Origin of the sequence: Aquitalea sp. ASV11 (assembly GCF_016429185.1) — a bacterium.
GTDB lineage: Bacteria > Pseudomonadota > Gammaproteobacteria > Burkholderiales > Chromobacteriaceae > Aquitalea > Aquitalea pelogenes.
Window position 1 is genome coordinate 1 of the sequence record NZ_JAELUD010000031.1, and the last position, 44,552, is coordinate 44,552.

41 protein-coding genes and 3 tRNA genes are annotated in these 44,552 nt (G+C 56.3%); 20 read left to right on the plus strand and 24 right to left on the minus strand.

Translation table 11 applies throughout. The annotated features are described in order from the left end of the window. From JHD62_RS11465 to JHD62_RS11500, 8 genes are all read right to left on the minus strand, one after another. A partial coding sequence (locus JHD62_RS11465; protein WP_199103004.1) for a GTP-binding protein occupies positions 1-679 on the minus strand: 679 nt, incomplete at its 3' end. A 40-nt stretch (positions 680-719) separates the two neighbouring features. After that, positions 720-794: transfer RNA gene (locus JHD62_RS11470), tRNA-Thr, on the minus strand. A gap of 21 nt (positions 795-815) precedes the next feature. Then, positions 816-889: transfer RNA gene (locus JHD62_RS11475), tRNA-Gly, on the minus strand. Between the two features lie 53 nt (positions 890-942). Continuing rightward, positions 943-1,028, minus strand: a tRNA-Tyr gene (locus tag JHD62_RS11480). Between the two features lie 138 nt (positions 1,029-1,166). Further along, positions 1,167-1,418, minus strand: a complete 252-nt coding sequence (locus JHD62_RS11485; protein WP_045846381.1) for a YfhL family 4Fe-4S dicluster ferredoxin — start codon at positions 1,416-1,418, stop codon at positions 1,167-1,169. 99 nt (positions 1,419-1,517) lie between these two features. Continuing rightward, on the minus strand, positions 1,518-2,078 hold the full coding sequence (gene rsmD / locus JHD62_RS11490; RefSeq protein ID WP_199103005.1) for a 16S rRNA (guanine(966)-N(2))-methyltransferase RsmD: 561 nt from the start codon (positions 2,076-2,078) through the stop codon (positions 1,518-1,520). A gap of 78 nt (positions 2,079-2,156) precedes the next feature. Beyond that, entirely contained in the window at positions 2,157-3,431 is a 1,275-nt protein-coding gene (locus JHD62_RS11495; protein WP_233160869.1) for a pitrilysin family protein, read from the minus strand. Between the two features lie 19 nt (positions 3,432-3,450). Next, positions 3,451-4,809: a pitrilysin family protein gene (locus JHD62_RS11500; protein WP_233160871.1), complete on the minus strand. Its 1,359-nt coding sequence runs from the start codon at positions 4,807-4,809 to the stop codon at positions 3,451-3,453. Positions 4,810-4,885: 76 nt separating this feature from the next. On the opposite strand from JHD62_RS11500, the gene ftsY reads away from it, so the two are divergent. The 4 genes from ftsY to rpoH all read left to right on the plus strand — a co-directional run bounded on the left by ftsY (position 4,886) and on the right by rpoH (position 8,699). Next, entirely contained in the window at positions 4,886-6,010 is a 1,125-nt protein-coding gene (gene ftsY, locus JHD62_RS11505) for a signal recognition particle-docking protein FtsY (protein ID WP_199103007.1), read from the plus strand. Positions 6,011-6,084: 74 nt separating this feature from the next. Beyond that, positions 6,085-6,738: a cell division ATP-binding protein FtsE gene (ftsE, locus tag JHD62_RS11510; RefSeq protein WP_045846377.1), complete on the plus strand. Its 654-nt coding sequence runs from the start codon at positions 6,085-6,087 to the stop codon at positions 6,736-6,738. Beyond that, positions 6,735-7,643 (plus strand): permease-like cell division protein FtsX, encoded by a 909-nt coding sequence (gene ftsX, locus JHD62_RS11515; protein WP_199103008.1) that lies wholly within the window; start codon positions 6,735-6,737, stop codon positions 7,641-7,643. Before ftsE ends, ftsX begins: the two co-directional genes overlap by 4 nt. 192 nt (positions 7,644-7,835) lie before the next feature. Beyond that, positions 7,836-8,699: an RNA polymerase sigma factor RpoH gene (gene rpoH, locus JHD62_RS11520; protein WP_045846375.1), complete on the plus strand. Its 864-nt coding sequence runs from the start codon at positions 7,836-7,838 to the stop codon at positions 8,697-8,699. 120 nt (positions 8,700-8,819) lie between these two features. Here the strand turns inward: rpoH and JHD62_RS11525 are convergent, their stop codons facing one another. The 4 genes from JHD62_RS11525 to JHD62_RS11540 form a co-directional block, all read right to left on the minus strand. Next, positions 8,820-10,607, minus strand: a complete 1,788-nt coding sequence (locus JHD62_RS11525) for a PglL family O-oligosaccharyltransferase (RefSeq protein WP_199103009.1) — start codon at positions 10,605-10,607, stop codon at positions 8,820-8,822. Between the two features lie 93 nt (positions 10,608-10,700). Next, on the minus strand, positions 10,701-12,509 hold the full coding sequence (locus JHD62_RS11530) for a PglL family O-oligosaccharyltransferase (protein ID WP_199103010.1): 1,809 nt from the start codon (positions 12,507-12,509) through the stop codon (positions 10,701-10,703). Between the two features lie 67 nt (positions 12,510-12,576). Continuing rightward, on the minus strand, positions 12,577-13,017 hold the full coding sequence (locus JHD62_RS22860; protein ID WP_199103011.1) for a pilin: 441 nt from the start codon (positions 13,015-13,017) through the stop codon (positions 12,577-12,579). Positions 13,018-13,034: 17 nt separating this feature from the next. Next, entirely contained in the window at positions 13,035-13,457 is a 423-nt protein-coding gene (locus JHD62_RS11540; RefSeq protein ID WP_199103012.1) for a pilin, read from the minus strand. A gap of 188 nt (positions 13,458-13,645) precedes the next feature. Between JHD62_RS11540 and JHD62_RS11545 the strand changes: the two genes are divergently transcribed. The 3 genes from JHD62_RS11545 (at position 13,646) to proB (ending at position 17,853) form a co-directional block, all read left to right on the plus strand. Next, complete coding sequence (locus JHD62_RS11545; protein WP_199103013.1) at positions 13,646-14,995, plus strand: adenosylmethionine--8-amino-7-oxononanoate transaminase; 1,350 nt, start codon at positions 13,646-13,648, stop codon at positions 14,993-14,995. Positions 14,996-15,124: 129 nt separating this feature from the next. Then, positions 15,125-16,663: a hypothetical protein gene (locus JHD62_RS11550; protein ID WP_199103014.1), complete on the plus strand. Its 1,539-nt coding sequence runs from the start codon at positions 15,125-15,127 to the stop codon at positions 16,661-16,663. Between the two features lie 71 nt (positions 16,664-16,734). Further along, positions 16,735-17,853 (plus strand): glutamate 5-kinase, encoded by a 1,119-nt coding sequence (gene proB, locus JHD62_RS11555; protein WP_199103015.1) that lies wholly within the window; start codon positions 16,735-16,737, stop codon positions 17,851-17,853. Positions 17,854-17,958: 105 nt separating this feature from the next. On the opposite strand, the gene JHD62_RS11560 is transcribed toward proB, so the two are convergent. From JHD62_RS11560 to amgK, 8 genes are all read right to left on the minus strand, one after another. Continuing rightward, positions 17,959-18,393, minus strand: coding sequence for a hypothetical protein (locus tag JHD62_RS11560; RefSeq protein ID WP_045846369.1), 435 nt, complete (start codon positions 18,391-18,393; stop codon positions 17,959-17,961). A 68-nt stretch (positions 18,394-18,461) separates the two neighbouring features. After that, complete coding sequence (locus tag JHD62_RS11565; RefSeq protein ID WP_199103016.1) at positions 18,462-19,178, minus strand: glutamine amidotransferase; 717 nt, start codon at positions 19,176-19,178, stop codon at positions 18,462-18,464. A 4-nt stretch (positions 19,179-19,182) separates the two neighbouring features. Then, entirely contained in the window at positions 19,183-20,217 is a 1,035-nt protein-coding gene (gene ruvB, locus JHD62_RS11570) for a Holliday junction branch migration DNA helicase RuvB (protein WP_199103017.1), read from the minus strand. Between the two features lie 66 nt (positions 20,218-20,283). Further along, positions 20,284-20,877 (minus strand): Holliday junction branch migration protein RuvA, encoded by a 594-nt coding sequence (ruvA, locus tag JHD62_RS11575; RefSeq protein ID WP_045846366.1) that lies wholly within the window; start codon positions 20,875-20,877, stop codon positions 20,284-20,286. 29 nt (positions 20,878-20,906) lie between these two features. Continuing rightward, positions 20,907-21,854, minus strand: coding sequence for a prenyltransferase (locus JHD62_RS11580; protein ID WP_199103018.1), 948 nt, complete (start codon positions 21,852-21,854; stop codon positions 20,907-20,909). A gap of 60 nt (positions 21,855-21,914) precedes the next feature. Next, positions 21,915-22,445 (minus strand): crossover junction endodeoxyribonuclease RuvC, encoded by a 531-nt coding sequence (gene ruvC, locus JHD62_RS11585; RefSeq protein WP_045846364.1) that lies wholly within the window; start codon positions 22,443-22,445, stop codon positions 21,915-21,917. Beyond that, complete coding sequence (gene murU, locus JHD62_RS11590; RefSeq protein WP_199103019.1) at positions 22,442-23,140, minus strand: N-acetylmuramate alpha-1-phosphate uridylyltransferase MurU; 699 nt, start codon at positions 23,138-23,140, stop codon at positions 22,442-22,444. The genes ruvC and murU overlap by 4 nt, the downstream gene beginning before the upstream one ends. Positions 23,141-23,150: 10 nt before the next feature. Further along, complete coding sequence (amgK, locus tag JHD62_RS11595; protein WP_199103020.1) at positions 23,151-24,182, minus strand: N-acetylmuramate/N-acetylglucosamine kinase AmgK; 1,032 nt, start codon at positions 24,180-24,182, stop codon at positions 23,151-23,153. A gap of 74 nt (positions 24,183-24,256) precedes the next feature. Between amgK and JHD62_RS11600 the strand changes: the two genes are divergently transcribed. The 4 genes from JHD62_RS11600 to JHD62_RS11615 all read left to right on the plus strand — a co-directional run bounded on the left by JHD62_RS11600 (position 24,257) and on the right by JHD62_RS11615 (position 32,894). Continuing rightward, positions 24,257-26,548: an LPS-assembly protein LptD gene (locus JHD62_RS11600; RefSeq protein ID WP_199103021.1), complete on the plus strand. Its 2,292-nt coding sequence runs from the start codon at positions 24,257-24,259 to the stop codon at positions 26,546-26,548. A 2-nt stretch (positions 26,549-26,550) separates the two neighbouring features. Next, on the plus strand, positions 26,551-27,840 hold the full coding sequence (locus JHD62_RS11605) for a peptidylprolyl isomerase (protein ID WP_233160874.1): 1,290 nt from the start codon (positions 26,551-26,553) through the stop codon (positions 27,838-27,840). Positions 27,841-27,843: 3 nt separating this feature from the next. After that, positions 27,844-28,833, plus strand: a complete 990-nt coding sequence (gene pdxA / locus JHD62_RS11610; RefSeq protein WP_199103023.1) for a 4-hydroxythreonine-4-phosphate dehydrogenase PdxA — start codon at positions 27,844-27,846, stop codon at positions 28,831-28,833. Positions 28,834-29,051: 218 nt separating this feature from the next. Continuing rightward, positions 29,052-32,894, plus strand: coding sequence for a DUF3683 domain-containing protein (locus JHD62_RS11615; RefSeq protein ID WP_199103024.1), 3,843 nt, complete (start codon positions 29,052-29,054; stop codon positions 32,892-32,894). Between the two features lie 185 nt (positions 32,895-33,079). On the opposite strand, the gene JHD62_RS11620 is transcribed toward JHD62_RS11615, so the two are convergent. Beyond that, positions 33,080-33,373, minus strand: coding sequence for a hypothetical protein (locus tag JHD62_RS11620; protein ID WP_199103025.1), 294 nt, complete (start codon positions 33,371-33,373; stop codon positions 33,080-33,082). Between the two features lie 136 nt (positions 33,374-33,509). Next, positions 33,510-34,817, minus strand: coding sequence for a hemolysin family protein (locus JHD62_RS11625; RefSeq protein WP_199103026.1), 1,308 nt, complete (start codon positions 34,815-34,817; stop codon positions 33,510-33,512). A 169-nt stretch (positions 34,818-34,986) separates the two neighbouring features. Here JHD62_RS11625 and JHD62_RS11630 point away from each other — a divergent pair, with 169 nt between their 5' ends. After that, on the plus strand, positions 34,987-35,397 hold the full coding sequence (locus JHD62_RS11630; protein ID WP_131356209.1) for an HIT family protein: 411 nt from the start codon (positions 34,987-34,989) through the stop codon (positions 35,395-35,397). A 190-nt stretch (positions 35,398-35,587) separates the two neighbouring features. After that, positions 35,588-36,424, plus strand: a complete 837-nt coding sequence (locus JHD62_RS11635) for a sulfurtransferase (RefSeq protein ID WP_199103027.1) — start codon at positions 35,588-35,590, stop codon at positions 36,422-36,424. 74 nt (positions 36,425-36,498) lie between these two features. Here JHD62_RS11635 and JHD62_RS11640 read toward each other — a convergent pair whose 3' ends face one another. Both JHD62_RS11640 and JHD62_RS11645 read right to left on the minus strand, forming a co-directional pair. Beyond that, positions 36,499-37,098 (minus strand): alpha/beta hydrolase, encoded by a 600-nt coding sequence (locus JHD62_RS11640; RefSeq protein WP_233160876.1) that lies wholly within the window; start codon positions 37,096-37,098, stop codon positions 36,499-36,501. A 162-nt stretch (positions 37,099-37,260) separates the two neighbouring features. Then, complete coding sequence (locus JHD62_RS11645; protein WP_199103028.1) at positions 37,261-37,713, minus strand: hypothetical protein; 453 nt, start codon at positions 37,711-37,713, stop codon at positions 37,261-37,263. A 721-nt stretch (positions 37,714-38,434) separates the two neighbouring features. Between JHD62_RS11645 and JHD62_RS11650 the strand changes: the two genes are divergently transcribed. The 7 genes from JHD62_RS11650 to JHD62_RS11680 are packed head-to-tail and all read left to right on the plus strand — an operon-like array spanning position 38,435 to position 43,002. Continuing rightward, positions 38,435-39,211 (plus strand): ABC transporter permease, encoded by a 777-nt coding sequence (locus tag JHD62_RS11650; protein WP_199103029.1) that lies wholly within the window; start codon positions 38,435-38,437, stop codon positions 39,209-39,211. Then, the gene (locus tag JHD62_RS11655) at positions 39,211-39,915 is read left to right on the plus strand and encodes an ABC transporter ATP-binding protein (protein WP_199103030.1); all 705 of its coding nucleotides are present in this window, start codon (positions 39,211-39,213) and stop codon (positions 39,913-39,915) included. Before JHD62_RS11650 ends, JHD62_RS11655 begins: the two co-directional genes overlap by 1 nt. A 22-nt stretch (positions 39,916-39,937) precedes the next feature. Next, a complete protein-coding gene (locus JHD62_RS11660; RefSeq protein WP_199103031.1) occupies positions 39,938-40,699 on the plus strand; it encodes a glycosyltransferase family 2 protein in 762 nt (253 codons plus the stop codon). Then, the gene (locus JHD62_RS11665) at positions 40,693-41,316 is read left to right on the plus strand and encodes a hypothetical protein (protein WP_199103032.1); all 624 of its coding nucleotides are present in this window, start codon (positions 40,693-40,695) and stop codon (positions 41,314-41,316) included. Before JHD62_RS11660 ends, JHD62_RS11665 begins: the two co-directional genes overlap by 7 nt. Continuing rightward, entirely contained in the window at positions 41,313-41,939 is a 627-nt protein-coding gene (locus JHD62_RS11670; RefSeq protein WP_199103033.1) for an HAD family phosphatase, read from the plus strand. The genes JHD62_RS11665 and JHD62_RS11670 overlap by 4 nt, the downstream gene beginning before the upstream one ends. Positions 41,940-41,950: 11 nt before the next feature. Further along, positions 41,951-42,685 (plus strand): glycosyltransferase family 2 protein, encoded by a 735-nt coding sequence (locus JHD62_RS11675; protein ID WP_199103034.1) that lies wholly within the window; start codon positions 41,951-41,953, stop codon positions 42,683-42,685. Continuing rightward, on the plus strand, positions 42,682-43,002 hold the full coding sequence (locus tag JHD62_RS11680) for a cupin domain-containing protein (RefSeq protein ID WP_199103035.1): 321 nt from the start codon (positions 42,682-42,684) through the stop codon (positions 43,000-43,002). The genes JHD62_RS11675 and JHD62_RS11680 overlap by 4 nt, the downstream gene beginning before the upstream one ends. Positions 43,003-44,552 lie beyond the last annotated feature (1,550 nt).

Sequence of the window (44,552 nt, forward strand, 5' to 3'; positions counted from 1 at the left end):
CACGACCGGAGATGGAGAATACGTCTTCGATCGGCAGCAGGAACGGCTTGTCAACAGCACGTTCCGGAGTCGGGATGTAGGAGTCCAGAGCAGCAGCCAGACGGAAGATGGACGGTTCGCCCATTTCAGATTGGTCGCCTTCCAGTGCCAGACGAGCGGAACCGATAACTACCGGAGTGTCGTCACCCGGGAAGTCGTAGGAAGACAGCAGATCGCGCACTTCCATTTCAACCAGTTCCAGCAGTTCAGCGTCGTCAACCAGGTCAGCCTTGTTCAGGTAAACGATGATGTACGGTACACCAACCTGACGGGACAGCAGGATGTGTTCGCGGGTTTGCGGCATCGGGCCGTCAGCTGCGGAGCACACCAGGATAGCACCGTCCATCTGGGCAGCACCGGTAATCATGTTCTTAACGTAGTCGGCGTGACCCGGGCAGTCTACGTGAGCGTAGTGACGGGACTCGGTTTCGTATTCTACGTGTGCGGTATTAATGGTAATACCACGTGCCTTTTCTTCCGGCGCGCTGTCGATCTGGGAGTAGTCCTTGGCTTCGCCACCAAACTTCTTGGACAGAATGGTGGTGATCGCTGCGGTCAGGGTGGTCTTACCATGGTCAACGTGACCGATGGTGCCGACGTTTACGTGCGGTTTGGTCCGCTCGAACTTTTCCTTAGCCATGGCAAAATTTCCTGAATTGAGTCTCTAACAAACAAATGGGTGGTGCCCATGGGCAGAATTGAACTGCCGACCTCTCCCTTACCAAGGGAGTGCTCTACCCCTGAGCTACATGGGCCCTTAAACAGGCAATAACGCTTGGAGCGGGTGAAGGGAATCGAACCCTCGTCGTAAGCTTGGAAGGCTTCTGCTCTACCATTGAGCTACACCCGCCTGCAACAACTAAACGGCTTTCATACTACACGCCGCCAAGACGTAATTAATTCTGGTGGGGGGAGAAGGATTCGAACCTTCGAAGGCTGAGCCGCCGGATTTACAGTCCGGACCCGTTGACCGCTGGGGTAACCCCCCCTGAGAGACCCGAATAGTATAGATACCCGTTTCTTCCGTCAACACCTGTAGCGCATTTTTTTAAATATTTTTGCCGGAAAATGCACAAAGCCCCGCACTGGGCGGGGCTCTGCTTTTTGCATCAAGCACTTAGCCTTGATCAGGCCTTGCCGGAAATCTGCAGATATTTTGCGTGCAGCTCTTCCTGGGTTTCCGGATGCGCCGGATCCAGCGGGATGCAATCCACCGGACAGACTTGCTGGCACTGCGGTTCGTCGTAATGACCAACACACTGAGTGCACAGGTTGGGGTCGATCTGATAGATCTCTTCGCCTTGCGAAATGGCGTTGTTCGGGCATTCCGGTTCACAGACGTCGCAGTTGATGCATTCGTCGGTAATCATGAGAGACATAGTAATTTCCTCAAGTATTCACAGTATTGATTCTGTCATCCACCTGCCGCAGTCGCAAGTTCGCCCCGTTATATCTTTATGCGGCGACCTGCAGGTGCATTACAGCGATTCTTCTTCCAGCGGCCTTGCCAGTGCGTAATGCACGGATGCCGCCTTGTCCTGCTTGATGACTTCCCAGCCGCTGAGGGCTTCAGGCCAATGCCTGGCCTCGAAATACACCACACCGTCTTCTGCCAGCAGCGCTGCTGTCAAAGGCAGCACCTGCTGCAATAGTGTCGAGTCGTATGGCGGATCCAGGAAGATGACATCGAATATTTCACGACAGCCTTGCACATAGTGCATTGCATCCATGGCAACTACATCTATATGCGTTGCGGCGAGCAGCTGACGATTCGCCTTGAGCGACTCGACCACCTTGCGCGACTTCTCCACCATGACCACGCGAGCTGCCTCACGCGATGCGGCTTCGAACCCCAGTGCCCCGCTACCGGCAAACAGGTCGAGGCAGCGTTTGCCATAGAGTTCCTGACCCAACCAGTTGAATACGGTTTCCCTGACGCGGTCCGGTGTGGGCCGCAAGCCCTCGGCATCCGGGAAAGGTAACAAGCGGCGGCGGTACTGCCCACCGATGATACGGACTTTGTTTCGCTGCTGATTCATGATGCATGGGCTGAAAACACAAGGGCGAGAGTTTACTCTTTTCCCGCCTGGCATGCTGCATCGCAAGCAGTTTGACGCTCAAGGTGTAGCGCCTGCCGTCACAATCTGCATTTGCTGCGGGTCAATCCGGCGTTGCCAGGCATCACGAATCTGCGCAATGCTCACCTGGGCTACGGCGCGCGGGTAATCTTCCAGATAGCTCAATGGCAAGTGGTACTGACCGATAACAGCGAGATAGGGCAGCAATTTGCTGTTGCTGTCATAGCGCAATGGAAAGCCGCCAATGATATTGACCTTGGCCTGGTTCAACTCTGTTTCTGTCGGTCCTTCCTTTATAAAGCGTGCCAGTACCTCACGCGTTGTCTGCAGCGCCAGGCTGGCCTCTGCATTACGGGTGGCCAGTGAAATGACAAACGGCCCTGCTTGTTGCAATGGTGTGAAGTGGCTGCGCACACCGTAGGTCAAACCGCGCCGCACACGCAGCTCCTGCATCAGGCGGGAGTCAAAGCCACCACCACCCAGAATGTAATTTCCCAGCAGCAATGGGTAGTAGTCCGGATCGTCGCGCCTGAGTACCGGCATGCCCAGTGCAATATGGGTCTGGCTGCCTGGTCGCGTTAGGTGAACCTGCGCAACCGGCTGCGGTGTCGGCTGCGTAATATCCGGCAAAGGCTGCGTGCTTTGCGGCAGGTTGCGCAGCATGGCATTGACCAGCTTTTCAGCATCCTGTCGTTTTATGTCTCCGACAATGGATACCACGGCCCCTGCTGCGCGGTAATGTTGTTGCCAGAACTGCAGCAGATCTTCGCGCTGGATGGTTTGCAAGCTTTTGACCGTGGTGAAGGCCGGTCTGGCGTAGGGGTGGTCACCATACATGCGCTGTTGCAAGGTGATGTCAGCACTTGCGCCGGCATCTTCCTGCCTTTGCATCAGGCTATCGATGGCACGCTGCCGTTCGCGATTCAACACGGCCACGGCAAATGTCGGCTGGGTAAGCAGCTGGGTGGCCAGTCCGGTGACGCGCTCTTGCAGATCAGGACGGCTCAGGCTGCGCATGCGCAGACCGGCGGTTTCCAGTTCGGCAAAGCCGTTCAGCTGCGCAGCACTGTTGGCCAGCTGTTGCTGGATGGCCTCTTCATCAAGTTGGCCCGTCCCGCTATCCAGCAGGCCCGCCACCATGGCGGCCAGCCCTTCCTTGCCAAGAGGGTCACGCCGACTGCCTGCGTCAAAGTCAACCCGCACATCCAGTATCGGGTTGGCATGCGTCTCTACCAGCAATACGCGGGCACCTTGCGGTGTATTCCATGACTGGATTTCAACTGCATGGGCCAGAGTGCTGACGAGGCCAAACATGGCTGCAAAGGTTATCGTTTTAACGGACAAAGCCATCTCCCTTCAATTGACCTGCCACGGGTACGGCTCCGCCTTTGCCCAGCAGGGTGACAACAGTAAGCTGGCCATCCTGCAAGGAAGCTGCTGCCTGGCGTACTTGTTCCGAAGTCACCTGCTGCATTTGCTGCCGGATGCGATCGGCGTCACGCCAGGAAAAGCCGACAGACTCCAGCGTACCTATGCGCATGGCCTGGGCAAACAGTGAATCACGCTGGTAAATCTCATCCGCATCCAGCCGTAGCCGGGCACGTGCCAGTTCTTGCTCGCTGACACCACGCTCGACGATATCCCGCAGCTGCTGACGGATGGCAGCTTCCAGTTCTGCCGGCTGCCTGCCACGTGCTTGTGTGGCGGTAATGACAAACAAGGCCTCGCCCCGGCCCAGCATGCTGTAATCGGCAGCTGCCGCATGTGCCAGCGCCTTTCCCCTTTCCATCTGACTAGACAGCCGTGCAGCGGCGTCTCCCGACAACACGGCCTCCAACAGGGCGTAGGCATAAGCCTGACCATCCGCCCCGGGCCTGAACCCGGGCGCATGCCAGGCCATGCTCAGATAATTGAACTGTGACGGCGCACTCAGCTCCACCCGCTTGACGCCCTGCTGCAAGGGTTCGCGCTGCGGATTACGTGCGGGCAATGCTTTGGCCGGGAGACCGGCAAAGTAATGCCTGACCTGCTCAAATACACGAGGCGGATCGACATCACCGACAATCACCAGGGTGACATTGTTTGGCACATACCACTGGCGGTACCACTGTCGCAGGTCATCTGCCCGGGCATGGAGCAGATCATCCATCCAGCCGATGACCGGATAACGCACCGGATTTGCCACAAAGGCGTTGGCATAGAGTGCTTCTTGCAGCAAGCCGGCGGGCTGATCGTCAGTGCGCAGGCGACGTTCTTCCTTGACGACTTCCAGTTCACGCCGGAAAGCTGCTTCATCTATCTGCAGATTGGCCATGCGGTCGGCTTCAAGCTCCAGTAGCAAGGGCAGTTTGTAGGCAGACAACTGGGCGAAGTACACCGTGTAATCGCGACTGGTGAAGGCGTTTTCCTTGCCACCGGCCTGGGCAATCCGTCTGGAGTATTCACCATCCGCAACGCTGGCCGTACCCTTGAACATCATGTGCTCCAGCAAATGTGACAGGCCGGTATGCCCATTGACCTCATCCACGCTCCCCACCCGGTACCACAACTGGGAAACCACCACGGGTGATCTCGCATCGCGTACCACCACTACCTTCATGCCGTTGGGCAGTATTGTCTCTTGCGGCGCCGCCATCACCACGCCCGCCAATAGCAGGAGCATGCCCAGGATCAGCCCTGATTTTGCTTTCATCACCATCGTTTCTGCCCTGTTGCTCATTTAAGGATACAATTTAGCCATTTATCGCTTCCCCAGACTACACAGACGCATGTTTAGTTTCTTCAAGAAAAAGCCAAAGCCGGTTGAAAACCCGGTTATCGAACCGCAAACCGAACCGTCGCAGAGCGCGCCTGTCGAATCGCCTGTTGCCGTACCGGAAAACAATCCAGCTCCCGCCGTGCAGCCTGAGGCCGTTACCCCGGTAGTTGCCAGCGCGGTTTCTGCAGCGGAAATACCGGCTGCAGAAAACACCGCACCCGCCAAAAAACTCAGCTGGACCGAGCGCCTGAAGGCCGGCCTTTCCAAAACCCGTGACAAGCTGGGCAAATCGCTGGCCGGTTTGTTTGGTGGCGGCAAGATTGATGAGGATCTGTACGAGGAGCTGGAAACCGTCCTTTTGACCGCCGACATGGGCATGGATGCCACCTTGCATCTATTAAAGGATGTGCGCGAGCGCGTCAGCCTGAAAGGTCTGAAAGACGGCAGCGAACTGAAAGGCGCCTTGAAGGATTCGCTGAACGAGCTGATTCACCCGCTGGAGAAGCCGCTGGATGTCAACGGCAAGAAGCCGTTTGTCATCATGATGGCCGGGGTGAATGGTGCTGGTAAAACCACTTCCATTGGCAAACTCGCCAAGTACTACCAGCAGCAAGGCAAGAGCGTGCTGCTGGCAGCTGGCGATACCTTCCGCGCGGCTGCGCGCGAGCAGCTGATGGCCTGGGGCGAGCGCAACAACGTCACCGTGATTGCCCAGCAAGGCGGTGATGCTGCCGCTGTTTGTTATGACGCCATCCAGGCCGCCACGGCGCGTGGCATTGATATCGTACTGGCAGATACCGCAGGCCGCCTGCCCACCCAGTTGCACCTGATGGAAGAAATCAAGAAGGTGAAGCGCGTCATCCAGAAGGCCCTGCCGGATGCCCCGCATGAGGTGATTCTGGTGCTGGACGCCAATATCGGCCAGAACGCCATCAGCCAGGTCAAGGTTTTCGATGACGCGCTGGGCCTCACCGGCCTGATTCTGACCAAGCTGGATGGCACTGCCAAAGGTGGCGTGATTGCCGCCATTGCCAAGCAGCGCCCCATTCCGCTACGGTTTGTCGGCGTGGGTGAAAGCATTGACGATTTGCGGCCATTCAACAGCAAGGACTATGTCGACGCCTTGTTCGACTAAGTCAGCAACACAATCTTTGAGCACCGGCAGACCACTGCCGGTGATGTCTTTCCGGATCAAGGGGAATCCAGCGCATGATTCAGTTCGACCAGGTCACCAAGCGTTATCCCGGTGGCAACGAGGCCCTGAAGAACCTTTCCTTTACCATCGATACCGGTGAAATGGTGTTTCTGGCCGGGCATTCCGGTGCAGGCAAATCCACCTTGCTCAAACTGGTGGCCGGGATAGAACGCGCCACCAGCGGCAGCGTGATTGTCAGCGGGCAAAACCTGTCCAAGCTGCGTAACAGCCAGATTCCCTATGTCCGGCAGCATATCGGCATGGTGTTTCAGGACCACAAGCTGCTGTTTGACCGCTCGGTATTCGACAATGTGATGTTGCCGCTGGACATCATCGGCTTTGACCGCCGCGATGCCGCGCGCCGTGTACGTGCCGCGCTGGACAAGGTGGGCTTGCTGTCAAAAGAGAAAACCATGCCCATCCGCTTGTCCGGTGGTGAACAGCAACGTCTGTGCATTGCCCGTGCCGTGGTACACCGCCCCAGCCTGTTGCTGGCCGATGAACCATCGGCCAATCTTGACCGCGCATACGCGCTGGACATCATGGAATTGTTCAAATCCTTCCATCAGGTTGGCGTCAGCGTGGTGATTTCCGCCCATGATGAAACCCTGATGGAAGACTATGGTCGCCGTATCATCCGGTTGAAAGAAGGGCAGTTCGCCGCATGAAACATTATCTGTATCTGAACTGGCAAAGTGCGCGGCAGGCTTTGGGCAAGATTGTCCGCCAGCCATTTGGCAGCCTGCTTACCCTGCTGATGTTGTCGATTGCGCTGGCCCTGCCGCTATCGCTGTACCTGAGTGTGAGCAGCATCCAGGAATGGGCGGGCCGACTGACCGCCACGCCGCAAATCACCCTCTTCATGGAGCAGTCTGCCGAAGAAGCAGACCTGGCTGCTGTCTCCAGCACCCTGACCAAGCACCCGCGCATCCAGAGTTTCCAGTTCATTGGCAAGAAACAGGCGCTCTCCGACCTGGAAAAGCGCAATGGGCTGGCTGGCTTAAGTGAAGGACTGACTGACAATCCGCTGCCGGACGCCTTTGTGGTTACCCCGAAGACGCTGGAGCCGCACGAACTGGAAATGCTGCAAAAGGAACTGTCCGGCCTGCCCATGGTGGAAACCGCCCAGTTTGATGCGCGCTGGGCCAAACGCCTGTACGGCATGGTGGAAATGGGCAAGCAACTGACCTGGTTTCTGGGTGCTGCGCTGGGCATTGCGCTGGTGCTGGTCACCTACAATGCGGTGCAGATGCAGATTCTGGCACGGCGTGACGAAATTGAAGTGGCCAAGCTGATTGGTGCACCGGACAGCTTCATCCGCCGACCCTTCATGTATCACGCCATGTGGCAGGGTTTGCTGGCCGGACTGGCTGCCTGGGGGCTGACCAGCTGGCTGGTGGTGACGGCCAACCCGGCCATTCACGAGTTTGCCCAGCTTTATAACGAAGCCGTCTCGCTGCGTGGCCTGACGCCGGTAGAGCTGGCCGTTGTACTGGCCGTTTCTGCCATACTGGCCATGCTGGGAGCCCGCCTGGCGTCCGATCATCATCTGCGCCAGATACAACCTCGTTAACAATCCTCCCCTTCCCGCCACGGCCGGTTTTCACTTATGGTGACAACTGGCCGTCCCTGATGAATACCCGGTAGCGACTTGAAAAAAGCTATCGGCATCATAGAAAAATTCATTGACGGTGGAACCTTTGCTTGCTAGCACTCTCTATATGCGAGTGCTAAGATAGCACTACCCAAGGAGGTAGTTACACTGATGACCACAACATTTGCCTTGCCCGTTCCGTCGTCCAGCGGCAGCCTGGAGCAATACATCCAGGCGGTGAACAGTGTTCCCATGCTGACCCCCGAACAGGAAACAGAACTGGCCACCCGCTTCCAGGAAGAAAACGACCTGGATGCCGCTCGCCAGATGGTTCTGTCGCACCTGCGTGTCGTCGTATCCATTTCCCGTGGTTATGCCGGTTACGGCCTGCCACAAGCCGACCTGATCCAGGAAGGCAATATCGGCCTGATGAAAGCGGTGAAGCGCTTCGAGCCCGGCCGCGGTGTTCGCCTGTTTTCCTTTGCCGTGCACTGGATCAAGGCAGAAATCCACGAATTCATCCTGCGTAACTGGCGCCTGGTGCGCATTGCCACCACCAAGCCGCAACGCAAGCTGTTCTTCAACCTGCGTAGCATGAAAAGCAGCTTTTCTGCTCTGAGTGAGCAGGAAGCGCAGCAGATTGCCGAAGACCTTGGCGTGAAGCCGGAAGAAGTACGTGAAATGGAAACCCGCATGAGCGGGCAGGATATCGCGCTGATGGCCGATGATGGTGACGATGAGTCTTACGCACCCATCGACTGGCTGGCCGATGCCCACCATGAACCGACCCGCGCACTGGAACGCAAGGCTTTCGATCACCTGCAGACCGAAGGCATCGAATATGCGCTGTCCACTCTGGATGCCCGTAGCCGCCGCATTGTGGAAGCTCGCTGGCTCGCAGACGATGGCGGTTCCACCTTGCACGAACTGGCTGCCGAGTTTGGAGTTTCGGCCGAACGCATTCGCCAGATCGAAGCCAAGGCGCTGGGGAAAATGAAGGCCGCACTGAGTGAAGGTGTGGTGATCGACGACTAAGCCGTCGCCGTCAATAACAAAAAGCCCGCGCCAAACGACGCGGGCTTTTTCATTTTCTTCACTGCTTTACCGCCTGAGTGATACAACCGCCACCTCACAGTCGGCGGTTTGCAGCAACACTCACTCCCCTTCCCCACCCCGGTACTTGGCTGGCAGCTTGTCAAAGACGCGTTGTGCCTCGGCACGCAGGCCTTGCCATTCGGGCACATCCTCATCAATACCATCGAGATAATCCTTGGCATAGGTCGGGAAGGATGCCAGTGCCGTGGCCACGGTTTTGCGCGCCTCATCCTGCTTACCCGCCAGCGCCAGCATCTGCGCCTTTTTCATCATCACATCCGGATAGGGGCGGAAAGCAGTCAGGCGTTCTTCCCACTGCAATTTCTGCGTCAGGTTGCTGCGATCCGCAGTCAGATAATCATCCAGCGTGCTAAGGGCGTGATAGGCAAACAGCGGATGCTCATCCATGATCTGCGCCAGGCGCTGCTGGCGCTTGGCATCGCGTGCCGGGTTATCCGTCTGGGTATACAAGCCCACCAGCTCGTTGTAGGTGGACCAGGTGACAATCGACAGATAGCCGACATACACCATACCCAGCAGCCAGGCTGCCCGAACCAGCAAGCCGGCACGCGCAGTCCGTGCCGGTGCCATCGAAGCAAACACCACCAGCATGGCGAGGAAATACAGATACCACAGCGGGTATTCCAGCATGCTGTGAATCAGCGTCACCGCCATGCAACCCAGCGCCAGCATGCCTTCAGCTTCGGCACGCTCGCTGAAGAATGGCCATACCACCCAGGCAAAGCCGACTACCACGGCCAGCGTGACCGGCAAGCCCATTTCCGCCAGCAATTGCAGAATCAGGTTATGGCAATTGGTGAACAGGCCGCTATTGAAGCCTGCGCTGGCAAACTGTGGCAGTGGCTGCAAACGCACGCTTTCTGCTGCGTATTGCGACCAACCCACCCCCCACAAGGGGTGGTCCTTGAAGGTCATCCAGGCCTTGGTCATTTCGGCAATACGTCGCGAACCCATATCGTCACCATTGGCCGCCAGCCGCTCCACGCCGGAGGCATTGGTCACATTGGCATGGGTGAACAGCGAAATCAGGTGATTGACCAAGGGCAAGGCAAACTGCGCGGCGAAGATCACCACACAGGCCAGCAACATGGACCACATCAGGCGGCGCGACTCCTGGCTACGCATGCGCCAGTGCCATACAAAGCCAAGCATGGTCAGTGCCAGCAGATACAACAGCGTAGTGCGCGACGCAGCATATGCCAGCATCAGGCCGAACCAGACCACCAGCAAGGCCAGCCAGCCACGCGCCATGCGGTCCACGGCAAACAGGTATACCCCGCTCACCACCGACCACATCAGATAATGCGCGTACTGATTACGCTGGCCGATATGGCCAAAAATATTGGTAGTGGGGTGGGCACTGTCATAAAACAGGCCCAGCGTGTGGGCAAGGCCGGTCAGCTGTGCCAGGCCAATCAGCGACTGCACCAAACCACCCACAATCACTGCCCGCGCCAGCCAGATGGCAAAGTCACGCGGCCCGAATGCCTGCTGCAGGCTGTAGGACAGCCCCGCCAGCAAGGCCACCACCAGCCAGGCCAGTGCGGTGGCATAGGTCATGCCGGGAAACAGGGCCTGCACCAGCTGCGGCTGCACACCCCACAGCAGTGCGAGCAACAAACACCACCAGCTGGCGCGTGGTACACGTTCAAACAAAGTTGCCGACGGTAGCAGGAATACGGAGGAAGCCAGCATCAGCCACACCACATTCATCTCGCCAAACCATTGCGGCAGCGGCACAAAATGAATGCGGGATGCAAAAGGCAGGATGGCAATCAGGCAAAACGACAGCAAAGCCATGCGGCGGGAAAGCGTCGGAAAGGACATGATGAAATAAGGGAGCCGAAAGCAAAACAAGGAGGATACCGCATGTCCGGCAGGAAGACACCGCCAGCCTGGGCCGACGGTGCCTGTGGACGATCAGAAAAGCGCTTTGCGGGTAACGGGGGCGGCGACAGTCATGACTGCTGCGATACGGCCAGCCTCCGTATTACCACCGTGCGCGGCATACTCTTCGGCAGCATGCTTGGCAATTTTCTTTAGTGGTTCAATTTCCGGGAAATTATAACGTGCATAATTTGCCACATAAGCATCAACAAAATCAGGATAATTTGCGATTGCCAAAACCAGTGCCTCCTGAGATTTTTTGGTCTGTCCATTCAATGCGCGCAAAATGGATAATTTAAATAACACTTCAGGATAAGGCCTTATTTCTGCAAGGCTTTCGAAGTGATTAATCTTATAGTTGAACTGGTCTCTAGTCGGCTGAAGATAAGCAACCAACTCCATATCAGCATCATCTCGCCAAAAGGGATTCGCACCCAACTCAAGCAATGACTTTATTCTTCTGGCATTTTCAGCAACATCCGCAGTAGGACGCTGATTCTCAAATAATGTCTTATATGCGCCATGACCAATCAGAAAATTTACTAAACAAAGAACTGCAACACAAACTGCAATTGTCCGTACAATAAAACCACGAAGCTTCAGATTGACACTAGGCAATGGAGCCAAAACCCCAACAACGACCAAACAAAGTATGAACGGGAAATACCATAATGGGTATTCAAACAAGCTATGAATAACAATAATGCAAAAAACTGAAAGCAAGAACAAATTTTCACCACTCTTAGCACCAAATTTCACATACCCGATAAAAATCAATAATAAACATAGTGCCACGGGCAACAAACCAACAAGACCTGTTTCGGCCAATAGCTGGAAGATCAAATTATGTGAATTATTGAATAACCAACTCTCCGGGGATTTCGGCCATCCTCCGAATGCTTCCAACCTGACAGATTCAGCTGCATAACCACCCAGACCAACACCAAAAACAGGATGAGAGAGAAAAATATCCCAAGCCTTACTCCACTCGATACGCCTACGCGCTCCGACACCGGCGGCCATCACACGATCAGATCCACTCTCAGCATCAATCGGCATGCCAATGTAACCAAGAATTTGACATATCTGGTGATTAAAAATCTGCACTAACACTACTAAAATAACAGCCCCAGAAATGGCAAAGACCATTTTCCGCACCGTCTGATCCTCATGACTTTTACGTAACCAAATCCAGGAAAGGCAACACATCATTAGACCGTAAAGCAAAATCAATCGCGCACCAGACCAAGAAATAAGAAGCGAAAAAAGAACTATTGAAGCCCAGAAAAATAATGCCCGCAGTTTGTTAATAGAATACAAATAACAAGCTGCCACCAAACCCCACGTCAAAAATTGAGCATATTGATTTCGCTGACCAATATTACCCATAATATTGCCACGAGGATTTACAGCGTCATACACAACAAATCCATTAAAATAAGGGGCCAAACCCATTATTTGTATATAACCAAGTAACACTTGCACCAACGACGCACAAAAGAACAGCATGCAAAGCGATACAATAAATTCACTACGACCTTCTTCATCAATACCATTCTTTGCATATAGGGAAAAAAGAGACAACAACAATAGCACCGACAATTCTTCAGGTGCTTCAACATGCCTAGACCCGATACATGCCAACAGAAATAATAACAAACCAACAGATATCACCGAGAGGTTCAGCCGCACATTTCTCCATGCAAACAGTACAAATGCCACGCCTAAACCCACGATGGAAATAGCGCTGAAATACCAATCAGGGGAAGGTGGAAATCTAACAAAGCTAAAAAATGGTAAAACAATGATTAGCCCAATAAAATAATTAGATATTTTTCTCATCTTCCACACCAAAATAAACAAAGGGGTGCAAAAGCACCCCTTTATAATTACAAATTAAGCTATATGATCAACGGCAATTCGCAGGCAGATACTGGCTAGGAATTGTACTGGCTGCACATTTCCAGTCTACAGTACCGCTAGCAAGAGTACCAGTCAGAGTAAAGGCATTCGCTGTACTAGTTACACTACCACCGATACCACTAGCCATGGTAACAGTCAACACACCGACAGTATTGCTGGTTTGCGAGTAACCAACAGAAGAAACATACTTGGTTGCAACAGAAGAGAAGCCTGCAGAAGCAGCTGTACCAGGCATAGTACCATTACTGATCGCATATTCAGACACCGAGGTTTTAGCTGCAGCAACAGCGGCCAAACCTTCAGACACCTTGGCACGTACGGTGTAGTCCTGATAAGCCGGAATGGCAATGGCAGCCAAAATACCGATGATTGCCACAACAATCATCAGCTCGATCAGGGTAAAGCCCTGTTGGATTTGCTTTTGCATTTGATACTCCTTGGAAATTACCGACAGTTAGCCGGCAAATAGTTTGGATAAAGCCCGTTACTGGAACAAGTCCAAGATACAACATTACTAGCTGTAACACTTGGTGTAAGTGTTAGCTGTAAACCCGAAGCAGTAGCTGCATTAAATGAAACGGTAATCACACTGACACCAGCACTGGCTGCAACTTGTACATTACTGACGTAGTTGCCTGTAAGACTGCTTGGCAAACCTGCACTGGCATTGGTTGAAGGCCAGTATCCATTCGAAATGTAAGACTCGCTGACTGAAGTCTTGGCATGATCGGCAAACGTCAAGCCTTCTGCCACTTTCGCCCGAACGGTGTAGTCCTGATACGCCGGTATCGCAATCGCAGCCAGAATGCCGATGATGGCTACCACAATCATCAGTTCAATCAAGGTAAATCCGTTATTGCGTCGCATGCCCCTCTCCGTGGTATGCACGGGCTACTTAATGCAGAAAGCGTGCCAGGTGGCTGCGCACTGTGTTTTCAGGGCGGTACACCATCACTCAGCTTGCATAGCCTGTCAGCATGTGACGTTTTTTGTCAGTTCCAGCTGCCGGGACTGGCTGTGTTAGCATCCTGCCATTCCCGCATACAGGAGCCCTCATGAGCAACCAGGACTGGCTGAACCGCAGCCGCGATAGCGTCTGGCACCCTTGCACCCAGATGAAACGCCACGAAACCCTGCCCATCATCCCCATCGCCAAAGCCGAAGGGGTATGGCTGGAGGATTTTGACGGCAATCGTTATCTGGATGCCGTGAGCTCCTGGTGGGTGAACCTGTTCGGCCATGGCCATCCGCGTATCAAGCAAGCCATCAAGCAGCAACTGGATGAGGTGGAACATGTGATTCTGGCCGGTTTCACCCACAGGCCGGTGGTTGAGCTGTCTGAGCGGCTGTCCGCGCTGACCGGGCTTGGCCATGTTTTCTATGCCTCGGATGGTGCCAGCGCTACCGAGATTGCCCTGAAGATGAGCTTTCATTACTGGAAGAACATCGGCCAGCCGGAGAAGTGCCGTTTCATCAGCCTGGATAACAGCTATCACGGTGAAACCGCCGGCGCACTGGCAGTCACCGATGTTCCGCTGTTCTCCGCCACTTATGCGCCGCTGCTCAAGCCTGGCGTGCGGGTGCCATCGCCGGATGCGAGACAGGCCCGGCCGGGACAGAGCGCCGAGGATGTGGCCATGGCCGCCATTCGCTCACTGGAAAATGTACTGGCAAAGAAGGCTGGCGAAATGGCAGCCATCATTGTGGAACCGCTGGTACAGGGTGCGGCCGGCATGGCCATGTACCACCCGGTCTACCTGACCGAACTGCGCCGTCTGTGCGATCAGTATCAGGTGCATCTGATTGCCGATGAAATTGCGGTTGGCTTTGGCCGCACCGGCACGCTGTTTGCCTGCGAGCAGGCCGGTATCAAACCGGACTTTCTCTGCCTGTCCAAAGGCATTACCGGTGGCTTCCTGCCCCTGTCCTGCGTACTGAGCACGGACACCATCTACCAGGCGTTTTATCACGATGATGTCACCCGTGGCTTTTTGCACTCCCACAGCTACACCGGCAATGCGCTGGCGTGCAGTGCAGCGTTGGCCGTGCTGGACATTTTTGCCGACGAAGACATCATTGCGCGCAATCGCGAACTGGCCGCAACCTTTACTGACATTCTGGCGCCACTGGCTGAACGGGCAGATGTCCATCACTTCCGCCATACCGGCATGATCTGGGCGTTTGATGTAGAAAGCCCGCGCGCCGACTTTGCACAAGCGTTTTTCTCGGCCATGCTGAAACTGGGCTGCCTGGTCAGACCGATCGGCAAGACGGTGTATTTCATGCCGCCTTATGTCATGCAGCCTGCTGAAATGGTGCAGCTGTTCCAGGCCACTTGCACTGTGCTGGATGCCCTGCATCAAGAAAACACGATTTTGACCGGGCCGGTCACCGCATTGCCGTGAGGATTACCTTGCCTAGGCGGGCTTGATTCAAATAGCATGAGCGATACAAGGAATGGCAGATCAACCATCCATATGGTTTGTCATCCCGCGAGAACCCATCACCTTACCCGCCTAGCCACAGGATGCACGATGCAGCTTGCCTTGCCCGCTCTGGATATGGACCCGAGATTGGTAGACACCAACCCTGACAGCGTTGCCAGCTGGGTAGAACGCTTGCCGTACACCGACCTGCATGAATGCGGCCGCCAGATGCTGGATGCCTTGCGCAATCTCAGCCGTACCCCGATGGAAGTGGCCAACCGCCACAAGCTGCTGCTGCAATACCTGAAAGGGCTGGACCGCTACTATCCCGCGCTGGAAAGTGAAATCATCCAGACCGATCTGACCTCGGCACCCCGCACCCGCCAGCTGGCCATGCTGGGTGCAGCCCTGTTCGAAGCCATTTTCATTGCCTTCAAACGCACGCTGAGCGAGCGACTGGCCAAACGGGGTTTGCTGGAGCGTGAGCAACAGCGCATTGAACTGCTGTTGTACACCATGATGTCGGCACGCCAGTTGCTGAGCATCTGCTGCCAGAGCTACAGCCCGCCACCAGCACACTTCTGGTACGACTGCCACCAGCTGTTCAGCTTTGCCCTGGCGCGTGGCTGGCAGGACAAGCATCTGGAAAACGACGACTCACCGGCCACCATTTATCGCCAGATCCTGCTATTGGGGCTGACCTCCACCAACCGGCTGTCCATGCCGGAATTACTGGTTGCCAAACAGTTGATCATGGACCTGGCCCATCAGACAGGACTGGTCCCGGTTGAGGCGATTCAGGGGCAAGCCCATGGTTATCTGGTGGATGCTGGTCGAGACGAACCGCCGCGCTTCCTGCGCATCCAGGCAGAAACCCTGGAAGCCGGGTGTTATCTGCTGGATCTGGCGCCTGCCATTACCGTGCTGAATCACAGCATCGAGCAATTGACCAAGGTACAGAACACCAGCAGCAACCCCAGCCAGACTTACGATGAGCTGCACCTGCTGCAATCGCTGGCTGCAGAATGGCAGCAACCGCGCCGCCGCCGTCACCAGCGCCTGCCGATCCAGGAAGTAATCGAACTGATTTCCACCGTGCCGGCCATCTGGTATCGCAGCAACGGCATGAGTTGGGTGCAGGCCGGCAACGAAGAAGCCGCACCGCCTCCCACCACCCGCGCACCGCCGCCGCCCAGCCTGTTTGTGGTAGTGAACCAGAGCGCCACCGGCTTTCTGCTGCGCGGCCAGCCGCGCGGTCAGACCCTGCGCGCCGGCGAAGCTGTGTTGCTGACTCATCCGGGCAAACCCGACAGCGCCCAGTTGTGCATGGTGTGCTGGGTATCCTTGCTGCCGGACGGGGTCGATGTGGAATGCGGGGTGGAAATCATCGCGGCCAAACCCGAAGCCGTCATGGTGATTCCCACCATTACCCATCCCAGCGACACCCCGCAATTTGCCCTGCGCCTCCCTGCCATTGCCAGCCTGCGCCGTCCGGCCCTGCTGTTGATGCAAGGCCGCCCGTTCAGCCGGCTGCGCGAATTCCGCCTGTGGGATGACAAGGGTGACATGCTGGTACGCTCCTCCAGGCTGGACAAGCAATCCCCCCACTTCCAGCTGATGGAATTTCGCGATAGCGACCACTTCTGAGCCACGCTCAGGCTGTCCGGTTTGCGGTAAACTCGTCAGCTTCTTCATTTATTGCAGCAGAAGGGTTTTGTATGCGCTCGGTGATTCATGCCGCCAACCGGATTGTGGTCAAGGTAGGTTCCAGCCTGGTCACCAATGATGGCAAGGGACTGGACCTGGCGGCGCTGGCGCGCTGGGCCGCTGAAATTGCCGAACTGAAACGCCGTGGCAAACAGGTGGTGCTGGTTTCCAGCGGTGCCATTGCCGAAGGCTGTCAGCGCCTGGGCTGGTCGGTACGCCCCAAGGGAGTACACGAATTGCAGGCCGCTGCTGCCGTGGGCCAGATGGGCCTGTGTCAGGCCTATGAAACCGCATTTCGCTCTTTTGGCCTGAAAACCGCGCAAATCCTGCTGACCCACGAAGACCTGGCCGACCGCACCCGTTACCTGAATGCGCGCACCACACTCACCACCCTGCTCAATCTCAATGTCGTTCCCATCATCAATGAGAATGACACGGTGGTCACCGATGAAATCCGCTTTGGCGACAACGACACGCTGGGCGCACTGGTCACCAACCTGATTGAAGCCGATGCGCTGATCATCCTGACCGACCAGCAAGGCCTGTACACTGCCGACCCGCGCAAGCATCCGGATGCGGTATTCGTGCACGAAGCACAGGCAGGCGATGCCGCACTGGAAGACATGGCCGGTGGTGCAGGCTCCAGCGTGGGCACCGGCGGCATGATCACCAAGATCCTCGCCGCCAAGCGTTCTGCCCGCAGTGGTGCCGACACGGTGATTGCCTGTGGTCGCGAACATGATGTGCTGTCGCGTCTGGCCGATGGCGAAGGCATTGGCACCCAGTTGCTGGCACCGACCAACCGCATGGCAGCACGCAAGCAATGGCTGGCTGACCACCTGAAGCTGACTGGTCGCATCGTGCTGGACAATGGTGCAGCACTGGCGGTACGCGAACGCGGTACCAGCCTGCTACCGGTAGGGGTTACCGCCATCGAGGGTGACTTCCTGCGTGGTGAAGCGGTGGCCTGCGTGGACCCGCAAGGGCTGGAAGTGGCACGCGGCCTGGTGAACTACAGCTCGGACGAAGCCCGGCTGATCATGAAGAAAACCACGCGCGAGATTGAAGCTACGCTGGGCTATATGGTGGAGCCGGAACTGATTCACCGCGACAATATGGTCACCCTGTAAATCCTGGCTTCGGGGGAGTGACAGGTACAAAAAAGGCGGCGCAAGCCGCCTTTTGCATCTGCAACAGCCAGCCGGGCCTGCAGTCAGGGCAGGCCAGGTGCCGTATCACTCCTGCCCGGACGCATCCACGTTTTTACCAGCTTCCAGCTCGCGTGCACGGCGCAATTCCAGCGCACGGGCAATCACATAAGCCATCATCAGGCAGATGAAGAACAGGAACATCACCAGCGCCATCGAGCGCAGGGTTTCGGTCAGCGCGTTCCACAATTCCAGCACCCAGCGCGCACCGGTCAGTTCCAGCTGGGTACTGCCCTTGCCGGCAGTGGGCGGCAGATACTGCTCCAGATTCCAGGGGCGGACGCCGCCGGAGATCCCTGCCACCACGATGGCAAAGCTGATGTAGTAGCGCCAGGCATCGGCCAGGTCCTGTCCCAGAGTACGACGCAGGATCTTGACGATGGCGGGGTCAAAAAAACGCACTACTGCCAGCGAAGTAGCCAGGGCAACCACGACAATGGCAGCAAACAGTGCATAAAACATGATGCTTCCTTTCTGGAAAACCAAATCAGGTTCAGATAACAGATCAATTCATGTACGGGGCGCCGCGCTCAGACCGACGGCTGTTGCAGCAGGCGTGCAAACCGCTGCAACACTGCCGCAGCGTGTGGCGTGGGGCACAACCGTGTCCGCAACGCTTCTGGTGCCAGACCTGCCGCTTGCAGCGTGGGTGCCAGATGCGCCAGATAAGCGTCCGTAGCGGCGAGATCGAACTCGGGATGAAATTGTACGCCCCAGGCCGAACCCAGGCGGAATGCATGATTGGGTTCGAATGCGTTGGTGGCCAGCCGCACCGCGCCCGGCGGCAAGGCACTGACTGACTGCCAGTGAATGACCGCCGCCGGGAAGCTGGCGGGCATGCCGGCAAACAGCTGGTCTTCTGCTGCGGCAGGTAACAGGTCGACTTCCACCACCCCTGCCTCCGGCCCCTTGGGGTGATAGCCCACGCTGCCACCCAGGGCATCAGCCAGCAACTGGTGGCCATAACAGATGCCCAATACCGGAAGCTCACGCGCCACTGCCTGACGCAGCCACTCTGCGGTGCTCACGCTCCAGTCTTCGCGGTCGCTCACCATGGCCGGGGAGCCGGTAATCACCGCAGCGGCGCAGTCCTGCACCGCAGGAAGGGCTTCGCCACGCTGTACGTCCACCACGCGCCACTCACCGGGAGCAGCTTGCAATTCACGGGCAATCCAGTGCTCAAAATCGCCCAGTTTTTCGGCCAGCGCCGGGTAGGTACGGCCGGTCTTGATGATGATTTTCTGCATCGGACTAATCTTTCAGCGGCAAACCAAAGTGGGTATATGCCAGCGCCGTGGCCATGCGGCCGCGCGGGGTGCGCTGCAAATAGCCTTGCTGGATCAGGAAGGGTTCGATCACGTCTTCAATGGTATCGGTGGATTCACCAATGGCCGCACCGACATTGTCCAGCCCCACCGGGCCACCACCGAACTTCTCCAGAATGGCGGCCAGCAGCTTGCGGTCCATCACGTCCAGACCGGCCGGGTCGACATCCAGCATGGCCAATGCGGCATCAGCCACCTGGGCCGTGACAATGCCGTCCGACTTCACTTCGGCGTAGTCGCGTACCCGACGCAGCAGGCGGTTGGCAATCCGCGGCGTGCCGCGCGAACGGCGTGCCACCTCGAAAGCGCCGTCGTCAGCCAGCGTAACATTCAACAGCCCGGCAGAACGGCTGACAATCCGCGTCAGTTCTTCCGGGGTATAAAACTCCAGCCGCGCCACAATGCCAAAGCGGTCGCGCAAGGGGTTGGTGAGCATGCCGGCACGGGTGGTGGCACCAATCAGGGTGAAGGGCGGCAGGTCCAGCTTGACCGAACGTGCGGCCGGGCCTTCGCCAATCATGATGTCGATCTGGTAATCCTCCAGCGCCGGGTAGAGGATTTCCTCGACAACCGGGCTCAGGCGGTGGATTTCGTCGATGAACAGCACATCGTGCGGCTCCAGATTGGTCAGCAGGGCTGCCAGGTCGCCTGCACGTTCCAGCACCGGGCCGGAGGTCTGCCGCAGGTTGACACCCATCTCGCGCGCCACGATATGCGCCAGCGTAGTCTTGCCCAGGCCGGGCGGGCCGAACAGCAGCACGTGGTCCAGCGCTTCGCCACGGCGCTTGGCGGCCTCGATGAAGATTTCCAGCTGCTCGCGTGCCTTCTTCTGGCCCACATATTCATCCAGCAGCTTGGGGCGCAGGGCGCGTTCCAGTGCTTCTTCCTGCGAGGACAGGCTTTGCTGGGTAACGATGCGTCGCTCGGGAGCGCCGCCAATCAGCTTGTCGGTTTCGATCATGGGTACTGCCGTGGTGGCTGGATTTTGAATCCGTCCATCTTACCACCTGACCCAACAGGCCGCAGGCTAGCCCTTCATCAAATTCTTCAAAGCGAGGCGCACACCGTCGCTGACGGTTACGTCGGCAGGCAGGCCCTTGGTGGCAGCAGCAGCTTCCTTCTCGTTGTAACCCAGTGCCAGCAGCGCGTTGACGATATCGCTTTTTTCGTCCGGCGTGGCGGCAAACGGCAAGCCACCTGGTACGGCCAGATTGCTGCCGGTGGCCAGCTTGCCACGCAGTTCCAGCACCAGCCGTTCTGCGGTTTTCTTGCCGATGCCAGGGACGGAAGACAGGCGCTTGATATCCTCACTGGCAATGGCCACCGCCAGTTCATCCGCTGTCATGCCGGACAGGATGGCCAGCGCAATCTTGGCACCGATGCCACTGACCTTGATCAGCTGGCGGAAGGTCTCCCGTTCTTCCTTGCTGGCAAAGCCGAACAGCAGGTGGGCATCCTCCCGCACCACCAGATGGGTGAACAACGTGGCCTTCTGGCCCAGGGCAGGGAGCTGGTAAAACGTCGTCATCGGTACATCCACTTCGTAACCGACGCCATTGACGTCCACCACCACCTGCGGTGGCAGTTTTTCAATAAGAGTGCCGCTGAGGCGTCCGATCATGACAAAAATACTCCGGTGAAATTGATTGCTCAGGCCAGTAGCAAGGCCACGGCCAGCAGCAGTGGATACAGATTGGCCGCCATGATGGTGGCGATGATGGCCGGGCGCAAGTGTGACGGTTCGTCCGCATGCTGCCACAGCTGCACGCTGGCAAAGCCGGACAGCGGCAAGGTCAGCAAACCGAGTGCCGCAAACAGCGGCAGACGCTGCTGCCACAGCAGCATGGCCAGCAGGCCATAGGCCAGCACGACAAGCAGGCCGTAGACCATGCGGGCCTGCGCCAGTGGCAAGCGCACCACCCAGTGCCATTTGCCGGCCAGCCGGTCGGCGTCGCGATCGGGAAACTGATTGATATACAACAGCAGGCTGGTGAGGATGGCATAGGGCAGGCTGGCCCATAGCAAGGTGCTCTGCCAGCCACCCGTCAGCAATACCGCCATGCCCTGTGGCAACAACAGAAAACAGGCTGCCACGCTCGGTTCCCCCAGGCCCCGGCTATTCAGTTGCAAGGGCGGTGCTGAATAAGCCCAGCCCAGCAACACACCGGCAAGGCCAATCAGCAATAAGGGCAAACCACGCAAGCTGACCAGATACAGCCCGCCAGCTATCACCAGCGCAAACAGCCCATAGGCAAGGCTGCGCATCTGTGTTGCGCTGAGTACACCGTTCTGGATGAAACGGCTGCCACCGGTAAACGGAAACAGCCGCGCGGTATTGGCGGCATCCGTGCCATTGTGGTGGTCGGCCACATCATTGATGACATTGACCGCAGCATGGGTGAGCAAGGCCAGCATCAGTCCCAGCAGCGCCAGCAGCCAGTGCTGTTGCAATGCCGCCCAGCCGCTGGCGGCGATGCCCAGCAAGACACCGGCCAGCGTAATGGTGAGAAAGGCCGGCCGGGTGGCCAGCCACCAGCGCACCGGACGGTGTGCCAGATCAGCCGCTTGCGGTTCGATGGTAATGGGAGAGGGAGACATGCAGGCTTCCGTCAGAACGATGCCCACAGCATAGCGCAGCAACTGCCGACCATGCTTGCTCTATACCAAACGACCGCCACGTACTTTCAGGCCCTGGCGTGCCAGTTGACCGATGGCACCGCCACTGAGGTTGGCATGTGCCAGCGCCACGGCCAGCGCATCGGCCGCATCGGCCTGTGGCGTGCCGGACAGATTGAGCATGCGCACCACCATGTGCTGCACCTGCTCCTTGGCCGCCTTGCCATGACCGACCACCGATTGCTTGACCTGCAAGGCGGTGTAGTCCGAGACAGCCAGATTGCGCAGCACCAGGGCGGAAACACAGGCACCACGCGCCTGGCCCAGCATCAGCGTGGCCGCCGGATTGACGTTGACGAACACCTGCTCGATGGCCGCTTCGTGTGGCTGATAGGTATCGATCACACCGAACAGCCCGTCGATGATGACCTTGATGCGCTCGGCCAGCGGTGCGCCCTGCGGAGTGCGGATGCAGCCCGAAGCCACATAGTGACGTTGCTGGCCTATCAGGTCGATCACCCCGAAACCGGTAATGCGGCTACCGGGGTCCACCCCCAGAATACGGCGGCTCACGCGGCCCAGCCTGCGGCAATGACATCAGCCTCGGCCAGCCGTTCCGGCGTACCCACATCCAGCCACAGGCCATCCAGCCGGCTGCCACTCACCAGCCCTTCCGCCATGGCGGCACGCAGCAGCGGTGCCAGCTTGGCCGGCTGGCCGGCGGGCGTATCGGCAAACAAGGCCGGATGGTAGGCGGCAATGCCGGAGAAGGTCAGTCCGTTGCCCGCATCTGGCCTGGCTGCCAGCAGGCCATTAGCCAGCAGGCCGAAATCCCCCGCCGGATTATGCGGCGGATTGTCCACCAGCAGCAGGTGGGCCAGACGGGTTCTGCCATCCAGCTGTGCTGCCTGTTGTTGCAAGGCGGTAAAATCGACATCGCTCAGCACATCGCCATTCACCACCAGGAAAGGTGCATCGCCCAGCAAGGGCAGCGCGGTGGCAATGCCACCGGCCGTTTCCAGCGCGGTACTCTCCGGCGAGTAGGCAATCTCCACACCAAGGCGACTGCCGTCGCCCAGCACCTGTTCGATTTGCGCACCCAGCCAGGCGTGGTTGATCACCAGCTGGCGGACACCTGCTGCCGCCAGACGGCGGATATGCCACTCGATCAGCGGCCTGCCACCAGCCGGCAGCAAGGGTTTGGGCGTGTGGTCGGTCAGCGGGCGCATGCGCTCGCCACGACCGGCCGCCAGAATCATCGCTTTCATGCCCACGCCATCAGCCCTTGACGCTCAGTACCGGGTAGGCCGATTGCAGCTCGGCATCGGTCTCGTCCTTGCCCACCAGTTGCAGCAACAACTGATACAGCGGAGCCAGTTCCTGATAGCGGCGGGTGGTGCGTTTGAGGTATTTGATGAAGCGCGGAATCTCACTGCGGTACTTTTCCTTGCCGTCACGGTGGTAAAGTCTTGCAAAGATTCCGGCCACTTTCAGGTGGCGCTGCACGCCCATCCATTCGAAATCACGGTAGAAATCATCCACGCTTTCCGGCACCGGCAGGCCAAGAGCCCGGGCTTTTTCCCAGTAGCGGATGGCGACATCCAGCACGAAATCCTCTTCCCACTCGATGAAGGCATCGCGCAGCAAGGACACCAGATCGTAGCTGATCGGGCCATATACCGCGTCCTGGAAATCCAGCACGCCAGGGTGGCCGGAGGTCAGCATCAGGTTGCGGACAATAAAGTCGCGATGCACGAAAACCTTGTTTTGCGGCAGGATGGCCGCCAGCAGTTTTTCACAGCCGGCATCCCATAACTGGCGCTGCGCGAAATTGAGCGGCTTGCCCAGTTCCCTGGCGCAATACCATTCCGGAAACAGGCTGAGTTCCCGGCGCAGCAAGGCTTCGTCGTACTCTGGCAACACATCGGGGCGGCTGGCTTGCTGCAGGGCCAGCAGGGTATCCACCGCCTCCAGCAGCAGATGACGATGCACCAGCGGACGTGTGTCATGCTCCAGTGCGGCCAGCAGGGTGATCTTGCCCAGATCCTCCAGCAGCATGAAGCCTTGTTCGCGGTCGCGGGCGATGATCTGCGGGACATTCACCACCGCAAAAATCTCACGAACCTTCACGTAGGGGTCGGTGTCCATTTTCTCTGGCGGCGCATCCATGACGATGCGCGAAGTGCCATCCGGGAAGTGGGCACGGAAGTAGCGACGGAAGTCGGCGTCGGCCGCGGCAAACTCCACCATGATGTCGGTTTGCGGATACAGGCTGTCAAGCCAGCTCTTGAGTTGTTCCAAACGTTGCATGTCGGTTCGTCACGATGCTGATAGAATCTGCTGATTTTAACCTGCTCACCTGTCCACACGATATGGCTTTGTGCATGCTCAAACTGCAGCCCACGAAAATGACGCTGGCTCTGGCAGCCGCTTTCTCGGTTTCTGCCGCCCAGGCCGCAGACACGCTTAATACCACGCCCACCACCCAGGGGCAGACGCATGTCACTGCCGACCACATGGACGGGCAGATGCAGGACAAGCTGAAAGCCAGTGGCGATGTAGTGGTGATTCGCGACAACCAGACCCTGGAAGCGGACTGGCTGGACTACTACCAGCAACAGAACCGGGTGAAGGCGGGCAACCACTTCCGCCTGACGCGTGACAAGGACGTTGTCACCGGCACCACGCTTGACTACTGGATGGACGAACATACCGGTTCGGCCCAGCAGCCTTCCTTCCAGATGGGCAGCCCGGATACCAATAACAAGCCCGGCGGTGCCAAGCGCAGCCTGGCGCAATCCGGCATTGCCTTCCGTGGCGATGGCAGTGAGGCCCAGTTCACCGGGCCGGACCAGTACCGCCTGATCAACAGCAGGGTCAACTCCTGCGTGGTGGGGGATGACTCGTGGTATCTGAAGTCCTCCACGCTAGACCTGAACTACGCCACCAATATCGGTGTTGCCCGCAATGCCCGGCTGGAATTCCAGGGCGTCCCCATCCTGTACACACCCTGGATCGACTTCCCGCTGGATGGCAGCCGCAAATCCGGCCTGCTCACACCCACCTTCCGTTCCGGCACCACCGGTTTTGACATTGCGCTGCCCTACTACTGGAATATTGCGCCCAATTTCGATGCCACCCTCACTCCGCACATCAACCTCAAGCGGGGCACCATGCTGGCCGGTGAGTTCCGTTACCTGGAGCCGGACTACGAGGGCAGCATTTATACCGAGCAGCTGCGCAACGACAAGCTGACCCACACCAATCGCTACGCCTGGTATGCCACTCACAAGCAAAACCTGCTGCCGGGGCTGACCTTTGGCTACGACTACAACTACGTCTCCGACACGAAATACTTCGACGATTTTGGTGACCGCACCCTGCAGGCCATCAATGTCAACCTGCTGCGCCAGGCCTGGACCAAGTACAACACCAGCTGGCAAGGCGGTAATCTGGAAGCCATGCTGCGCGTGCAGCGCTACCAGACGCTGGAAGACCCGCTGATTCCGGCCGACCAGCCCTATGCCCGCGTACCGCAGCTGACCCTGGTAGCCAACCAGCAGTTGCCATCCGGTTTCAGCTTCAATCTGCAAGGCGACCTGACGCGTTTCTCGCACCCCACCTTGCAGACCGGTGACCGCTTTGTCGCCTATCCCAGTGTCACCTGGAATCTGCTGGACAAGAGCTGGGGCTTCTTCCGCCCCAAGTTCGGCGTCAATTACACCAAGTACGACCTGAATCCGCTGGGTAACAATACGACACCAGGCAGCACCATCACCCGTACCTTGCCGATTTTCAGCACCGACTCGGGCCTGCGCTTCGAGCGGGACACCAGCTTCAATGGCAGCAATTATGTAGAAACGCTGGAACCGCGTCTGTTCTACGTCTACATTCCGGCCAAGGACCAAAGCAAGATTCCGAACTTTGACAGCTCGGAAAACGACTTCAACTTCGCCCAGCTGTTCTCGGAAAACCGTTTCTCCGGCTGGGACCGCATCAATGCGGCCAACCAGCTGACCGCAGCCCTGACCAGCCGCCTGATCAGCGCAGAAACCGGTATCGAACGACTGCGCCTGATGCTGGGTCAGCGGTATTACTTCCGGAATGAAGACACCTCGCTGTATGGCGACCAGATCACCCTGCAGAACAACAGCAAGGGCCTGCTGGGTAGCCTGGGCGGCGATCTCAACCAGGCCTGGCGTCTGGACAGTACCTATGAGTACAACCAGGATCTGTCCAAAACCCAGCGCTACAACATGCAAGTGCATTACAACCCGGCTCCGGGCAAAACCGTCAGCCTGCGCTACCGCTATGGCCGTTACGACCAAATTGGCGATACCACGCAATACGGCCCATTACGCATGGTGGACCTGGGTGTGCAATGGCCTATCGTGCGGCAATGGTATGCGGTGGGTCGGGAAAGTTATTCCCTGATCGACAGCAAGCCACTTGAGCATCTGCTCGGGGTAGAGTACAACGACGGCTGCTGGACGGCGCGTGTGGTGGTGAAACGTACCAACACCCTGGCAACCACCATTTCCACCGCCTCCAAGAGCACCGGTATTTTCTTCCAGCTGGAATTGCGTGGTCTGGGCAGTCTGGGCAGCAGCCCGACATCCGACCTTAAGCTGGCCATCCCGGGCTACTCCAACATTTCCGATATCCGATCCAATTGACCATGAAAAAAACCCTGCTTGCTCTGTTGATTGCAACACTCGTCCAGACGACCCACGCAGCACCGGCCACCCCGGTCAATGAAATGGATCGCATCGTGGCGGTGGTCAACAAGACCGTCATCACCAATCTGGACCTGCAAAACCGTATTGATGCCGTCATCCAGCAACTGAAGGGGCAGAATGTCACCCCGCCGTCGCGTGACGTTCTGGCGCATCAGGTGCTGGAGCAGATGATTACCGAGCAGACACAGCTGGAATACGCCAACAGCAACGGCATCCGCGTGGATGACCATGACCTGGACCTGGCCATTGCCGACCTCGCCAAGCAGAACAAGCTGGACGTGAAAGGCCTGCAAGCCCAGCTGGCCAAGGAAGGCGTGCCGTTTGCCCGCTTCCGTGAGGAAATCCGCCGCGAAATCATTCTGGCGCGTCTGAAAAACAATGAAATCGGCTCGCGCATCAACGTGACTGACAGCGAAGTGGATCAGGTACTGAAAAGTGCCCAGAGTGCCAATCGCAACGAATACCACCTGGCCACCATTCTGGTCAGCACCCCGGAGCGCGCCGACGCCAAGCAGCTGGACAACCTGGCGGCCAAGGCCAGCAAGGCACTGGCCGAGCTGAATGACAAGCAGCCGTTTGCCAAGGTGGCAGCCACTTACTCCGACGCACCGAACGGCATCAAGGGTGGCGATCTGGGCTGGCGTCCTGCCGCCACCTTGCCGCAGGAATTCGTGTCACTGCTGGACAGCCTCAACCCGGGCCAGCACACCGGTGTCATTCGCACCCCGCAAGGCTTCATGATTTTCCAGCTGATCGAGAAGCGTGGCGGCAACCAGCCGCTGGTGGTCGAGCAATACCACACCTCGCACATCCTGATCCGTACCAATGAAGCGGTGTCGGATACCGACGCCAAGAACCGTATCCTGCAAATCCGCGACCGTATTCTGCGCGGTGCCAAGTTTGCCGAGATGGCCAAGCTGTATTCCGAAGACGGCAGCAATGTCAAAGGCGGCGATCTGGGCTGGGTGAACAAGGGCGACATGGTGCCGGAATTCGAAAAAGCCATGCTGGCCCTGCCGGTGGGCACTGTGTCCGAGCCGGTACGCAGCCCGTTTGGCTGGCACCTGATCCTGGTGGATGCCAAGCGCAACCAGGATGTCTCCGCCGATAGAGAACGCCAGACCATCAAGCAGCAACTGCGCCTGCGCAAGCTGGACCAGGCTTATCTGGACTGGGTGCGTCAGCTGCGTGATTCCGCCTTTGTCGAACAGCGCCTGGACGACAAGTAAACCATGACTGCGGCACGCCCCCTGCTGGCAGTCACCGCCGGAGAACCGGCCGGCATCGGCCCGGATCTGGTACTCACCCTGGGCCGCCTCACGGTAGATGCCCGGCTGGTGGTGATTGCCGACCTGCCCCTGCTGCAACAGCGCGCACTGCAACTGGGCCTGCACCAGCTGTCATTCCAGCCTTACCAGTCCGGTCAGCCAGCCCCCGCAGCCGGTACGCTGGAAGTCCTGCATGTGCCGCTGGCCGCACCGGTTACCCCTGGCGTGCTGGATAAGCGCAATGGCCGTTATGTGCTGAATACGCTGGACGCAGCAATTGCCGGCTGTCTGTCCGGTGAGTTTGCCGGCATGGTAACCGCGCCCGTACACAAGGGCGTGATCAACGATGCGGGCGTGCCATTCAGTGGCCATACCGAATATCTGGCAGAACACACCTCCACCCCGCGCGTGGTGATGATGCTGGCCGGGGCCGGCATGCGGGTGGCGCTGGTCACCACCCATCTGCCGCTGCGTGCCGTGGCCGACGCCATCACCAAGCCGGAGCTGGAAGCCGTCATCCGCATCCTGCATGACGATTTGCAGCACAAGTTCGGGCTGCAGAATCCGCGCATTCTGGTGGCGGGCCTCAACCCGCATGCCGGAGAATCCGGCCACATGGGACGTGAGGAAATCGACGTCATCGAACCGGTATTGCAACAGTTGCGTACCGAAGGCATGCAGCTGATCGGCCCGCTACCGGCTGACACCCTGTTCAACCCGGACAAGCTGGCCACTGCTGATGCGGTACTGGCCATGTACCACGACCAGGGCCTGCCGGTGCTCAAGCACGCCAGCTTCGGGGCCGGCATCAACATCACACTGGGCCTGCCCATCATCCGCACCTCGGTGGACCACGGCACGGCGCTGGACCTGGCCGGCACCGGCCGGGCCGATCCGGGCAGCCTGTACGAAGCCGTGCGTCTGGCTGCACAGCTGGCTGTCACACAGCAGTGAAACTGCCGCCAAAACACCACAGCCCCTGCTAATAACAGGGGCTTTTCCTTTTGTGGCAATACCTTAAGGCCGACGGGCCTGTTTTGTCGGACAACATCCAGAACAGGTCGGTATCTTGATATCAAAATGTAAAAATGACGTGAACGGCATTTTTCGCAACGCAGCAATTGGGCTAAACTAGCCGCTAATGTATTCAAACAATTACAGCAGCACGGACCATGACCACCACCATCCAGCAGCGTCTACGCGAGATCCCCTATAACTACACATCGTATTCGGACCGGGAAATCTTCATCCGGCTTCTGGGCGCACCCATGTGGGCGCTGCTGGAAGAGTTGCGCAGCGAGCGCAAGACCGGCCGTTCTGCCCGCATGTTGTTTGAAGTGCTGGGGGATATCTGGGTAGTGGACCGTAACCCCTACCTGGTAGACGACCTGCTGGACAACCCCAAGCGCCTGTCCGCGCTGGTGGAAGCCATGCACCACCGCCTGCAGGAAGTGGAAAAGCGCCGCGAAGGCAATGACAAGGTAGGCCAGCTGATTGCCGCCGCCCGCCAGGCGGTGAACGCTTTCGAGCAGCAATTTGCCGAAACCCGCGAACTGCGTCAGGCCATCCTGAAAAAGCTCAGCCGCCACACCCGCCGCGACAACATCCTGTTTGATGGCCTGGCTCGTGTCTCGCACGTGACCGACGCCACCGACTGGCGTGTGGAATACCCCTTCGTGGTGCTGTCACCGGATACCGAAGAGGAAATCGCGCCACTGGTGCGGGCGTTGATCGAGCTGGAACTCACCATCATCCCGCGTGGCGGTGGTACCGGCTACACCGGTGGTGCCGTGCCGCTGGACCGCCGCAGCGCCGTGATCAACACCGAAAAGCTGGTGCAGCACAACGGTGTGGAATACATCGCCCTGCCCGGCCTGGATGGCCAGCGCGCCACCATCCAGTGTGGTGCCGGTGTGGTCACCGCCCGCGTGGCCGAGGCAGCCAGTGCTGCCGGTCTGGTATTTGCCGTGGACCCCACCTCCGCCGAAGCCTCCTGTATTGGCGGCAATGTCGCCATGAATGCCGGCGGCAAGAAAGCCCTGCTGTGGGGCACCGCGCTGGACAACCTGGCCAGCTGGAAAATGGTGGACCCCAACGGTAACTGGATGTTTATCGAACGGGTGGGCCACAACTACGGCAAGATCCACGATGTGGACGTGGCCAGCTTCCGCATCACCCGCTACAAGGAAGACGACAAGACCGTCCTGTCCACCGAGCAACTGGACATCCCCGGCCCCACTTTCCGCAAGGTCGGCCTGGGCAAGGACGTGACCGACAAATTCCTGGCCGGCCTGCCCGGCGTGCAGAAAGAAGGCACCGACGGCATCATCACCAGCGCGCGCTTCGTGCTGCACCGCATGCCGGCACACACGCGCACCGTGTGTCTGGAATTCTTCGGCACCGTGGCCCAGGCCACCCCGGCCATCGTCGAAATCACCGACTACTTCAAGCCCGGTGGTGCCGGCCATGCAGCCGGTGTACAGCTGGCAGGCCTGGAACACCTGGACTGGCGCTATGTGCGTGCCGTGGGCTATGCCACCAAGGCCAAGAGCAAGGGCAGACCAAAAATGGTACTGCTGGCTGACATTGTCTGCGACGATGAAAACGCGGTGGCCGAAGCCGCCAGCCAGGTGGTGCGCTTTGCCAATGCCCGTACCGGCGAAGGCTTTATCGCCGTCACACCGGAAGCACGCAAGAAGTTCTGGCTGGACCGCTCGCGCACTGCGGCCATCTCGCGTCATACCAATGCCTTCAAGATCAACGAAGACGTGGTGATTCCGCTGCCGCGCCTCGGCGATTACTCCGACGGTATCGAACGCATCAATATCGAGCTATCCGTCGCCAACAAGCTGCGCCTGCTGGATACGCTGAGCGAATACTTCCAAGGCAACCTGCCGGTGGATACCGAAGGCGGTGCCGTCTCGGCCGACGAAATCATCGGCGAGCGTCGCAGTTCCGCACTGGAACTGATTGCCACCCTGCGTCAGCGCTGGCAGTGGTTGCTGGACAATCTGGATGCGCCGTTTGCCCAGTACCGCAGCCTGTGGCCGGATGCGCCGCTGGTGGATGCCAATGCCAGCCCGTCCAGCGTATTCATCGCCATGCGCGACTTCCAGCTGCGCGTCAGCTGGAAGGACGAGCTGCTGAGCGATCTGGAAAACCTGTTCTCCGGCAAGGCCGACGCGCCGATTCTGGACGCCGTGCACGCACTGCACCAGAAAGTACTGCGCGGCCGTGTGTTCGTGGCGCTGCACATGCATGCCGGTGACGGCAATGTGCATACCAACCTGCCGGTCAACTCCGACGACTACGACATGCTGCAAACCGCGCACAAGGCGGTGGCACGCATCATGCAACTGGCACGCAGGCTGAACGGCGTGATTTCCGGCGAGCACGGCATCGGCATCACCAAGCTGGAATTCCTCACCGAAGAGGAAATCGCCCCCTTCCGCGCCTACAAGCAGCGCGTGGACCCCAAGGGCCATTTCAACCGCGGCAAGCTGTTGCCGGGTGCCGACCTCACCATGGCCTACACCCCGTCGTTCTCGCTGCTGGGTGCGGAATCGCTGATTCTGGAACAATCCGACATCGGTGCCATTTCCAACAGCGTCAAGGACTGCCTGCGTTGCGGCAAGTGCAAGCCGGTGTGCTCCACCCACGTACCGCGCGCCAACCTGCTGTACAGCCCGCGCAACAAGATTCTGGGCGTCGGCCTGCTGACCGAGGCTTTCCTGTACGAAGAGCAAACCCGCCGTGGCGTCAGCCTGAAGCACTTTGACGAGCTGTCCGATGTGGCCGACCACTGCACGGTATGCCACCGCTGCGTGAAACCCTGCCCGGTGAAGATCGACTTCGGCGATGTGTCTGTCGCCATGCGCAACTTCCTGCGCAAGACCGGTAACAAGCGCTTCAACCCCGGTACCGCGCTGGGCATGGCCTTCCTCACCGTCAAGGACCCGTCCACCATCAAGGCCATTCGTGGCGGCCTGGTCGGTTTTGCCTACAAGGCGCAGCGCCTGGGTTACAGCGTGGGCAAGAAGCTGCACCTGACCGGCGGACAAACCAAGCAGCCGCCGTCCACCGTCGGCAAGGCACCGGTGAAGGAACAAATCATTCACTTCATCAACAAGCCGATGCCGGGCGGCCTGCCCAAGAAAACCGCCCGTGCGCTGCTGGATGTGGAAGACGCCAACGTGGTGCCGGTCATCCGCAACCCGCAGGTGGCGGAAGATGCCGAAGCGGTGTTCTACTTCCCCGGCTGCGGCTCGGAACGCCTGTTCAGCCAGGTAGGCCTCGCCACTCAGGCCATGCTGTGGCATGTCGGCACCCAGACGGTGCTGCCGCCGGGCTATCTGTGCTGTGGTTACCCGCAAACGTCGGCAGGCTACGCCGACAAGGGCGAGGCCATCACCACGGAAAACCGCGTGCTGTTCCACCGCCTGGCCAACACGCTGAACTATCTGGACATCAAGACCGTGGTGGTGAGCTGTGGCACCTGCTACGACCAGCTGGCGAAATACCGCTTCGAGGACATATTCCCGGGCTGCCGCATCATCGACATCCATGAATACCTGATGGAGAAGGGCCTGAAACTGGATGGCATTGGCGGTCAGAAGTATATGTACCACGACCCCTGCCACACCCCGATGAAGGCCTACCAGCCGCTGGACGTGGCCAACAAGCTGCTGGGCGGCGGCGTAACCCTGAGTGATCGTTGTTGCGGTGAATCCGGCACCTTTGCCGCCAGCCGTCCGGACATTGCCACCCAGGTGCGTTCGCGCAAGGAAGAGGAAATCAACAAGGATCTGGCCAAGATCGGTGCGACCGAACAGCCGGTGAAGATTCTGACCTCCTGCCCGTCCTGCCTGCAGGGCCTGTCGCGCTACAGTCCGGATACCGGCACCGAAGCCGACTACATCGTGGTGGAAATGGCCAAGCACATCCTGGGCAAGAACTGGATGAAGGACTACGTGGAAAAAGCCCGCAACGGTGGTATCGAACGCGTGCTGCTGTAAGCCATCACCCTGGTACTACCTTACAAACCGCAGGCTCCGGCCTGCGGTTTTTTCATGCCATGCCAACCCTGGTCCCACCGTCTGATCCTGCATAAGCGGACAGTCACAAAAAAAGAGGAGGCTTGCGCCTCCTCTTGCTTGAGCACTACATACTGCGAGTGAGCTGCCGCTGAGCGGCTTATGGCTTATTGGTTCAGCTTGCGCGGGGCATGCTGGTGATGCTTCACCGCATGGCGGTGGTGATGCTTGTGCACATGCTTCTTGGCAGCTTGTGCCTTTTGTGCGGCAGGTGCCGAAGCGGCCTTGCGGGCCTTCTTCACCTGATGATGTTTTTTCTTGGCATGGTGTGCCTTGGCATGGGCCTTGGCCGGCGCAGCGACTGCAGGCTTGGCAGCCGGAGCAGAGGCATCGGCAGCAAAACCGGCAGCGGAAGCCAGACCAAACACGGCGGCAAGGGCAAGGGCGGCGATCTTTTTCATGGTCATTCTCCCGTAAGGCGACTTTGTTGGGTTCCGGGGGCAGCGTGTTTGCTGTCTCCATGAACTGCATCTTAGGGAGGGGAGAGCTGCGCGTCTGTGAGACTCTTGTAAGCCCGTGTAAGCGTTCGTAACCGCCTCAGCCACCAGCCGGAGCTGGTGCCTGCACACGGGTGACCAGCAGCTGGTCGATACGGTAATTGTCGATGTCCACCACTTCAAACTTGTAGCCGGCGTACTCGACATGGTCGGTGCGCTTGGGAATCTTGCGCAGCATGTACATCATGAAACCGGCAATGGTTTCGTAGTTCTCGTCATCCGGAAAGCCATCGATATCCAGCGCGCGCAGCACATCTTCCACCGGCGAGGCGCCATCCACCAGCCAGCTGTCGGCATCACGCTGCACGATCTGGTCTTCCTGGCTTTGCGACACCAGGTCGCCCATTACCGTGCTCATCACATCATTCAGGGTGATGATGCCCACCACCAGCGCGTACTCGTTCATCACCACGGCAAAGTCCTCGCGTGAGGCCTTGAAGCGCTCCAGCAGCTCGGACAGGGTCAGGCTGTCCGGGATGATCAGCACATTGCGGATGGTCAGCTCACGCTTGATCGACACGCTTTGCTGGTTCACCAGCCGGGTCAGGATGTCCTTGGAATCCACATAGCCAACGACAGCATCCACCACGCCGTCACACACCAGATACTTGGCATGCGGGCATTCGGCAATCTTGCGCTTGATGCTGGCTTCTTCTTCCTGCAGGGTGAAATACACCACGCTTTCGCGCGCGGTCATCGACGACGGCACGGTGCGGCTTTCCAGCTCGAACACGTTTTCAATCAGATGATGTTCCTGCTCCTGCAATACCCCGGCCTCGGCCCCGGCTTCCATCATCGCCACGATATCGTCCGGCGTCAGGTCGTCCGGCCGCGCCGTGGGCAGGCCAAACAGACGGAACAAGGCATTGGCCAGACTGTTGAACAGCCACACCAAGGGCATGAACAGCCGGACACAGGCCTGCATCGGCCGTACCACGCGCACCGCAATCTGCTCCGGTGCCGACATGCCCAAGCGCTTGGGCATCAGGTCGGCAAACAGCACGAACAGCGCCGTGACGGTGACGAAAGACAGCAGAAAGCTGACCCGCTCCACCCAGTCGGCGGAAAACACCAGATGCAGTGCCTGGGCAAAATAGGGGGTAAAGGCCGCCTCGCCCATGATACCGGCCATGATGGCCACGGCATTCAGGCCGATCTGCACCACGGTAAAGAACAAGCCCGGCTGCGCCTGCAAGGCCAGCACGCGTTCGGCACGCACGTCGCCCTCTTCGGCCATTTGCCGCAGTTTGATCTTGCGTGCCGCCGCCAGCGAGATTTCCGATACGGAAAAGAAGGCACTGATCAAAATCAGTACGGCAATCACCATCAGGTTCTGAACCAGATTCACACAGTATTTCCAGGGGGTTAGCGACGGGATGTCTTGTACAGGATAGCCATTCCGCATGACAGGACTGAACATGCGGACAGTGGAATCAGTATAACAGACGAAAAAAAACCGCAAGGCCGTGGCACGGTAGAATGAGCGACATCCTTCAACAGAATAAGGCGATCCGCTCATGACTTGTCCGCTTTGCACCCTGCCTGCCGGCGAATTGCTGTACGAAGATGCCCGACTGTGGGTCTTGCTGGTAGAAGAAGCCGGCTATCCCGGCTTTTGCCGCGTCATCTGGAAACAGCACGTACGCGAAATGAGTGACCTGCCTCCGGCCGACAGCGCCCATGTGCTTGACTGGGTACTGCGCACCGAAAAGGCCATCCGCCACGTCATGCAGCCAGACAAGATCAATCTGGCCAGCCTGGGCAATGTGGTGCCGCACCTGCACTGGCATGTGATTCCGCGCTTTGCCGATGATGCCCATTTCCCCAGCCCGATCTGGGCCAGCCCACAGCGCGAAGGGGCCGACCACAGCCAGCCGCAACTGGCCGGGCTGCTGCGCACTGCCCTCTTGCAGCAAGCTGCCAGCTGAGCGCGCCATCCCCGGCAACTTGCCCGCGGCCATGGCTTCTGTGTAGGCTAGAGCGATCATGCTGGTGGCAAACACCACCAGCGATGACGCGGAACCGCTTTCAAGCCGGCCCCTGGGCCGGCTCGTAAGCGGCTCCTCCCGAGACCGGCAGGTCGACCCGACCCGCCCACCACTCACACAGGAGTTGCCGATGTACACCACCCTCATCAGCCCGGCCCAGTTACAGACACTGGACCCGGAACACACCGTCATCCTCGACTGCCGCTTCCAGCTGACCGACCCGGAATACGGCTCGCATGCTTACGAAGCCGGCCATATTCCCGGTGCCCTTTACCTCAACCTGGATTACCACCTGTCCGGTGTGAAAACCGGCAGCAATGGCCGTCACCCGCTGCCGGACGGCCAGCGTCTGGCAGTGGACCTGGGTGCCGCCGGCATTACCGCCGATGTGCAAGTAGTGTGCTATGACGACGCCGGAGGCATGTACGCCGCCCGCGCCTGGATGCTGCTGCGCTGGCTGGGCCATGCTGCGGTGGCGGTACTGGATGGCGGCATCCAGGCCTGGCAACAGGCCGGTGCCACGCTGGAAACCGACAAGAAGCGCCATATGCCGCGCCGCTTCCCGGTGAAGGCCAGCCTGATCGAAACTGTCGATGCCGATCAGGTACTGGCCAATCTGGAAGAACAGGATTTTGTCGTGGTGGATGCCCGCAGTCCGGAGCGCTTCCGTGGCGAAGGCGAAACCATGGATCCGGTCGGCGGCCACATCCCCGGCGCACGCAACCGCTTCTTCCAGCACAATCTGGATGGCAACGGCCGCTTCAAGGACCCAGCCACCCTGCGCAGCGAATGGGAGGCCGTACTGGCAGGCACCAGCCCGGAGGAAATCGTGCATCAGTGCGGTTCCGGCGTCACCGCCTGCCACAACCTGCTGGCGATGGAACATGCCGGGCTGACCGGCAGCCGCTTGTATCCGGGCTCATGGAGCGAATGGTGCAGCGACCCGGAGCGCCCTGTCGCCCGCTAAGTTAACTAAGTTACCACCATGAAAAAACCGCCGTCTTCGCTATCCGGGACGGCGGTTTTTCGTCACAGGCCAGTTCAGGCCAGGATGAAACGCTGCAACAACTGCTGGCCGGCCGCCCAGCTTCCCAGCCCGGCATGGCTGCCCATGTGACCGGCCTTGCCGGCATCCAGCAAACGTACCCCCCAGCCTGAGGCCATGGACTCGGCAGTGGCGAAATCACAAAACAGATCATCCCGGCTGGCCACCATCACCGCCGGAACCGGCAATGCGCCCGCGTCAGGCTGTTCGAAACCGGTAAACGCCGGCATGGCCGCAGCAGCCGGCAGTTCGCCACTGGAGCGCGCCCTTGCCTCGGTAATCGGCAGTGCCGGTGGTGCCACCAGCAGCACACCCTTGATGCGCCGCTGGGTAACGAAATCCACCGTGCGCAGCCAGGCCACCGTGGTATGACAGCCCAGACTGTGCGCTGCCAGCACGATACGGCCAGGCGTGTCCCGCACCAGCTGATCCAGCGCCGCCACCCATGCCTCGCGCTCCGGGTACAGCCAGTCCTGCTGATGCACGCGCCGCGCCAACGGGTAGGTCAGCTCCCACAGGGTTTGCCAGTGCTTGTCACCGGAATTACCCCACCCGGGCACGGTAATCAGCACCACATCATCATCGTCCAGCATCATCACCCTTGCTTGTTACCGGTGCATCAGGCGTACTCATGCTGCACCGTGGTTGCGCCCTGTCTGCCAGGACGGGTTTGTCATTCAGAGCACAGGCTAGAACGCTTTGCCACAGAATGCAAAACCGCCGGCATGACCGGCGGTGTGCAAGGGAAAACGACAAGCTCAGTGGCGACCTGGTCCACCCTGGTCCGGCCAGGGCTCGCCCGGACGTCCGTCCCGTGGTCCATGCCCGCGGTGGTCATCGCCCTCATGCCAACCATTGTCATGGTGACCATGCGGGTGCTCGCGCAGGTAGCGCGGCGCATATTCCTGGCGATACCACTGGTCCTGCACGAAATACACCCGGCGATCGCAGGCATGGTAACGGCTGCAATAGCGATCCCAGTGCCGGGCATGGCCCGGTGGAACCCGCAGGTAGATGGGTGGCTGTGCCACCACCACCGGACGGACAATCACCGGTTGCGGGTACAACAAGGCCGGTGGCGGATAATCACCAATATCCAGCTGGCCGTAGAAGCCCGGCTCTCCGATATTGACCGAAATACCGACATTGGCCGCCAGCGCCCGGGTGGCGGCGGTCAATGCCAGCAAGCAAAACAGCAGACGATGTTTCATGGCGCGTCCTGAGATAAGTGTTGTTCACGCTCACCTGCGGCATGCCGAAAACGCCGCAGGCAATCTGCCCCGATGCCTTCATCCTAGTCCCGGCAGCCTGCCACCGGTGAAAACAATCATTGCGATGTGTTAGCAATCGCAACCGGCTCAACACAAATTCATCAAGCAGCGCCCGGCAGCGCTCAGGCTGGCAGCTCCAGCGCGTAATCCACGATCAGCGGCGCATGGCCGGAGAACTTCTCCCCCCTTATAGACCGATGCAGTGTGCGCCCCCCATCAACGAAGGGCTGACAATGTGGTCGGTAATCGACGCCCCACCCCTAGTGAATGACACCAGACGCTAGCGTCCAACCAAGTACATACGGAGATTAGACATGAAGCAACGATGCAGCGAAAAACAGATCATCTGAGGGTTAAGGGCTTCCGGTCATCAGCCAGCAAGCTGTTCAGTTGTAGCTCAGGTGCGTCGTGCTTCATCGAACTCATTATGTCCCCATACGCACTGCCAGTTTCCCGCCAAGCTTCTGCCAACACAAAACCTAAAACACTTTCTACTGCCAATTTGGCCCATAGCCTGAATATTCTTTGCTCACCAAAATAGAAGGTTAACCATATCTTCCTTAGCAAAGGCTATGCAGATTAAACAGTACCATATCATTTTTAACGCACATTCCATTGACTTTAAAAAATATAACAACCGTAATGGCGTTGGAAGTTGAAAATGAAATATCACGATTCATACAGTTGGTTTTCTTGGCGTGATTTAATCATAAATCTAGTTTCAAAAGAAATAAAACTCAGATACATGGGCGCCATTCTGGGGGTTTTATGGTCCTTGGGAAACCCGCTTCTTGTAACAGTGACATACCTTGTTGTATTCACTTACATTTTTCCAAACCATTCTGATCGATTTGCATTACATCTCGTTACTGGTGTATTTCACTGGATGTTAATTTCACAAATCTTGCCGCAAAGCTGTGACTGGCTTCTTAACAACTCAAGTTTAATTAAGAAAATTCGCTTTCCCAAAATTGCACTTGCAATGTCAGGAATGCTTGCAGCATGTTGCTTTTGGTTGGCAGCACTAATCGTTTATGTCTCCATGTTTAAAGCTCTTGGCGGCGAGTTTACACTTGCAATGATTTGGTACCCCTTTATTATTCTTTGTTACATAGCCTTTATTGCAGGCATCGGACTTACCCTTAGTGTCATCCAGGTCACATTTAGAGACTTGAAGCATTTTGTTGATGTTTTACTACCTTTGCTATTTTGGCTAACGCCAATAGTATGGAGCACAAGTGCACTTCCCGTAGGCATCATCAAGTACTTAGAACTTAATCCATTACTCCCATATTTCAGAAATTTTTATTACATACTCCATCAAGGAATACCCCCTACCCCCAATGATATTTTATTGATAACAACCATGAGCGCAATTTCTCTTGCGCAAGGGCTTATCATATTTCGCAGAGCCAATAACATTGCGGAGCTTATGTAATGGCCTATGCAATAAATGCAAAGAATATTAGCAAGCACTTTATACTAAGACACAATGCGGGTGGCCTGAAGAACCGATTTATAGGAATTTTTAATCCACAATATCGACAACGGCTTGAGTCTTTCAATGCATTACACGATGTATCTTTCGATCTCAAGCAAGGCGAATCTTTAGCACTTCTAGGGCACAATGGTTCAGGCAAAAGCACACTACTTCAAATAATATCTGGAATATACAGACCAACAAGTGGAAAACTGATTACCCATGGTCGCATTGCACCACTTATTGAGTTGGGTGTGGGTTTCCATCATGAATTAACTGGTGAAGAAAATATTTACCTCAACGCAAGTTTATTTGGATTAACAAACAAAGAAACTCGCAGTCGGTTTAACGAAATTGTGGATTTTTCTGAACTTGGTAACTTTATTGATACACCAGTAAAAAATTACTCATCAGGCATGTACATGCGGCTTGGCTTTTCTATCGCAATGCATGTCGAGCCAGATATTCTCCTGGCAGACGAAATTCTAGCTGTAGGTGATGCTGACTTTCGCGAGAAATGCCATGCACGTATTCGTGAAATGCAAGCGGGTGGTATGGCACTAATTTTAGTTACCCACTCTGCAGCAGAAGGTCGCATGTTCTGTCAGCGATATCTTAATCTTGCTCACGGCAGAGTAGTTGGTGAAGGTTATTTTTCTTAATTTTTTGAGCTGATTTAATATCATGCTAAATATCGTTATTCCAATGGCGGGGGCTGGGAGTCGTTTCTCCAAGGCAGGCTACACTGATCCCAAACCGCTTATTCCTGTACATCATATACCAATGATTCGTCTGGTTATAGAAAATCTCCGCCCAAAGCAGCCTCATCGTTTTATATTTATTTGTCAGCGCTCACACATTTCCATGTACAAGTTGGAAGAAAAATTATCACAGTGGGCCCCTGGCAGCGCGCTAATTCAAATTGATGGACTTACTGAAGGTGCGGCTTGTACAGTACTTGCTGCAAGCCATCTTATTGACAATGAAGATCCACTCATGATCGCGAACTCTGATCAATATGTAGACGTAGATATCAATGATTATATTAATAAATTAAACGAGAACAAGCTAGACGGTCTCATTATGACCATGAAGGCTAATGACCCAAAATGGTCATTTGTTGGGCACAATAGCACTGGCCATGTTGATAAGGTCGTTGAGAAAGAGGTAATTTCCAACGAAGCCACGGTAGGCATTTATAATTTCAAACGTGGAGCCGATTTTGTTTCGGCTGCAAAAGACAGCATAGCACTAAATCAACGCGTAAATGGGGAGTTCTATGTGGCCCCTGTCTATAATTTATTGATTACACATGGGCAGCGTATTGGCGTCTACAACATTGGTGAGGAGCGTGCAGGAATGTACGGTCTCGGCATACCTGACGATTTAGAGTGGTTTCTTAATATTCCACTATCTCGAAAAGTCACTGAGGCTTTTCAATGTTAATTATTTCTCATCGTGGCTTGTGGAAATATCCAGAGCAGAAAAATTCACGAGAAGCTTTTCTAAACTCATTCAATAGCGGTTATGGAACGGAAACTGATATCCGTGACTTAAATGGAAAACTAGTAATTTCCCATGACATTCCAACTGGCGGTGAGTTGGCATTCACAGACTTCCTAGACATATTAGGTGATAAAACTTACCCGGTCGCGCTTAATATCAAGTCAGACGGCCTCGCTCAGAAGATTGCCGAGGAATTGAGTTCTCGCAAGCACGTTGACTGGTTTGTATTTGACATGTCTGTTCCAGACCAGCTTAGCCATATCAAAGCTGGCAATCCCATCTTCACTCGGCTGAGCGAAGCCGAACCATCACCGGTGTGGCTTGAGCATGCTGTTGGTGTTTGGCTTGATGCTTTTAATGGAGAGTGGTACAGCAACGATCTAATAACTCGCCTACTAGAAAAAGGAAAGCGTGTTTGTATCGTATCACCTGAACTACACGGGAGAGACCCATCCTCACTCTGGGAAAGATTGTTGGCGCTCCCACGACATTCAGACCTGATTCTATGTACTGACCGACCATTAGATGCCCATAATATTTTCAGGAGTGTGATGTGATTAAGGCCATTATTTTCGATATGGATGGAGTACTTATCGAAGCTAAGGATTGGCACTACGAAGCCTTGAATCGCGCACTTAGCCTCTTTGGCTTTGAAATTAGCCGTTACGATCATTTAACATCATATGATGGTCTACCAACCCGGAAAAAGCTAGAGATGCTCTCACTTGAAGCAGATCTGCCACGTGAACTGCATGATTTTATCAATGAGATGAAACAAATCTACACAATGGAGATTGTTCACGTGCAATGTAAGCCGCGCTTTGTCCATGAATATGCTCTCTCCCGTCTGAAATCAAAAGGGTACAAGTTAGGAATTGCATCAAATTCAATTCGTAACACTATTGAAGTAATGATGGAAAAAGCCAGCTTGAACCGCTATCTAGATCTTATGCTTTCAAATGAAGATGTTTCATCTCCCAAGCCGAATCCGGAAATCTATCAAAAAGCAATTTCTCAGTTTGGCTTGCATCCAAAAGAATGCCTGATCGTCGAGGATAATGAAAATGGCGTTCGTGCAGCAATTGCATCGGGTGCTCATGTGCTGGTAGTTCGGGACACCGATGAAGTTAATTTTTCAAATATTATGGATCGTATTTCTCAGATAGAACAAGTCGAGTAGGAAATAGTTTAATGAATGTATTAATTCTAGCCGCTGGACAAGACAGCTTTGATGGACAAGACGGCACTTACCCGCTATGCCTAACCGAAATTGATGGCACTCCTATTATTGAACGACTGGTCAATGCCTGTAATTTGTCTGATGAAACAAAATTTACTTTTGCACTACGGAGGGAAGATGTACAACGTTATCATCTGGACAACGTGACATCTTTACTTTGCCCTAATTCCAAACTACTACGAGTAACAAATGGTAATAAAGGTGCCGCCTGCACTGCACTTCTCGCCTCAGGCTGGATCAATAATAATGAAGAGTTGATGATTGTTAGTAGCAATGAACTTCTAGATATTGATTTTAGTGATGCTGTCCGCCTCTTTCAAAAGAAGAGGCTTGATGCAGGTGTTATTACTTTCTCATCCGTTCACCCTCGTTATTCCTATGTACGTCTAGATGAGGAGGGATTAGTGGTTGAGTCTGCCGAGAAAAGACCTATTAGCCGACATGCCATGGCTGGGTTCTACTGGTTTGCATGCGGACGTGATTTTGTTAATGCAGCACAAAATATGATCCGTAAAGATGCGCATGTAGATGGCCTATTCTATATTGCGCCTTCATTAAACGATATGATTTTAGATAATAAGCGAATTGGCACATTTCAAATTGACTCCTCTAAATACCATCCATTAAAAACTCCTCGTCAGTTTGAGCGCTTCGAAAATTCGCGAGATTACGGGAGACTGAATTGAATCATTCAAAACTTGATGATATGTTCAAAGGCTGGTTTGTTGGAAACTTCACTCCGACAGCATTCAAAACCGATGCGTGCGAGGTTGCCATAAAAACGTATAAAGCTGGAGAAAAAGAGGCGGCGCATTATCATAAACTTGCAACCGAAATTACCCTCATTATGTCTGGGACAGTATCGATGGCGGGGAGAATATGGACAGCTGGAGATATTATTGTATTAGCCCCCAACGAAGTTACAGATTTCGAAGCCATAACGGACTCCGTAAACGTTGTAGTCAAAACACCAGGTTGTCTTAATGATAAATATGTGATTTGAAGATATGCCAATAGTACAACTTGTACACGCTACGCAGCTTGGCTATGCATCGGCAAGCCAGCTACCATTTCTCCCCACCGAAATTGATGAACTTAGAAATAGCGCTACCATCATTAGCTTCCGCTCAAGCAAGAGAAACAAATCTGATCTAATTAAGAAAAATTTTCATGCTTGTGAGCGTTTAATAGAGGTGCCAGGTGAAAATCTAATTTTCTTTGGAGTAGAGAGTGACTCTCCCCTTGCCCCTCTGATCCTATGGGATGCTGCGCACTCACTTCCTGTTGGCGGTACTATTTTACTGGCTGGTGACCCATTAGAAAAAAGTTATCTAGAGCGCAGCTATTATAGCGATGCCTTAATTATCGAGCACAAGAACCCGTCTGGTACTTTATTGCGTAAAGTAAAGATTCTACCTGCAGAAATTGGCAGTGGTCTCAATCGTTGGAGCTTCTGTATTCCAACCGGCTCAGAAGATGCAACATTATTAAATGTGGCGGTAAAACGTATTCTTGAGCTAAATATTCAAAAGAAAGAAATTTTGCTATGCGGTCGCCCTGGGGAGAATTTCAAATACTGGGATCACGTACGTATTGTGGGAGAAGATATATCAGCTCCACCCGTCCAAATTTCACGAAAAAAGAACCGACTTGCTCAAGAAGCGCGCTACGAAAACTTGTGTATATTACATGATCGTGTTTTTCTTCCCCGTGATTTTGATCATGCAATTCAGAAGTTTGGTGACACATTTCCAATTACAACCTTTCAGAGCCTCTATTTTGATGATAAATGGAACGCACTACCGAGGAGATATTCGGATATTGGAATGTTTATGTCATCCCTTGATAGTGTCCCATTAGGACTATTTCATGGTAGTAGTAATGACCTTTCCCATTTTTCCCCTTCGGTTTTCGCCGAGTTTGAGGCTACTGGGTTTATATATTCCAATGCACATCGCTATGAGAGAGAGCGTTACTATACAACAGGCAGTCTTTATCTGGCTAAGCGATCAGTCTGGCTAAAATGTCCACAAGACAACTCAAAATTATGGGCCGAGTTCGAAGATATTGAGCATTCTCATCGTGCCAGCCTGATGGGCATTCCAAGCAGAGTCAATCCATATGGTTTAACGCAATCTATAATTAGCCGACCAATTATGACAATTGGTGGGCGAGTGTCTTATGAAGAGATTACTGGGGAAATCAAGCAGTCTGCTAGTCGCCCCTGGTTATTAGCTTTACCACGAAAACCATTCATAAAACTGAGCGCAACTGAAGCGTATCGCCGACTAAATTTATTCGCCAAAAAATATGTTTCAAGCAAAACATATACTTTAACCGAAGGGAAGAAAACAAACACTTCTACTTGGTTGAACTATATTGGCCGATTGGTGCTGGAAGCTAAATTTCCATTCCGTCGAGAAAGTATGCGAGAGTTCATCAATGATTATGAGCTGTCTCTTATACACATCTCCGAGCCCACGAGACGAACGCAAAAAAAGGGGGGGGGGGGGGGGGGGGGGGGGGGGGGGGGGGGGGGGGGGGGGGGGGGGG

Coding starts and splice junctions, on each gene's coding strand:
- JHD62_RS11640 (WP_233160876.1), bottom strand. CDS start 37,098: ATGATGCTGGACGATGATGATGTGGTGCTGATTACCGTGCCCGGGTGG.
- JHD62_RS11580 (WP_199103018.1), bottom strand. CDS start 21,854: ATGTCTCCCTCTCCCATTACCATCGAACCGCAAGCGGCTGATCTGGCA.
- JHD62_RS11620 (WP_199103025.1), bottom strand. CDS start 33,373: ATGAAAAAGATCGCCGCCCTTGCCCTTGCCGCCGTGTTTGGTCTGGCT.
- ruvB (WP_199103017.1), bottom strand. CDS start 20,217: ATGATCGAAACCGACAAGCTGATTGGCGGCGCTCCCGAGCGACGCATC.
- JHD62_RS11645 (WP_199103028.1), bottom strand. CDS start 37,713: ATGAAACATCGTCTGCTGTTTTGCTTGCTGGCATTGACCGCCGCCACC.
- JHD62_RS11600 (WP_199103021.1), top strand. CDS start 24,257: ATGCTCAAACTGCAGCCCACGAAAATGACGCTGGCTCTGGCAGCCGCT.
- murU (WP_199103019.1), bottom strand. CDS start 23,140: ATGAAAGCGATGATTCTGGCGGCCGGTCGTGGCGAGCGCATGCGCCCG.
- amgK (WP_199103020.1), bottom strand. CDS start 24,182: ATGCAACGTTTGGAACAACTCAAGAGCTGGCTTGACAGCCTGTATCCG.
- JHD62_RS11615 (WP_199103024.1), top strand. CDS start 29,052: ATGACCACCACCATCCAGCAGCGTCTACGCGAGATCCCCTATAACTAC.
- JHD62_RS11565 (WP_199103016.1), bottom strand. CDS start 19,178: ATGCAGAAAATCATCATCAAGACCGGCCGTACCTACCCGGCGCTGGCC.
- pdxA (WP_199103023.1), top strand. CDS start 27,844: ATGACTGCGGCACGCCCCCTGCTGGCAGTCACCGCCGGAGAACCGGCC.
- JHD62_RS11635 (WP_199103027.1), top strand. CDS start 35,588: ATGTACACCACCCTCATCAGCCCGGCCCAGTTACAGACACTGGACCCG.
- JHD62_RS11655 (WP_199103030.1), top strand. CDS start 39,211: ATGGCCTATGCAATAAATGCAAAGAATATTAGCAAGCACTTTATACTA.
- JHD62_RS11665 (WP_199103032.1), top strand. CDS start 40,693: ATGTTAATTATTTCTCATCGTGGCTTGTGGAAATATCCAGAGCAGAAA.
- JHD62_RS11525 (WP_199103009.1), bottom strand. CDS start 10,607: ATGTCCTTTCCGACGCTTTCCCGCCGCATGGCTTTGCTGTCGTTTTGC.
- JHD62_RS11545 (WP_199103013.1), top strand. CDS start 13,646: ATGAGCAACCAGGACTGGCTGAACCGCAGCCGCGATAGCGTCTGGCAC.
- ruvA (WP_045846366.1), bottom strand. CDS start 20,877: ATGATCGGACGCCTCAGCGGCACTCTTATTGAAAAACTGCCACCGCAG.
- JHD62_RS11500 (WP_233160871.1), bottom strand. CDS start 4,809: ATGAAAGCAAAATCAGGGCTGATCCTGGGCATGCTCCTGCTATTGGCG.
- JHD62_RS22860 (WP_199103011.1), bottom strand. CDS start 13,017: ATGCAAAAGCAAATCCAACAGGGCTTTACCCTGATCGAGCTGATGATT.
- JHD62_RS11605 (WP_233160874.1), top strand. CDS start 26,551: ATGAAAAAAACCCTGCTTGCTCTGTTGATTGCAACACTCGTCCAGACG.
- JHD62_RS11550 (WP_199103014.1), top strand. CDS start 15,125: ATGCAGCTTGCCTTGCCCGCTCTGGATATGGACCCGAGATTGGTAGAC.
- rsmD (WP_199103005.1), bottom strand. CDS start 2,078: ATGAATCAGCAGCGAAACAAAGTCCGTATCATCGGTGGGCAGTACCGC.
- JHD62_RS11485 (WP_045846381.1), bottom strand. CDS start 1,418: ATGTCTCTCATGATTACCGACGAATGCATCAACTGCGACGTCTGTGAA.
- JHD62_RS11630 (WP_131356209.1), top strand. CDS start 34,987: ATGACTTGTCCGCTTTGCACCCTGCCTGCCGGCGAATTGCTGTACGAA.
- JHD62_RS11495 (WP_233160869.1), bottom strand. CDS start 3,431: ATGTTTGGCCTCGTCAGCACTCTGGCCCATGCAGTTGAAATCCAGTCA.
- ftsY (WP_199103007.1), top strand. CDS start 4,886: ATGTTTAGTTTCTTCAAGAAAAAGCCAAAGCCGGTTGAAAACCCGGTT.
- proB (WP_199103015.1), top strand. CDS start 16,735: ATGCGCTCGGTGATTCATGCCGCCAACCGGATTGTGGTCAAGGTAGGT.
- JHD62_RS11675 (WP_199103034.1), top strand. CDS start 41,951: ATGAATGTATTAATTCTAGCCGCTGGACAAGACAGCTTTGATGGACAA.
- rpoH (WP_045846375.1), top strand. CDS start 7,836: ATGACCACAACATTTGCCTTGCCCGTTCCGTCGTCCAGCGGCAGCCTG.
- JHD62_RS11540 (WP_199103012.1), bottom strand. CDS start 13,457: ATGCGACGCAATAACGGATTTACCTTGATTGAACTGATGATTGTGGTA.
- JHD62_RS11530 (WP_199103010.1), bottom strand. CDS start 12,509: ATGAGAAAAATATCTAATTATTTTATTGGGCTAATCATTGTTTTACCA.
- JHD62_RS11650 (WP_199103029.1), top strand. CDS start 38,435: ATGAAATATCACGATTCATACAGTTGGTTTTCTTGGCGTGATTTAATC.
- ftsE (WP_045846377.1), top strand. CDS start 6,085: ATGATTCAGTTCGACCAGGTCACCAAGCGTTATCCCGGTGGCAACGAG.
- ftsX (WP_199103008.1), top strand. CDS start 6,735: ATGAAACATTATCTGTATCTGAACTGGCAAAGTGCGCGGCAGGCTTTG.
- JHD62_RS11660 (WP_199103031.1), top strand. CDS start 39,938: ATGCTAAATATCGTTATTCCAATGGCGGGGGCTGGGAGTCGTTTCTCC.
- JHD62_RS11560 (WP_045846369.1), bottom strand. CDS start 18,393: ATGTTTTATGCACTGTTTGCTGCCATTGTCGTGGTTGCCCTGGCTACT.